Annotated in this window: 56 protein-coding genes (2 of these 56 cut by a window edge); 26 read left to right on the forward strand and 30 right to left on the reverse strand. The window is 73.1% G+C overall.

The features are described 5' to 3' along the window. A protein-coding gene (locus tag ACBJ32_RS39990; RefSeq protein ID WP_375131200.1) for a hypothetical protein crosses the window boundary here: on the forward strand, positions 1-605 show its final stretch. 742 nt of this gene lie to the left of the window's left edge; only the last 605 of its 1347 coding nucleotides appear in the window; its start codon lies beyond the left edge, outside the window; its stop codon occupies positions 603-605. Between the two features lie 48 nt (positions 606-653). On the opposite strand, the gene ACBJ32_RS39995 is transcribed toward ACBJ32_RS39990, so the two are convergent. Further along, entirely contained in the window at positions 654-1607 is a 954-nt protein-coding gene (locus ACBJ32_RS39995; RefSeq protein WP_375131201.1) for a hypothetical protein, read from the reverse strand. A 48-nt stretch (positions 1608-1655) separates the two neighbouring features. Here ACBJ32_RS39995 and ACBJ32_RS40000 point away from each other — a divergent pair, with 48 nt between their 5' ends. Both ACBJ32_RS40000 and ACBJ32_RS40005 read left to right on the forward strand, forming a co-directional pair. Beyond that, positions 1656-2264, forward strand: a complete 609-nt coding sequence (locus ACBJ32_RS40000) for a TetR/AcrR family transcriptional regulator (RefSeq protein ID WP_375131202.1) — start codon at positions 1656-1658, stop codon at positions 2262-2264. A gap of 804 nt (positions 2265-3068) precedes the next feature. Then, positions 3069-3770 carry a hypothetical protein gene (locus tag ACBJ32_RS40005; RefSeq protein ID WP_375131203.1) on the forward strand — a complete coding sequence of 234 codons (702 nt, stop codon included), beginning with the start codon at positions 3069-3071 and terminating at the stop codon, positions 3768-3770. Here ACBJ32_RS40005 and ACBJ32_RS40010 read toward each other — a convergent pair whose 3' ends face one another. The 4 genes from ACBJ32_RS40010 to ACBJ32_RS40025 form a co-directional block, all read right to left on the reverse strand. Then, the gene (locus ACBJ32_RS40010; protein ID WP_375131204.1) at positions 3771-4805 is read right to left on the reverse strand and encodes a methyltransferase; all 1035 of its coding nucleotides are present in this window, start codon (positions 4803-4805) and stop codon (positions 3771-3773) included. After that, positions 4783-5109, reverse strand: a complete 327-nt coding sequence (locus ACBJ32_RS40015) for a hypothetical protein (protein ID WP_375131205.1) — start codon at positions 5107-5109, stop codon at positions 4783-4785. Before ACBJ32_RS40015 ends, ACBJ32_RS40010 begins: the two co-directional genes overlap by 23 nt. After that, on the reverse strand, positions 5078-5893 hold the full coding sequence (locus ACBJ32_RS40020) for an SAM-dependent methyltransferase (protein ID WP_375131206.1): 816 nt from the start codon (positions 5891-5893) through the stop codon (positions 5078-5080). Before ACBJ32_RS40020 ends, ACBJ32_RS40015 begins: the two co-directional genes overlap by 32 nt. Positions 5894-5978: 85 nt before the next feature. After that, positions 5979-6920, reverse strand: a complete 942-nt coding sequence (locus ACBJ32_RS40025; RefSeq protein WP_375131207.1) for a LysR family transcriptional regulator — start codon at positions 6918-6920, stop codon at positions 5979-5981. Positions 6921-7031: 111 nt separating this feature from the next. On the opposite strand from ACBJ32_RS40025, the gene dnaE reads away from it, so the two are divergent. After that, positions 7032-10574, forward strand: a complete 3543-nt coding sequence (gene dnaE, locus ACBJ32_RS40030; RefSeq protein WP_375131208.1) for a DNA polymerase III subunit alpha — start codon at positions 7032-7034, stop codon at positions 10572-10574. A 35-nt stretch (positions 10575-10609) separates the two neighbouring features. After that, complete coding sequence (locus ACBJ32_RS40035; RefSeq protein ID WP_375131209.1) at positions 10610-10918, forward strand: DUF6300 family protein; 309 nt, start codon at positions 10610-10612, stop codon at positions 10916-10918. 116 nt (positions 10919-11034) lie between these two features. Here the strand turns inward: ACBJ32_RS40035 and ACBJ32_RS40040 are convergent, their stop codons facing one another. Further along, the gene (locus ACBJ32_RS40040) at positions 11035-12258 is read right to left on the reverse strand and encodes an MFS transporter (RefSeq protein WP_375131210.1); all 1224 of its coding nucleotides are present in this window, start codon (positions 12256-12258) and stop codon (positions 11035-11037) included. Between the two features lie 417 nt (positions 12259-12675). On the opposite strand from ACBJ32_RS40040, the gene ACBJ32_RS40045 reads away from it, so the two are divergent. Beyond that, positions 12676-12834 carry a hypothetical protein gene (locus ACBJ32_RS40045; protein WP_357885327.1) on the forward strand — a complete coding sequence of 53 codons (159 nt, stop codon included), beginning with the start codon at positions 12676-12678 and terminating at the stop codon, positions 12832-12834. A 44-nt stretch (positions 12835-12878) separates the two neighbouring features. On the opposite strand, the gene ACBJ32_RS40050 is transcribed toward ACBJ32_RS40045, so the two are convergent. Beyond that, on the reverse strand, positions 12879-13316 hold the full coding sequence (locus ACBJ32_RS40050) for a DUF6010 family protein (protein ID WP_375131211.1): 438 nt from the start codon (positions 13314-13316) through the stop codon (positions 12879-12881). Between the two features lie 197 nt (positions 13317-13513). Then, a complete protein-coding gene (locus tag ACBJ32_RS40055; protein WP_375131212.1) occupies positions 13514-13924 on the reverse strand; it encodes a hypothetical protein in 411 nt (136 codons plus the stop codon). Between the two features lie 206 nt (positions 13925-14130). On the opposite strand from ACBJ32_RS40055, the gene ACBJ32_RS40060 reads away from it, so the two are divergent. Both ACBJ32_RS40060 and ACBJ32_RS40065 read left to right on the forward strand, forming a co-directional pair. Beyond that, the gene (locus ACBJ32_RS40060; protein ID WP_375131213.1) at positions 14131-15864 is read left to right on the forward strand and encodes a CBM35 domain-containing protein; all 1734 of its coding nucleotides are present in this window, start codon (positions 14131-14133) and stop codon (positions 15862-15864) included. A gap of 40 nt (positions 15865-15904) precedes the next feature. Further along, positions 15905-16696: a class I SAM-dependent DNA methyltransferase gene (locus ACBJ32_RS40065; RefSeq protein WP_375131214.1), complete on the forward strand. Its 792-nt coding sequence runs from the start codon at positions 15905-15907 to the stop codon at positions 16694-16696. 18 nt (positions 16697-16714) lie between these two features. On the opposite strand, the gene ACBJ32_RS40070 is transcribed toward ACBJ32_RS40065, so the two are convergent. Then, entirely contained in the window at positions 16715-16894 is a 180-nt protein-coding gene (locus tag ACBJ32_RS40070) for a hypothetical protein (protein ID WP_168019878.1), read from the reverse strand. Between the two features lie 90 nt (positions 16895-16984). Between ACBJ32_RS40070 and ACBJ32_RS40075 the strand changes: the two genes are divergently transcribed. The 5 genes from ACBJ32_RS40075 to ACBJ32_RS40095 all read left to right on the forward strand — a co-directional run bounded on the left by ACBJ32_RS40075 (position 16985) and on the right by ACBJ32_RS40095 (position 21533). Then, positions 16985-17449 carry a MarR family winged helix-turn-helix transcriptional regulator gene (locus tag ACBJ32_RS40075; protein ID WP_375131215.1) on the forward strand — a complete coding sequence of 155 codons (465 nt, stop codon included), beginning with the start codon at positions 16985-16987 and terminating at the stop codon, positions 17447-17449. A 325-nt stretch (positions 17450-17774) separates the two neighbouring features. After that, complete coding sequence (locus ACBJ32_RS40080) at positions 17775-18338, forward strand: PadR family transcriptional regulator (protein WP_375131216.1); 564 nt, start codon at positions 17775-17777, stop codon at positions 18336-18338. Further along, positions 18338-19132 (forward strand): SGNH/GDSL hydrolase family protein, encoded by a 795-nt coding sequence (locus ACBJ32_RS40085; RefSeq protein ID WP_375131217.1) that lies wholly within the window; start codon positions 18338-18340, stop codon positions 19130-19132. Before ACBJ32_RS40080 ends, ACBJ32_RS40085 begins: the two co-directional genes overlap by 1 nt. Before the next feature lie 6 nt (positions 19133-19138). Next, the gene (locus tag ACBJ32_RS40090; RefSeq protein WP_375131218.1) at positions 19139-19987 is read left to right on the forward strand and encodes an aminoglycoside phosphotransferase family protein; all 849 of its coding nucleotides are present in this window, start codon (positions 19139-19141) and stop codon (positions 19985-19987) included. 121 nt (positions 19988-20108) lie between these two features. Then, positions 20109-21533 (forward strand): RtcB family protein, encoded by a 1425-nt coding sequence (locus ACBJ32_RS40095; RefSeq protein WP_375131219.1) that lies wholly within the window; start codon positions 20109-20111, stop codon positions 21531-21533. Between the two features lie 59 nt (positions 21534-21592). Here ACBJ32_RS40095 and ACBJ32_RS40100 read toward each other — a convergent pair whose 3' ends face one another. Beyond that, positions 21593-22087, reverse strand: coding sequence for an archease (locus ACBJ32_RS40100; protein WP_375131220.1), 495 nt, complete (start codon positions 22085-22087; stop codon positions 21593-21595). A 155-nt stretch (positions 22088-22242) separates the two neighbouring features. Between ACBJ32_RS40100 and ACBJ32_RS40105 the strand changes: the two genes are divergently transcribed. Further along, a complete protein-coding gene (locus tag ACBJ32_RS40105; protein ID WP_375131221.1) occupies positions 22243-22587 on the forward strand; it encodes an STAS domain-containing protein in 345 nt (114 codons plus the stop codon). Between the two features lie 185 nt (positions 22588-22772). Here ACBJ32_RS40105 and ACBJ32_RS40110 read toward each other — a convergent pair whose 3' ends face one another. From ACBJ32_RS40110 to ACBJ32_RS40125, 4 genes are all read right to left on the reverse strand, one after another. Then, positions 22773-23597 (reverse strand): hypothetical protein, encoded by an 825-nt coding sequence (locus ACBJ32_RS40110; RefSeq protein ID WP_375131222.1) that lies wholly within the window; start codon positions 23595-23597, stop codon positions 22773-22775. A gap of 254 nt (positions 23598-23851) precedes the next feature. Then, positions 23852-24205, reverse strand: coding sequence for an STAS domain-containing protein (locus tag ACBJ32_RS40115; RefSeq protein ID WP_375131223.1), 354 nt, complete (start codon positions 24203-24205; stop codon positions 23852-23854). 95 nt (positions 24206-24300) lie between these two features. Then, positions 24301-24444, reverse strand: a complete 144-nt coding sequence (locus ACBJ32_RS40120; RefSeq protein WP_375131224.1) for a hypothetical protein — start codon at positions 24442-24444, stop codon at positions 24301-24303. Between the two features lie 10 nt (positions 24445-24454). Then, a complete protein-coding gene (locus tag ACBJ32_RS40125) occupies positions 24455-25198 on the reverse strand; it encodes an arginase family protein (protein WP_375131225.1) in 744 nt (247 codons plus the stop codon). Positions 25199-25295: 97 nt separating this feature from the next. On the opposite strand from ACBJ32_RS40125, the gene ACBJ32_RS40130 reads away from it, so the two are divergent. Then, complete coding sequence (locus tag ACBJ32_RS40130) at positions 25296-26177, forward strand: LysR family transcriptional regulator (protein WP_375131226.1); 882 nt, start codon at positions 25296-25298, stop codon at positions 26175-26177. Between the two features lie 72 nt (positions 26178-26249). Here the strand turns inward: ACBJ32_RS40130 and ACBJ32_RS40135 are convergent, their stop codons facing one another. The 3 genes from ACBJ32_RS40135 to ACBJ32_RS40145 all read right to left on the reverse strand — a co-directional run bounded on the left by ACBJ32_RS40135 (position 26250) and on the right by ACBJ32_RS40145 (position 28953). Beyond that, positions 26250-27638, reverse strand: coding sequence for a glutamine synthetase (locus ACBJ32_RS40135; protein WP_375131227.1), 1389 nt, complete (start codon positions 27636-27638; stop codon positions 26250-26252). A 129-nt stretch (positions 27639-27767) separates the two neighbouring features. Then, positions 27768-28544, reverse strand: a complete 777-nt coding sequence (locus ACBJ32_RS40140; protein WP_375131228.1) for an LLM class flavin-dependent oxidoreductase — start codon at positions 28542-28544, stop codon at positions 27768-27770. 256 nt (positions 28545-28800) lie between these two features. Further along, on the reverse strand, positions 28801-28953 hold the full coding sequence (locus tag ACBJ32_RS40145) for a hypothetical protein (RefSeq protein WP_357885365.1): 153 nt from the start codon (positions 28951-28953) through the stop codon (positions 28801-28803). Between the two features lie 203 nt (positions 28954-29156). On the opposite strand from ACBJ32_RS40145, the gene ACBJ32_RS40150 reads away from it, so the two are divergent. Then, positions 29157-29633: a YkvA family protein gene (locus ACBJ32_RS40150; protein ID WP_375131229.1), complete on the forward strand. Its 477-nt coding sequence runs from the start codon at positions 29157-29159 to the stop codon at positions 29631-29633. A gap of 81 nt (positions 29634-29714) precedes the next feature. Here the strand turns inward: ACBJ32_RS40150 and ACBJ32_RS40155 are convergent, their stop codons facing one another. The 5 genes from ACBJ32_RS40155 to ACBJ32_RS40175 form a co-directional block, all read right to left on the reverse strand. Continuing rightward, the gene (locus tag ACBJ32_RS40155; protein WP_375131230.1) at positions 29715-31283 is read right to left on the reverse strand and encodes an ABC transporter permease; all 1569 of its coding nucleotides are present in this window, start codon (positions 31281-31283) and stop codon (positions 29715-29717) included. Further along, a complete protein-coding gene (locus ACBJ32_RS40160) occupies positions 31280-32170 on the reverse strand; it encodes an ATP-binding cassette domain-containing protein (RefSeq protein WP_375131231.1) in 891 nt (296 codons plus the stop codon). The genes ACBJ32_RS40155 and ACBJ32_RS40160 overlap by 4 nt, the downstream gene beginning before the upstream one ends. Then, positions 32167-32790, reverse strand: a complete 624-nt coding sequence (locus tag ACBJ32_RS40165) for a TetR/AcrR family transcriptional regulator (protein ID WP_375131232.1) — start codon at positions 32788-32790, stop codon at positions 32167-32169. The genes ACBJ32_RS40160 and ACBJ32_RS40165 overlap by 4 nt, the downstream gene beginning before the upstream one ends. Positions 32791-33047: 257 nt before the next feature. After that, positions 33048-34178 (reverse strand): acyltransferase family protein, encoded by a 1131-nt coding sequence (locus ACBJ32_RS40170; protein WP_375131233.1) that lies wholly within the window; start codon positions 34176-34178, stop codon positions 33048-33050. Between the two features lie 122 nt (positions 34179-34300). After that, positions 34301-35095 (reverse strand): cyclase family protein, encoded by a 795-nt coding sequence (locus ACBJ32_RS40175; RefSeq protein WP_375131234.1) that lies wholly within the window; start codon positions 35093-35095, stop codon positions 34301-34303. A gap of 88 nt (positions 35096-35183) precedes the next feature. On the opposite strand from ACBJ32_RS40175, the gene ACBJ32_RS40180 reads away from it, so the two are divergent. The 4 genes from ACBJ32_RS40180 (at position 35184) to ACBJ32_RS40195 (ending at position 40431) form a co-directional block, all read left to right on the forward strand. Then, entirely contained in the window at positions 35184-36002 is an 819-nt protein-coding gene (locus ACBJ32_RS40180) for an IclR family transcriptional regulator (protein ID WP_375131235.1), read from the forward strand. Beyond that, the gene (locus ACBJ32_RS40185; RefSeq protein ID WP_375131236.1) at positions 35999-37408 is read left to right on the forward strand and encodes a dihydroorotase family protein; all 1410 of its coding nucleotides are present in this window, start codon (positions 35999-36001) and stop codon (positions 37406-37408) included. The genes ACBJ32_RS40180 and ACBJ32_RS40185 overlap by 4 nt, the downstream gene beginning before the upstream one ends. A 24-nt stretch (positions 37409-37432) precedes the next feature. After that, positions 37433-38515: a CaiB/BaiF CoA transferase family protein gene (locus ACBJ32_RS40190; RefSeq protein WP_375131237.1), complete on the forward strand. Its 1083-nt coding sequence runs from the start codon at positions 37433-37435 to the stop codon at positions 38513-38515. 149 nt (positions 38516-38664) lie between these two features. After that, positions 38665-40431, forward strand: coding sequence for a hypothetical protein (locus ACBJ32_RS40195; RefSeq protein WP_375131238.1), 1767 nt, complete (start codon positions 38665-38667; stop codon positions 40429-40431). A gap of 128 nt (positions 40432-40559) precedes the next feature. On the opposite strand, the gene ACBJ32_RS40200 is transcribed toward ACBJ32_RS40195, so the two are convergent. Both ACBJ32_RS40200 and ACBJ32_RS40205 read right to left on the reverse strand, forming a co-directional pair. Beyond that, complete coding sequence (locus ACBJ32_RS40200) at positions 40560-42143, reverse strand: MmgE/PrpD family protein (RefSeq protein WP_375131239.1); 1584 nt, start codon at positions 42141-42143, stop codon at positions 40560-40562. A gap of 171 nt (positions 42144-42314) precedes the next feature. Beyond that, positions 42315-42677, reverse strand: a complete 363-nt coding sequence (locus ACBJ32_RS40205; RefSeq protein WP_375131240.1) for a hypothetical protein — start codon at positions 42675-42677, stop codon at positions 42315-42317. An 89-nt stretch (positions 42678-42766) separates the two neighbouring features. On the opposite strand from ACBJ32_RS40205, the gene ACBJ32_RS40210 reads away from it, so the two are divergent. Together ACBJ32_RS40210 and ACBJ32_RS40215 are read left to right on the forward strand one after the other, a co-directional pair. Continuing rightward, positions 42767-43231: a MarR family winged helix-turn-helix transcriptional regulator gene (locus ACBJ32_RS40210; protein WP_375131241.1), complete on the forward strand. Its 465-nt coding sequence runs from the start codon at positions 42767-42769 to the stop codon at positions 43229-43231. Positions 43232-43307: 76 nt separating this feature from the next. Continuing rightward, entirely contained in the window at positions 43308-44261 is a 954-nt protein-coding gene (locus tag ACBJ32_RS40215; protein ID WP_375131242.1) for an LLM class flavin-dependent oxidoreductase, read from the forward strand. On the opposite strand, the gene ACBJ32_RS40220 is transcribed toward ACBJ32_RS40215, so the two are convergent. Further along, on the reverse strand, positions 44231-44770 hold the full coding sequence (locus ACBJ32_RS40220; protein ID WP_375131243.1) for a TIGR00730 family Rossman fold protein: 540 nt from the start codon (positions 44768-44770) through the stop codon (positions 44231-44233). The genes ACBJ32_RS40215 and ACBJ32_RS40220 overlap by 31 nt on opposite strands. A gap of 42 nt (positions 44771-44812) precedes the next feature. Continuing rightward, positions 44813-46702: a S9 family peptidase gene (locus ACBJ32_RS40225; protein WP_375131244.1), complete on the reverse strand. Its 1890-nt coding sequence runs from the start codon at positions 46700-46702 to the stop codon at positions 44813-44815. 291 nt (positions 46703-46993) lie between these two features. On the opposite strand from ACBJ32_RS40225, the gene ACBJ32_RS40230 reads away from it, so the two are divergent. Then, a complete protein-coding gene (locus ACBJ32_RS40230) occupies positions 46994-48289 on the forward strand; it encodes a cytochrome P450 (RefSeq protein ID WP_375131245.1) in 1296 nt (431 codons plus the stop codon). Between the two features lie 89 nt (positions 48290-48378). Here ACBJ32_RS40230 and ACBJ32_RS40235 read toward each other — a convergent pair whose 3' ends face one another. Continuing rightward, complete coding sequence (locus ACBJ32_RS40235) at positions 48379-49086, reverse strand: helix-turn-helix transcriptional regulator (protein ID WP_375131246.1); 708 nt, start codon at positions 49084-49086, stop codon at positions 48379-48381. An 82-nt stretch (positions 49087-49168) separates the two neighbouring features. On the opposite strand from ACBJ32_RS40235, the gene folE reads away from it, so the two are divergent. The 3 genes from folE to ACBJ32_RS40250 all read left to right on the forward strand — a co-directional run bounded on the left by folE (position 49169) and on the right by ACBJ32_RS40250 (position 50998). Then, positions 49169-49825 carry a GTP cyclohydrolase I FolE gene (folE, locus tag ACBJ32_RS40240; protein ID WP_375131247.1) on the forward strand — a complete coding sequence of 219 codons (657 nt, stop codon included), beginning with the start codon at positions 49169-49171 and terminating at the stop codon, positions 49823-49825. Between the two features lie 102 nt (positions 49826-49927). Then, entirely contained in the window at positions 49928-50305 is a 378-nt protein-coding gene (locus ACBJ32_RS40245) for an ArsR/SmtB family transcription factor (RefSeq protein WP_375131248.1), read from the forward strand. Positions 50306-50494: 189 nt separating this feature from the next. After that, a complete protein-coding gene (locus tag ACBJ32_RS40250; protein WP_375131249.1) occupies positions 50495-50998 on the forward strand; it encodes a hypothetical protein in 504 nt (167 codons plus the stop codon). A gap of 63 nt (positions 50999-51061) precedes the next feature. On the opposite strand, the gene ACBJ32_RS40255 is transcribed toward ACBJ32_RS40250, so the two are convergent. The 3 genes from ACBJ32_RS40255 to ACBJ32_RS40265 form a co-directional block, all read right to left on the reverse strand. After that, complete coding sequence (locus ACBJ32_RS40255; RefSeq protein ID WP_375131250.1) at positions 51062-51973, reverse strand: GlxA family transcriptional regulator; 912 nt, start codon at positions 51971-51973, stop codon at positions 51062-51064. A gap of 127 nt (positions 51974-52100) precedes the next feature. Next, the gene (locus ACBJ32_RS40260; protein WP_375131251.1) at positions 52101-52892 is read right to left on the reverse strand and encodes an isocitrate lyase/phosphoenolpyruvate mutase family protein; all 792 of its coding nucleotides are present in this window, start codon (positions 52890-52892) and stop codon (positions 52101-52103) included. Continuing rightward, positions 52885-54287: the 3' portion of an MFS transporter gene (locus tag ACBJ32_RS40265; RefSeq protein ID WP_375131252.1), read on the reverse strand. Its footprint extends 4 nt past the window's final position; only the last 1403 of its 1407 coding nucleotides appear in the window; its start codon lies beyond the right edge, outside the window — the gene reads right to left on this strand; it ends in the stop codon at positions 52885-52887. The genes ACBJ32_RS40260 and ACBJ32_RS40265 overlap by 8 nt, the downstream gene beginning before the upstream one ends.

Raw genomic sequence — 54287 nt, forward strand, 5'->3', positions numbered from 1 at the left:
TCGGGCAGCGTGCCCAGGACGACGGCGGGGACGACTGGTGCTCGTCCTTCACCCACGGCTGGCTGTCGGTCGCGGCCGGCAAGGCGCTGCTGCCGGAGATCAACGACGTCTCCGGCGAGCACGCGCGCAACCTCGGTCACCAGACGCATCTGACCGGCGACGACCTCGACGCGTTCCACCTCTACCGGTTCGCCGGCGTGAAGGCCGGCGTGGCCGGCTCCGGCGGCCTGAACCACGAGAGGCTGGTGGCCGCGACGAAGGCCGCGATGAACGGCGGCGCCGACGGGCTGCGCCAGGTCAGGGACTGGGCGGAGACGACCAGGACGCGGCTGGGCAGGCTGATCGACAACAAGAACGTCGTGCGGATCTACTACGCTGCCGGCAGCCCGGTCAAGGGGGACTCCCGGTTCGCCGCGGGCTGGGCGGCCGCGCTGCTCAGGGAGGGCGTGTACCCGTTCACGAACGCCAAGAAGGAGCGGGCGGAGCTCGACCTCGGGATCGGCGCCTGGAGCAGGATCGGCAACACGATCATCCGGGAGAAGGACTTCCGCACCGACCACGACGACCACCTCCACGTGAGCCTGAGCGGGACGAGGAGGAGGTAGCCGTCCGGGTCGTGTCGCGGGGCGACGCGGTCCGGCGGGCCCGGGCGCTCAGCCGTATCGCTCGGCCAGCAGGTGGAAGGCCTCCTTCGGCTCCCACGACGTCTCACCGGTCACCCGGACGACGCCGTAGCTGGCCGCGTCGCGCTCCCCGGGCAGGTCGTACTGCGCGAACGTGTTGACGAACACGCTGTCCACCCCCTCCTGCTCGCACACGTCCAGCACCTCCCGCAGGTAGGCGGCCTGCTCGCCCTCGTCGCGCGCCAGCGGCCGGCTCAGCCCCACCGGCCGGTGCCCGTCGTACTCCACCACCTCGGTGCCCCGCGCCCCGAGATCGGCGCCGCCCCGGAACGTCATGCAGCCCACCTCGGTGATCGCCACCGGCTTGCCGCTCCGCGCGACCAGGGCGCGCACCCCGTCGCGGTACCGGTCGGCGATCTCCGCCGACCGGTACAGGTCCACCCCGACGATGTCGAACAACGACCAGTCCACGGACTCGAAGGGGATGGCCGCGTACGTGATCCTCCCGGCGAACCGCTCCCTGACCACCGTCACGGCGTCCTCCAGGAACGCGTTGATCAGCGCGGGCACCCGCCCGAGGTGCTCGCGCAGCCTCTCCGGTTCGGAGAGCAGCCCGATCCGGTCCCCGATCGTGTCGCCGGGCAGGAAGCCCCGGTTGAGCAGGCTGTGCTCCGCCCCCGCCACGAACACCATGCCGGTCTCCTTGATCCGCCCGGCGCAGTCGGCGAACAGGTCGAGCAGCTCCGACGGCGACAGGTCGGCGGTGAAGGGGGAGAACCACACCTCCAGCCCCGCGGCGACCGCCTCGCGGGCGGCCGCCTCCAGCCTGGAGGGGTCCGAGCCGATGATCCTGACGGCCGTGCAGCGCAGGTCACGACGGATCACCCGCAGGTCGTGCCGGACGGCGTCGAGGTCGAACGTCTGCCTGGTGTCGTGGCCGCCGATCACGATGCCGGTGTCGTACACGATGCCCTTGCCCCGCATGATCTCATCCCTTTCAAAAGGTACGGTACGTACCGTACCCTGATACTCATGAGGCGTCGCGGTCAAGAGCTGGAGCAGGCCATTCTCAAAGCGGCCCAGGACGAGCTCCTCGAATCCGGATATGCCCGATTGACCATGGAACGGGTGGCCCAGCGGGCGGGCACCAACAAGAACGCCCTCTACCGCCGCTGGCCCAACCGCGCCGCGCTCGGCGTCGCCGCCTACGCCGGGCTGGCCGCCGACCGGACGGTGATCCCCGACACCGGCAGCCTGCGCGGCGACGTCCTGGCCCTGCTGCGCGCCGCCAACAACCACTGGTCGTCGCCGCTCGGCGAGATCCTGCGCGGCCTGCTGGCCGGCGCGCGGGACGACCCGGAACTGCTGGCCGTCCTCCACTCGCGCGCCACGGACGGCGGCGCGGGCATGTGGCAGGCCGTGCTGCGGCGGGCGGGCATCCAGGTGACGGCCAGGGTCGCGACGGTGGCGATGGGGTTGCTGCGCAACGAGTTCGTCACCAGGGGCGAGCCCACCGTCCCCGACGAGGTGCTCGTCGAGATCGTCGACGAGGTCTACCTCCCGCTGGTCACGGCCCTGTCCCACGACACCGAGCCCGCCCCCGCCACCCCGCGGAACGGCCGGCGGGAGGCCACCTCCTGATCGGGACCCTGTCCAGCGGCAACGGCGGTGGGCGGCGCGGTGTACATCGGGCGGGGGACGCCGAGCGTGTCCACGGGGGCTGGTCAACGCTGGTCATCATGGTGAGCAGGCCAATCATCACGTCCCGTCGTATTCAGGAGCGGAGAGCCGCCCCGAGGGAGGGCGGCAGCCGGTATCCAGGGGGCCACGATGACGAGCAAGAGAGCGACGGGTGGGCGGCACAGGCAGGGGCAGCCGGTGCCGGTGCCCGTGCCGCCGCCGCAGGAACGGCCGGTGCCCGTGCCCGTGCCGCCGCCGGGCCCGGGGCAGCGCCCCGCCCGGGGCCAGGAGGGACATGAGGGCCGGCGGGACCTACGGTGGGACCAGAGGGACCAGAGGGACCAGAGGGACCAGAGGGACCAGAGGGGCGAGCAGGACGAGCGGGCCGGCGGGCGTGATCGACCCGACGAGGCGGCAGCGGCCACGGTGCAGTTCCGGAAAGCCCGCCCGGCACCCCTGCCTCCGGTCCGCCCGGCACAGGCGCCGGCACCGGCAACCCGCTCGACCGGAACCGTAGCGCCGCCGCCCCGCACGGCGGCCCTTGGGGCACAGGCTCCCGCGCCCTCGGCTCGCGCGGCGGCGGCCCCCGTGCCCCCGCCGCAGGCCCTTGCGCCCTCGGGCGTCGCGGCGGCGCCCGAGCCCCCGGCTCGTGCCGCGGGGGCGCCTGAGCCCCCGGCTCGTGTCGCGGCGGTACCCACACCCCCGCCGCAACCCCCCGCTTCCGCCACGCGGACGCGGCGGTGGCGCGGCTCCATCAAGGTGTGGGTGATCGCCGGGGTGCTCGCCCAGGTCGGGTTGTTCGCCGTCACCCTGCTCAACCAGGACGGGAAGCCCACCACGGCGCTGGCCGCACCGGCCGGGACCGCCGAGCCCGCGGCGACCGCCACCGCCACCGGCCAGGCCGCCCAGCCGGCGAAACAGGACACGCAGTCCAGGCAGAACGAGCGCAAGGCAGGGAGCGGCCTCGCCTTCTCGGCGGTCGCCGGCCCGAGCTGTCCCCGCGACACCACCCGCAGCGTGAACATCATCGGCGCCCCGGGCCGGGCCGGCTGGAAGGACGCCAGGGCCGGAGGATGGACCGGCGCGGGCTGCGGGGAGGGCTTCCTGTTCTCGGACCTGACGTACGACCCCGGCGCCGCCGGTCAGCAGGCCAACACGTTCCAGTGGCGCTTCACCACCGGCCTGCGCGGCAGGCACCAGTGCGCGGTGGGCGTGTACGTGCCCAGGTCGGGCCTGGCCGGTCAGCGCGTCTGGTACACGGTCAGCGACGGCTTCGACAAGGACGCCCGCACGGTCGCCGAGTTCACGCTCGACCAGCGCATGCGCCGGGGCACCTGGGTCGCGGCGCCCTCGACGGTCACGGTCGCCGGCGGCCTGGTCATGGTGGAGATCAGGGACACCGGCAAGGGCAACACGACAGGCGACCAGTCGATCGTGGCGGGCCCCGTCCGGCTGTCCTGCGTCTGACTACGGCTCGACCGCCTCCACGATGGAGACCACCGTCCCCGTGGGCACCACCCGGGACATCCGCAGCCCTGCCGCGGCGAGCAGCCCGGCGAACTCCGCCTCCGTGCGCTCCCGGCCGGGGAACGCGGTCATCAGCATCATGTCCACGGCCTTGGCCTGGTGGGGCTCGTTGCCGGGCGGGACGACCGCGTCGATGACCAGGATCCGCCCCCCGGGCACCATCGCGCGCCGGCAGTTGCGCAGGATGGTCAGGCAGCTCTCGTCGTCCCAGTCGTGCAGCACGCGCTTGATCACGTAGAGGTCCGCTCCGGCGGGCACCTCGGCGAAGAAGTCGCCGGGCGCCGCCCGCCAGCGGCCCTTGACGTCCTCGGCGTCGAGCCGGTGCCCGGCCACCACGTGCTCCTCGTCCATCAGCACGCCGTCCAGGCCGGGACGGCGGCGCAGCACCTCCAGCAGGAACCCGCCGTGGCCGCCGCCGACGTCGACCACGACGCCGGACCCGGGGAAGTCGTAGGCGGCGGCGATGAGCTCGTTCTCCTGGTCGGAGAAGGCCGCCATGCCGGTGTGGAAGGCGGCGGCGGTCTGCGGGTTCCCGGCGATGTAGTCGAAGAACGACATGCCGAAGATGTCCTCGAACACCGAGCCGCCCTGCTTCAGCGACAGCTCCACCTCGCCGGCGGGCCGCCACAGGGTGGTGTCGGTGAGCATGATGACGGCCGGCCGCGCCGACAGGGGCACGTCGGAGCGCAGCGCCTGCCCGACCTGGGTGAGGGCGAAGCGGCCGTCGGCCAGCTCCTCGAAGACGCCGCGCGTGGCCAGCACCCGCAGGACCCGGCGCAGGCCCGCCTCGTGCACGCCGGCCTGCCCGGCCAGCTCCGCCACGGTGAGCGGCCCGCCCGCCAGCAGGTCCGCCACGCCGAGCGAGGCCGCCGCGCGCAGCGCGCCCGGGTAGACGTATCCGAGCGCCTCGTCGATGAGGTACCGCGTCGCTTCCCGCCCGTCCGCGGGCGTCTCACCGCTGATCTCTGTCGGCATGGCGAAGCCTCCGGTTAGCTGGGGATCCAGGTGACACGGTAAACGCGGTCTCCAGGGGAGACAATCGGGGCGCCCGATCCTCGACGGCCTGCGCGGCGTCGAGGATGCCGGCGTCGTGCTCGAAGGGCGGCTCGGCGGAGGCGGGGGTGAGCAGGATCGTGTTCGAGCCGAGCAGCTCCTGCAGCCGCGTGATCAGCGTGGCCCGCCGCGCCCACCCCTGGATGTACGCCGGGAGCCCGCCGAGACCGTCTTCGCCGGCCTTCCCGTACGGGTCAGGCGCGGCGGCCGACGCCGGCCAGGACACCGCCCTTGGCCAGGCCCGGCGGCAGGTACGGGTCGTCGTTGCGCCACTCCTGGGCCGGCACGACCCCCGGCTCCAGCAGCTCCAGCCCGTCGAAGTAGCCGCGCACGGTCTCGCGGTCGCGCCAGGCGACCGCGCCCGAGGCCGAACGCCGGTAGACGCCGCGCGCCTCGTCCAGCCTGTGCGGGTCGCCCTCGCCCGGCTCGACGTAGCCGTGCGAGAGGACCAGGTACCCGCCCGGCACCAGCGCGTCCCGCAGGGTGGCCGCGATCGCGGCCACCTCGCCGTCGTCGTGGAAGAAGTGGAGGACGGCGGCCACGACGATCGCCACGGGCCGCCCGAAGTCGAGGTGGGCGGCGGCGGCCTTCACGATGTCCGCGGGCCGGTGCAGGTCCCCCTGGACGGCGAACGTGTCGGGGTTGTCGGCGAGCAGGGCCTGGGCGTGGGTCAGCACGATCGGGTCGTTGTCGACGTAGACGACCTTCGAGCCCGGCGCGACCCGCTGCACCACCTGGTGCACGTTGTCCTGGGTGGGCAGCCCGGCGCCGATGTCGAGGAACTGCCGCACCCCGGCCTCGGCGAGGTGCCGTACGGCGCGGATGAGGAAGCCGCGGTTGGCCAGGGCCACCTCCCGCACGTCGGTGCCGGATTCGCGGGCGAGCCGCATGATCTGCTCGGCCGCCTCCCGGTCCGCCGCGAAGTGGTCCTTGCCGCCCAGGTAGTAGTCGTACATCCGCGCGACGCTGGGCACCGTCGGGTCGATGCCCTGGGGAACGTTCTCGTCCACCACTGCCTGCCTTCCTCGCCTGGACGGGATCATACGGGTAAACCCGACCTTCCGTGATCTTCCAGACGTGCGAGAAACCCCAAGTTCAGCTGAACGCGGCCCGGTCGGGCTCGGGCAGCCACTGGCGCGCGGGGTCGAACGCCGGCCGGTTGCCCGTCACGAAGCGGACGAGCGCCTCCAGCACCGGATGGCGGTTGCGCCGGTGGAACAGCAGCGAGGCCGGATAGACGGGCGCGGGCTCGACGAGCGGGACCTGCACGGTGTCCGGATGCCAGGGCAGGCGGATCAGCCCGCCGACGAGGCTCACCCCCCGGCCGGCGCCGACGTCGGCCACGAAGTGCTCCCAGCCGAAGTCGGGCCCCGAGGCGTCGATCCCGAAGCCGAACGCGGCGCCGAGCAGGCGGTAGAGCTCCTCCCACTCGCTGCCGGGGACGTTGCCGGGCATCCACACCACCGTGCCCGCCAGCTCCGACGTCCGCACCGACGTCCGCCCGGCGAGCGGATGGCCGCGGCTGACCAGCAGGTGGATCGGCTCCAGGACGGCGGGCACGCTGACGAGCTCCTCCAGGGGGCCGCTCGCGCGGCAGAAGGCGGCGTCCACGGAGCCGCGCTCAAGCGCGACGCGGGCGGACCTGAGCCCGTTGGAGGTGACGATCTCGACGCCCACCTCCCCGTTCGCACGGTGGAAGGTCCTGAGGAGGTCGGTGGCCGGCAGCCGGGTGTCGAGGACGTCCACCCGCAGGGCGCGCCGCCGCCCCCGCAGCACCTCCCGCGTCTGGTCGGCGATCCCGATCAGGGCGCGGGCATGGGGCAGGAACGCCCGCCCGTCCTCGGTCGGCTCGGCCCCGTTGCGGGTGCGGGAGAACAGCCTCAGCCCCAGGTCCGACTCCAGCTTCGCGATCCGCTTCGAGACGGCCTGCTGGCTGATCCCCAGCCGGGTCGCGGCCTCGCTGAAGTACCGCTCCTCGGTGACGGCGACGAACGCGCGGACCGCGCCGAGATCCAGGTCCGCCTCACCTTCCTCCACAACCGGTGGTTGTGCCGGATCGGCGTGTCGATTGTTGGACAACCCCACCTGCTCTCGGGTCGAATTGCGCGGGCCGTCCCAGAGCCTACAACCAGCAGGGGTGATCAGCCGGTGGGATCCTTCGTCCATCTGCACGTGCACACCGAGTACAGCATGCTCGACGGCGCCGCGAAGGTCGGCCTGCTGATGGACGAGGTGTCCCGGCAGGGCATGCCCGCCGTGGCGATGAGCGACCACGGCAACGTGCACGGGGCCTACGAGTTCTACCGGTCCGCGCGCGGGGCCGGCGTCAAGCCGATCATCGGCATCGAGGCGTACCTGGCCCCCGCCTCCCGGCACCACCGCCGGCCGGTCTACTACAGCGACAACCTCGCCCTGCGCCGCTCGAACGACGACACCGGCGAGGGCGGCGACGTCTCCGGGCGCGGCCTCTACACGCACCTGACGATGTGGGCGGCCGACGCCCAGGGCCTGCGGAACCTGTTCCGCCTCCAGTCCCGCGCCTGGCTCGAAGGACACGTCCAGAAATATCCGCGCATGGACGATGAGCTGCTCGCCGAGCACGGCGCCGGGCTCATCGCCACGACCGGCTGCCCGTCCGGCGAGGTCCAGACCCGGCTCCGCCTCGGCCAGTACGAGCAGGCCGTCGAGGCCGCCGCCCGCTACCGCGACCTCTTCGGCGCCGGCAACTACTACCTGGAGCTGATGGACCACGGCCTGCCCATCGAGCGCCGTGTCCGCCACGACCTGCTGAGACTGGGCAAGCAGCTCGCGCTGCCGCCGCTGGCCACCAACGACTCCCACTACGTCACCGAGGACCAGGCGAACGCGCACGACGCGCTGCTGTGCGTCGGCACCGGCAAGCGGCTCGCCGACGCCGACCGCTTCCGCTTCAGCGGCAGCGGCTACTACGTCAAGCCCGCCGCGCGGATGCGCGAGCTGTGGGACGCCGAGGTGCCCGGCGCGTGCGACAACACGCTGCTGATCGCCGAACGCGTCGGCGACTACGGCGAGGTGTTCGCCCACCGCGACCTGACGCCGCGCTTCCCCGTGCCGGAAGGCGAGAGCGAGTCGTCCTGGCTGCGCAAGGAGACCCTCGCCGGCGCCCGCCGCCGCTACGGCGGCGACCCGCCGGCCGGCGTGCTCGCCCGCATCGACCACGAGCTGTCCGTCATCGACGCCATGGGCTTCCCCGGCTACTTCCTCGTGGTGGCCGACATCTGCAGGTACGCCCGCGAGCACGGCATCGGCCTGGGCCCGGGGCGCGGCTCCGCCACCGGGTCGATGGTCGCGTACTGCACGGGCATCACCCAGCTCGACCCGATCGAGCACAAGCTCATCTTCGAACGCTTCCTCAACCCCGAGCGCATCACCATGCCGGACGTCGACCTCGACTTCGACGACCGGCGGCGGGACGAGATGATCGACTACGTCACCCGCAAGTACGGCGACGACCGCGTCTGCCAGATCGTCACCTTCAGCACCATCAAGGCCAAGGCAGCCGTCAAGGACTCCTGCCGCGTGCTGGGCCTGCCGTACGCCGTCGGCGACCGCATCACCAAGGCCTTCCCCGCCGCGGTCGGCGGCAAGGAGATCCCCCTGGCCGCCATCCACGACAAAAGCCACCCCCGGCACGGCGAGGCCGCCGAGCTGCGCGCCATGTACGAGCAGGACCCCGACGTCAAACGGGTGATCGACACCGCGACCGGCATCGAGGGCCTCACCCGCGGCACCGGCGTGCACGCCGCCGGCGTCATCCTGTCCAGCGAGCCGCTCATCGACGTGATCCCGCTGGTCAAGCCCAAGGCCGGCGGCCCCGTCATCACCGGTTTCCCGTTCACGCAGGCCGAGGACATGGGCCTGCTGAAGATGGACTTCCTCGGGCTGCGCAACCTGACCGTGATCGGCGACGCCATCGCGAACGTCCGCGCCAACAAGGGCATCGAGATTGACATCTTCGAGGTCCCGCTCGACGACGCCACCACCTACGAGCTGCTGGCCCGCGGCGACACGCTCGGCGTCTTCCAGCTCGACAGCGGCGGCATGCGGGTCCTGCTGCGGCTCATGCAGCCCACCACGTTCACCGACATCGCGGCCGTCAACGCGCTCTACCGGCCGGGCCCCATGGAGATGAACGCCCACACCAACTACGCGCTGCGCAAGACCGGCAAGCAGCAGGTCGAGCCGATCCACCCCGAGCTGGAGGACGCGCTCGAGCCCATCCTGGGCGACACCTACCACCTGGTCGTCTTCCAGGAGCAGGTCATGGCCATCGCCCAGCAGCTCGCCGGCTACTCGCTCGGCGCCGCCGACCTGCTGCGCCGCGCGATGGGCAAGAAGAAGAAGGAGGTGCTGGACGCCGAGTGGGACAGGTTCTCGGCGGGCATGCGCGGCCGCGGCTTCTCCGACGAGGCGATCAAGGCGGTCTGGGACGTGCTCGTGCCCTTCAGCGGCTACGGCTTCAACAAGTCGCACACCGCCGGATACGGCCTGGTCTCCTACTGGACGGCCTACCTCAAGGCCAACCACCCCTGCGAGTACCTGGCCGCGCTGCTCACCTCCGTCGGCGACGACAAGGACAAGATGGCCGTCTACCTGTCGGACTGCCGCCGCCTCGGGATCAAGGTGCTGCCGCCCGACGTCAACGCCAGCAAGCTCGGCTTCACCGCCGTCGGTTCCGACATCCGCTTCGGCCTTGGCGCCGTACGCAACGTCGGAGCCAACGTCGTGGACGCCATCGTCACCACCCGCGCAGCCAAGGGCCCCTACACGGGCTTCGACGACTTCCTCGGCAAGGTGCCGTCCGTCGTCTGCAACAAGCGCGTGATCGAGTCGCTGGCCAAGGCGGGCGCGTTCGACTCGCTGGGGCACGTGCGCAAGGGCCTGGTGGCGGTGCACGAGCAGGCCGTCGACGCGATCATCGACGTCAAGCGCAACCAGGCCCACGGCCAGGACACGCTGTTCGGCGAGGCGGGGCAGAGCGGCGCCTTCTCGATCGCCATCCCCGACGGCGAGTGGGACAAGGCCACCCTGCTGGCCTTCGAACGCGAGATGCTCGGCCTGTACGTCTCCAGCCACCCCCTCGACGGCGCCGAACGCGTCCTGGACGCCGGCCGCGACACCACGATCGCCGACCTGATCGCCTCGGGACGCCAGGACGGGACCGTCAGGATCAGCGGCATCGTCTCCGGCCTGCAGCGCAAGGTCACCAAGCAGGGCAGCCCGTGGGCGATCGTCACCCTGGAGGACCACGACGCCTCCGTGGAGTGCCTGATCTTCCCCAAGACGTACACGCTGTACGGCGAGGCGCTGGCCGAGGACCGGGTCATCTCGGTGCGCGGCCGGATCAACGTGCGCGACGAGACGGTCAGCGTGTACGGCGAGGAGGTCGCCGTCCTCGACGTCTCGACGGCCGGCGCCGAGCAGCCCGTGGTGATCTCGATCCAGGAAGGCCACCTGAGCGCGCGCGTCGTCCAGGAGTTCAAGCACATCCTCACCGCCCATCCCGGGCGCGCGCCCGTCCACGTGCACCTGCACCGCCGGCACGCCGGAAACCTCCTGCTCGACCTGGTCCCGTTCCAGGTCACCCCGGGCCCGGCGTTCTACGGCGACATCAAGGCACTCCTCGGCGCCGCGGCGATCGGCAGCGCATGAGCGGCGGCGCTGAGAGCCGCGGCGATCGGCAGTGCATGAGCGGCGCTCCCGCCTGCCCCCGCTGCCGCACCGGCGAGGTGCTGGCCGTCCTGCGCCTGCCGCGCACCTGGACGAACGCGTCAGGCCGCCCGGTGCGCGGGCACGGGGAGGTGCTGCTGTGCGCCCGCTGCGACGCGGGCGACCCGCTCGCCACCTACTTCGCCGTCCACGGCACGGCCCGCCCCGAGCACGCGGCTCTCCTGGCCCGGCTGCTGCACCAGTGGGCCGGCCGGGCGCGGCCGCAGGCGCCGGACGAGAACGCGCTGCGGGCCGAGGCGGACGCCTGGCGCAGGGGCGAGCTGTAATCCGCCCCAGGGGACGGACGGGCCCGCGCCCGGCACGCCCGACTCGCCCCGAGCTGGGCCCGCGCCCGGCACGGCCCGCGCCCGGCGCACCTGACGCCTCGAACAGCCTCGCGCCGTCAACGCGGTAGAAGGGCGGTGGTGCCGATGAGCAGGATCCCCGCGACGGCGATCGCCGCCCGCCCGCCGACCACGCCGGCCAGCACGCCCCACAGGGCCGTGGCCGTGGCGATGGCCGCACGGCTGGTGATGGTCCACGCGGTCAGGACGCGAGCCAGCGTCTCCTTCGGCGGCCTGCGCAGCCGGTAGGTCGCCAGCACCGGGTTGAACACCCCGATGCACGTGATCATGGCCATCTCGACCGCCATGACGACGAGCAGCCCGCCCGTTCCGGGCCCGACGAAGACCAGCCCGACCAGCCAGAGGGCCCGGGCGGCGCCGAAGACGAGCAGGATCCGCCGCTCCCCGAAGCGGCGCACCAGCGGCCGGGACAGCCGCGCGCCCACGACGCCGCCGAGGCAGGGGACGCCGAAGCCGAGCCCGTACTCCAGCGGGGTGAAGCCCAGGTCGTTCAGCATCAGGTGGAGCAGCAGGGGAGCGGTGGCCATGATGAGCGCGTTCACCAGCACGGTGTTGGCGAGCAGCAGGCGCAGGTCCCGGTCGGCGGCGATCGTGCGCCAGCCCGCCGCCACCTCCGCCAGGCGGGAGCCGCCGGCGGCCCGGGTGGGCGGGACGGGTGAGACGGGCGGAACCGGCGGAGCGGGCTCGGGCGCGGTGATCGCGCGGATGCCGAGCGCGGACAGTGCGTAGCTGACGGCGTTCACGACGACCGTGACGACCGGCCCGAGGAGGCCGATGAGCGCCCCGCCGGCCGGCGGGCCGATGGCCGTGGACACCCAGGTGACGGTCTCGAACCGGCCGTTGGCCCGCGTCAGGTGCCGGTCGGGCACGAGGGACTTCAGATGCGCGCCGCTCGCCCCGACGAAGACGATGTCCGACACGGCGACCACCACGGCCACCGCCAGGAGCTGGACGTAGCTCAGCAGCCCCAGCAGGTGGGCGGCCGGCACACTCATGAGCACGAGGAAGCGCACCAGATCGGCGCGGATCATCAGCGGCCGCTTCCGCTGGAACTCGACCCACGGGCCCAGCGGCACCGCCAGCAGCGCGCCGGCCGCCCCGGAGGCCGCCGCCATCCAGGAGAGCTGCGCGGCGCTCGCGTCCAGCACGAGGACGGCGATCAGCGGGAGCGAGTCCAGCGCCAGCCACGTGCCCAGGGAACTGGTCGCGTAGGCCCCCCACAGCCGGCCGAAGTCACGTCCCAGACCATCGTCGCCCGCCATCCCTCTCCCTCCGATCGGACCGGGTGCCGATCCAACACGGGAGAGGGCCGCACACTCAAACAACGGGCGCGCGCGCACGGACAACCAGCGGTTGTCCGCCGAGGTCCCCGCTGTCCGCAAGGCTGTCCGCAAGGCTTGGCGTGGGGCTGCGACGAGGAAACCGGGCATCCGCCCTGAAACGTCAGCGATTGCCCTCTTCTTCTTCGCGCTCGCCGCAAGGCGGGTAGGGTTCTTGCCGAGGCGCCATGCCGCCAGATTGCCCCATGGGCTCGACCGACACGGGGGTGTCGGGTTCATCGGGAGGTGGTGGCTGGGATGGAGCCTTTGGCACGCGCTGCCTGGGTACGGGCGGCAGGTGTCGGAACGGTGGGCCTTGGCGTGCCCGCGTTGGCGTGGTCGGCTCATGCTGCCCTCGGAGTGACGCTGGCCGTGATCGAGGCGTCGGTCGCGGTGGTGGTCGTCGCGGCGGCGTTGTTCGGCTCCGATGTGATCAGCGAGCGCGCCTTCCGCCTGCTGCGCTGGTTGTCGAACCGGCCGGAGCCAGAAGCGCCACGGCGCTCCCGGACGAGGCGCTGACGGAGGCTCCGGCCGCCGCACGGGATGCCGTCGGTCGAGGCGGGCTACCCGGGCTGCCCGGGGCCGGTGGCGAGCGGGGTGGCCGGCCTGCGGGTGAAGCGGGCGCGGATCCAGCCGGGGATGGACGGGCCGCCCGCGAAGCACCACAGGGCGATCACCGGGTCGCAGATGGCGCAGCCGAGGGAGGAGTCGTGCGAGATGGGCAGGATGGGGCTGCCCTTGAGGTGGTGGAAGACGTCCCACACGGTGTGCAGCAGCCAGCCGACTCCGATCCAGGTCCAGCTCTTGAGACCCCGGTAGGCGACGTACGCCATGACGACGGGCAGCACGAACTCCCAGTAGCCGAGCCCGAACCCGCTCAGGTACGCGGCGCCCGCCCCGCCGACCAGGATGGCGTTGAGCGGGCGGCGGTGCGGCTCGCGGACGAGGGAGACGATGGTGACGGCGATCAGGCCGATCACGATCGGCATGATGATGGACATCTCGGTCCGTTCTGTGAACGTGGCGGGAAGGGACAATGACCCCGGCCGAGGGCGCCGCCAGCTTAGAACGGCCGTCGAGCGGCGCCCCACGGGGTGAATTGACAACTTCCAACGGATTCCTGCCACGTTCCCGGCGAACGGGTCAGGCCGGGCCTCAGGGGGAAGGCCCGGCCTGACCGGCTCGCGGACGCCGCCGGTTACGGCTCGAGCAGGATGGAGTTGACCGGCGACAGGTTCGCGACGTACTCGCCGGGCCCGAGGCGGACACCGCAGTTCTGCCCGCCGTAGGCGGAGCAGAGCCGGAAGCCCGCGCCGCCGGTCTGGTTGTTGATGATCAGGCGGTTGCCGAAGACGTTCCTCAGGTTGTGGGCGCCGTACCTGTAGTAGGTGTCCGGATTGCCGCTGGAGGACGTGTCCGGATAGATGCACACGTTCCCGGACGGGCATGCCGCTCTCGCACGCTGCAGCTCCGTGGCCGAAGGATGCTGCGGCGCCGCGGCGGCCGGGACGGACAGGCAGGCCACGACCGCCAGGGCGGTGACGCCGCAGGAGGCGAGCGCGGTGCGCAGGCGGAACGTGCGGGTGGCCTGGTGGAGGTTCTTACGCATGAGGTTGCCGCTCTCTCGTGTCGGATGGCCGTGCTCGGGGGGCTCCCGGCCGGCGCTGTGCCAGCTAAACGGGGCAGCCGGGGTGTCCAACAGAGGGGCAGACGGACGCGTGCGAACTCGTCCGGACCCGTCCGCCCGCGCGCCGGCCTCGGACACTTTGCCGCCACATCCGGACACGGTGAGTAATGGTTCGTATACTTTCCGGTGTGGGTGAGGTCAGGAGCGGGCCGGAGCCCGAGGGGTCGGCGAACGCGGATCCGGACAAGAATCTCCCGGCGGCGGGGGAGGAGGGCGGGCCCGTGCCGGAGTCGGTGAGCAGCCATGAGGAGCTGGTGGCGATGCTGGCCGAGCAGTTCGCGCGGGCCGACGTGTCGCTGCGGGAGCTGCAGGCGCGGGCCGATCGGGAGGGCGGCACCCGGCTGCCCCGCGCCACCTGCGCCGACATGCTGGCGGGGCGGCGCTTCCCGCGCAAGGCGGTGATGATGGCGTTCCTGCGGGCCTGCCAGGTGCCCGAGCACCGGCTGCCCGCGTGGGAGCGGGCTTGGGAGCGGGTACGGCTCGCACGCATGCCGGCCGTACCGGGCCAGTACCGGCCTCCAGCGCCGGCCGGTCAGCAACCGGACGGTGGGTCGGCGGTCCCGCAGCCGGGCGGTCAGCCGGCGGCACCCCAGGCGGCGGGCCAGGCGGCTCCGCAGGTGGTGGGTCAGGCGGTGCCGCCGCCGGCCGGCGAGCCGATGACGCCGCCGCCGGCCACGCCCGCCGCCGTGCCATCTCCGCCCTTCCCCAACACGCCCGCCGCCGCGCACCCACAACCCTTCCCGAGCGCGCCCGCCGCCGCACAACCTCAACCCTTCCTGAGCACGCCCGCCGCCGCGCACCCTCCGAGCTTCCCGGCCTCGGCGGTCGCGCCGGGAACGGACGGGCTGCCAGCAGTCGCGCCGGGGGCGGACGGGCCGGGGGCGGACGGGCCCGCGGCGGGGGAGCCGGTCCCCGCCGCAGGGCGCAGGCGCAGGCGCAGGCGGCGCTGGGCGCTGCTGCTCGCCGCGCCGGCCGCCGCCGCGACCGTGGTCGCCGCCGCCGCCGTCGTGTGGCCGGGGCGGGACACGGTCACCGACGACGGGCGCGCGTTCGGCCCCGGCGGGTCGAGCCGCTTCACCGTCCGGATCGACCCGGCGGGCGGCCCCGTGCGGCTGGTCCGCCGCCTGGACGCCCGCGTCTCCCGCCAGCGCGCCACCATCGGCGTGAACGGCGCCCCCGCCGGGCAGTGGGACCCGCTCCCCGACGGCCTCGACGGCTGGGCGGAGCAGCACGTCGACCTCCCGCCGTCCCTGACCGCCGGCCAGGGCACGCTGGCCGTCGTCAACACGTTCGTCTCCTCGGAGTGGGACTTCAACGAGTTCGGCTACGCCGTCGAGCAGCAGATCGGCGGCGCCTGGACCACCACCGACACCCTCGACGTCGGCCCCGGCCACACCGGCGGCGAGGCCGCGCACGGCTACCGCGTCGCGGGCGAGACCTTCCGCGGCACCCGTACCCTCGACGCCCCGCCCGAGCGCGACGGGGGCACCGCCCCGCGGGCCCGCTACGAGGCGGAGGCCGGGCAGATCAGCCGCGCGCGCACCCGCCCCGGCGCCGTCGGCGCGTCACAGGGCACGGTCGTGGCCGGCCTCGACCACGAGGACAGCCGGGTCGACCTGCGGGTGTACGCGCCGAAGGACGGACGCTACACCGCGTACGTGACCTACGCCGCCGGATACGGCGACGCGCAGCACATCGTGACGGTGAACGGCTCCACCCGGTTCACCCTCGACTACCCCCACCACGGCTGGGACGTCTGGCGGCAGGTGACGGCCTCGCTGCCGCTCACCCGCGGCTGGAACACGCTGCGTTTCCAGCACCACAGCCGCTGGGCCGAGCTGGATCACGTCGAGATCGCCTGACCTGCCGACGGCCCGCCGCCGTGGCCGTTAGCCTTGCCGGATGAAGACGCATGGTGAACTGAAAGGCTTCTGGGAGCGGCGCCTGCAGTCCGACTGGACCGAGAGCGGGGTCGGCTACGCGGCGCTCGGCCGGGCGTTCAACACCTGGATGTACCGCGTGCGCGCGGAGGTCTTCGACCGTGAGGCCGCCACGCTGCCCCTCCACCTGCCCGACGCCCGCGTCCTCGACATCGGGTCGGGGACGGGCTTCTACGTGCGCCGCTGGCAGGGGCTGGGCGTCAAGTCGATCGTCGGCTGCGACCTCACGGCGGCGGCGGTGGAGCGGCTGCGCGGGCGCTTCCCCGGCGTGGAGTTCCACGAGGTGGACATCGCCGAGCCCGGCGACACGCTGGAGCGGGGCTCGTTCGACGCGGTCTCGGCCATGGACATGCTCTTCCACATCACCGACGACGCCCGCTACAAGGCGGCGCTGGGCTCCGTGGCCGCCGCGTTGCGCCCCGGCGGGATCTTCGTCCTGTCGGAGAACTTCCTGCAGCGGCCCGAGCAGCGCGGCGAGCACCAGGTCAACCACACGCTGCCGTGGATCACCCAGGCTCTCGACGAGGCCGGGTTCGACGTGATGCGGCGGATGCCGATGCTCGTCCTCATGAACGCCCAGGTCGACGCGAACCCCGTCTGGCGCAAGCTGTGGGGCGGCTTCCTGCGCGCGCTCACCCTGAGCGAGCGGACCGGCGGCCTGGCGGGATCGCTGCTCTACCCGCTGGAACGGCGGCTCGTCCGCCTGCTGAGGGAGAGCCCCACGACAGAGATGATGATCTGCCGCCGCCGCTGACGGCGGGACCGGGCGCCGTCAGGAGTAGAAGTGCATGACGACGGCCAGCCCGACGAAGTGCATGAGCGCCACGGCGACGAGCAACGACACGAACACGAACTTGGCCGGGCCGTGCTCGAAGTGCTTGCCCTCCTTCAGCGGAGGCAGCTTGGCCTGGCGCTCGGCGATGCGCTCCTCCAGCGGCTTGCGGTGAAACATGGGGAGGTCCTCCAGCCGGGCCGAAACGATTTGTGTCCTAATAGTTTGTACACCAAGTAAGCTACCAGCAGACGATGGAGGTGCGCACCGATGGAGCCTGTGACAGAGGCAACAGATCTGCTGGCGCTGGACCGCCAGGTGTGCTTCGCCCTCAGCATCGCCTCGCGCAGCGTGATCGCGCTCTACCGGCCGCTGCTGCAGCCCATGGGCCTGACGCATCCCCAGTACCTGGCGATGCTGGCGCTCTGGGAGCGGGAGCCGCAGTCGGTCAAGGAGCTGGGGGAGCTGCTCCAGCTCGACCCCGGCACCATGTCGCCCCTGCTCAAGCGGCTGGAGGCGCTCGGTTACATCCGGCGTGAGCGCAGCAGCAAGGACGAGCGCGCGCTGGCCGTGACCCTCACCCCCGAGGGGCGCGCGCTGCGGGCGCGGGCCGAGAAGATCCCGCCCGCGATCGTGGCCCGGCTCGGCATGAGCCTGGAGGAGCTGCAGCACCTGCACGAGTCGCTGACGCGCGTGATCGCGGCCGCCCGCCGCTCCGGTGACGCCGCGGGCTGACGTGGTGCCCGCCTCCGCGGTCCGGAGGCGGGCGTCTCAGTACGGGAGCCGGCGCCCTGACGGCGTCCGTAGATCCAGGCCGGGGCGGGGGCGTGCCGGCTTCGGCCGCATCATCGTTCGGGTGGCGCGCATCTCTGTCTCCTCGCGTGGTCGTGCCTCTTCTACGTCGGAGGGCCGGGGTGCGGATGACGTACCAGTTCGGGGCGGGGGCTTTCCAAGCCTGGTGATCTACTTTGTAAAGGCGCCCGTCGACGGGGAGTTCCTTGCCGCGAGCGAAGAGCCAATCTATAGTCATCAGCATGACTAGTAATGACGATGACTAGCGGTGGCTCTCCGGCACGCGGTGCTGGCGGCGCTGCTCGACGGCGAGTACAGCGGCTACCAGCTCACGAAGATCTTCGACGTCGGCGTCTCCAACTTCTGGTACGCCGCCCCCCAGCAGCTCTACGCCGAGCTGACCAAGCTGGAGGCCGACGCCCTCGTGGCAGGGCGCGAAATCGTCCAGCAGGGCCGCCCGAACAAGCGCGTGTTCAAGGTCACCCAGGCGGGGCTGGACGAGCTGGCCGCCTTCGCCGCCACCCCGGCCAAGCCCCTTCTCCTCCGCGACGACCTGGCCGTCAAGGTGCACGCCGCGGACCTGGTGGACCCGGCCCCGCTGATCGCCCAGCTTCGGGAGCGGGCCGAGGAGGCCGCCGCCAAGCTGGCCTTGTTCGAGCAGATCCTGCGGCGGCTGCGCGGCGAGCTCGACGAGGAGGAGTTCCTGCGCGCGGGTGAGCGGATCGGGCCGTACCTGTCCTGCCTGGGCGGGTGCCGGCTGGAGAGGGAGATGCGCGACTGGTGCCGGCAGACCGCGCAGGTGCTGGAGGAGCGGGCGAGGAGGAGGGTGTGATGACGTACACGCGGTACGTCGCGCTCGGCGACAGCCAGACCGAAGGGCTGGGCGACGGTGACGACGTCCTGGGCCACCGCGGGTGGGCCGACCGGCTCGCCGAGCACCTGGCCCGCGCCGACCCGGGCCTGCTGTACGCCAACCTGGCCGTGCGCGGCCGGACGGCGGCACAGATCCGCGACGAGCAGCTCCCGGTGGCGCTGGAGCTGCGGCCCGACCTGGCGACCGTCATGGCGGGCATGAACGACGTGATCCGCCCCGGCTTCGACGCCGCGCTGGTGGCCGGGGTGCTGGAGGAGATGTTCGCCGCCCTGGTGGGGGCGGGCGCGCACGTGGTGACCGTGACGTTCCCCGACATCGGCAAGATCGCGCCGATGGCCCGGCCGCTGGTGCCGCGCGTGCTGGACGTCAACGAGCGCATCCGCGAGGCCGCGGCCCGGCACGGGGTGACGCTGGTGGACACCTACCCGCTGGAGTACGTGACCGACGCGCGCATGTGGAGCCGCGACCGGCTGCACGCCAGCCCGATCGGGCACGCCAGGTTCGCCGCCGCGGTGGCGCACGCGCTGGGGCTGCCGGGCAGCGACGACACGTGGATGGCGCCGCTGCCGGCGCTGCCCCCGCCGAGGGCCTGGCGGGCGGCGGCGGCCGAGGCGCGGTGGCTGGCGACGTTCGCCGGACCGTGGATCGGCCGGCGCCTGCGCGGGCGCTCCTCGGGGGACGGGCGCACCGCCAAGCGCCCGCTGCTCGCTCCCGTCCCATGCGATCATGGGGACTCCCCGACGCTCCTCTGAGGTGAGATGAACGCCGTCACGTACGCCGAACCGCCCGAGTCCTCTCCCGAGATCCCGCTGGCCGGCGGGGACGTCACCGAGGGGGTCGTACGCGTCGGCGACACGGTCCGCCGGACGGTCGGCCCGAACGCGCCGCTCGTGCACGCGTTGCTGCGGCACCTGGAGGAGGCGGGGTTCGCGGGAGCTCCGCGGTTCCTCGGCGTGGACGCGGCCGGGCGGGAGGTGCTGAGCTTCGTGCCCGGCGAGGTGGCCGGGCGGCCGCGGCCGCCGTGGATCGCCGACGAGGGGCGGCTGGCGTCGGTGGGGCGGCTCGTACGCGCCTACCACGAGGCCGTCGCCGGTTTCGCCGTGCCTGACGGGGTGCGGCCCGGCCTCGGGCTGGCGGATCCGCCGGGCACGCCGCCCGAGCCGCCGTACCCGGTGGAGCTGGTCGGGCACATGGACTACACGCCGGACAACCTCGTCTTCCGCGACGGCGAGGCGGCGGCGCTGATCGACTTCGACATCGCCCGGCCGGTGACCAGGGTGGACGAGCTGTACAACGCGATGTTGTACTGGGCGCCGCTCGGCGACCCCGCGGACGCCGACCCGCTGCTGCGGGAGGTGGACGTGCCGCGCCGCTGCCGGATCCTCGCCGACGCGTACGGCATGCCGGAGATCGACCGGTCGCGGCTGGTCGAGGTGGCCGTGATGCGGACGCGGCGGTCGTGGTTCCTGATGAGGCGGAACGCCGAGGAACTGGGCGGCGGGTGGGCGCGCATGTGGGAGGAGGGCGTGGGGGACCAGATCAAGCGGCGCGAGGCGTGGCTGGAACGGCACGGCGCCGGCATCGCGGCGGCCCTCACCACACCGTGATCGCGCCGCACCGGCGGCTGGCCAGCGGCGCCGAGCTGCGGTGAGGAATCGGGCCATCATGCGGCATCGCGGGCATGCGGAGGGTGCGGCGGGGTAAGGCCGGGGGAGGGGAGGGGGCACCATGATGAAGCTGGTCGAGGAGACCCCGTATCGCTGGCGGATCGACGTCGAGGCGCCGATGCGGGTGCCGGGCGTGGTGTTCGCCACCGCCGACCTGCTGCCGGATCCCTCCGCAGACCAGGCGCTGGGGCAGGTGGCGGCGGTGGCCACGCTGCCGGGGATCGTCGAGGCCTCGTACGCGATGCCCGACATGCACTGGGGGTACGGGTTCCCCATCGGCGGGGTGGCGGCCACCGACGTGGAGCGCGACGGGGTGGTCTCGCCCGGCGGGGTGGGTTTCGACATCTCGTGCGGCGTGCGGCTGCTGCTGTCCGGCCTGCACCTCGACGAGCTGCGCCCGCGGCTGGACGCCGTCATGGACGCGCTCGACGAGACGATCCCGCGGGGCATGAGCAAGGGCGCGGTGTGGCACCTGCGCGGCCCGGCCGAGCTGGAGGAGGTCCTGGCCGGCGGCGCCAGGTACGCCGTGGAACGCGGCCACGGCGAACCCGCCGACCTGGAGCGCTGCGAGGACCGCGGCGCCGTGGCCGACGCCGACCCCGCCGCGATCGGCGCCCGTGCCAGGGAGCGCGGGCTGGCGCAGGTCGGCAGCCTCGGCTCCGGCAACCACTTCCTGGAGGTGGAGGCGGTCTCCGAGGTCTTCGACGAGGAGATCGCGCGGGCGTATGGGCTGTGGCCGGGGCGCGTCTGCGTGCTCATCCACACCGGCTCCCGCGGCCTGGGTCACCAGGTGTGCACCGACTCGGTGCGCGTCATGGAGGCGGCCATGGCCAGGTACGGCATCAGCGTCCCGGACCGGCAGCTCGCGTGCGCGCCGGTCACCTCGCCGGAAGGGCAGGCGTACCTGTCGGCGATGGCGGCCGCCGCGAACTACGGCCGGGCCAACCGGCAGCTCCTCGGCCAGGCCGCCCGCCGCGCCTTCGAGCGGGCCACGGGTGACGGCGGGCTGACCCTGCTGTACGACGTCTCGCACAACCTCGCCAAGCTGGAGACGCACCACGTCGAAGGCCGGGCGCGGCGGCTGTGCGTGCACCGCAAGGGCGCGACCCTGGCCCTGCCGCCCGGTCACGAGGACCTGCCGGCGGACCTGCGGGCGGTGGGGCAGCCGGTGCTGGTGCCCGGCTCGATGGGGGTGGGCTCGTACGTGCTGGCCGGGACCCCGGACGCGCCCGCGTTCGCGTCGGCCTGCCACGGGGCGGGGCGGCGGCTGAGCCGTCACCAGGCGCTCAAGAGCACGTCGGCGGCCAGGCTGCGGGCGGAGCTGAAGGAGGCGGGGGTCGCTGTGCGGGGGGCGTCGGCGCGAGGGCTGGCGGAGGAGACGCCGCACGCGTACAAGGACGTGGACGCGGTGGTGACGGCGTGTCACCTGGCGGGCCTGGCCAGGAAGGTCGCCAAACTCGCGCCTGTCGGGGTGGTCAAGGGGTAGGCCGGTCCGGTGGTCACAGGGTCGGCGGTGGGGGTGGGCGGGTCAGGGGTTCAGGTGGCTCAGACGTCCACCACCGCCCGCGCCCGCCACTCACCGTCCTCCCGGCCGAATCGCAAGCCGTGCGTGGTGACCGCCTTCGGCATCGCGCCGACCTGCTCGACCGCCTCGGCGGGGACGGTGGCCAGCCGCAGGCCGCCCTCCTGCCCGGGCCGGACGTCCACGACCACGCGGCCGTGCACCTCGACCTGGTAGATCACCTCTTCCAGCAGCGCGATCAGCATCTCCGCGCCATCCCCCTGACCGCCGCCCGGGACCCCGCCGCCGCCCGGGACCGGATCGTCGGCCGCAGCCTCACCGTCGCCCGAGGCCTCACCGCCTTCGTGGCCGGGCGAGGGGAAGTCGACCTCGTCGTCCGGCGCGGGGGCCGTACTGAGGTCGGCGAAGCTCTCCACCAGCGCCCGCACCGCCTCCGCCAGGCACTCCTCGCGGCCACCCGCCCATGCTTCCAGCGCGATGTCGGCGGTGTGCGGGACCGCGCGGTGACCTCTGCTCATGCTGCCACTCCACCAGGGACGGGCCCGCCCGCAAAGCCCGCCGGCGTCAAGAAACGGCAGGATGTACGCCAACCGGGGCCAGGGAAGGTCCGGGATCCGGATAGAGTCGTCGTGATGATCAACCGGTTGACGGAGGCCCGACGGCGAGGCGCGCCATGACGGAACGCCTGCGGATCAGCGAGGTCGAGCTCGACTCGCGCGTCACCGTGGTCACCGTCTGCGGCGAGCTCGACATGGACACCTGCCCCCTGCTGCAGGCCGCGCTGGCCCGGGCGCTGCCGCGGGTCGCGATCGACCTCGGCGCCCTGACCTCGGCCGACTCCTACGGCCTGACCGTGCTGCTCGCGATGCACCACCACGCGCGGGCGGCGGGAGGCCGGGCGCTGGTGTGCGAGACCGGCGACCTGATGCGGGCGCTCTTCCGGCAGCGCGGCCTCGACCGGGTCCTCGACCTGCGCTCGACGCTGGAGGAGGCCGTCGCCGAGCTACGCGCGCTCTGACCCGCGACCTCGGACAGCCGGCTGGCCTCCGATGTCGGACAGCCGCGCTGACCTGCGGTCTCGGACAGCCGCGCTGACCTCCGGCGTCGGGTAGCCGGAGACGGGCCGATGGCCGGCCGGTTCCCGTTACGCGATCGGTTCCTGGTGGGTGAGGGTGACCGCCCGGGAACCAGGCGCGGATCGGCTCAGGAGGTGGGGGTCGGCGTCTCCGTCGGCGTTTCGGTCGGGGTTCCGGTCGGCGTCTCAGGCGGCGTCCCGGTTGGTGTTTCGGTCGGGGCCTCGGTGGGGGTCTCCGTCGGGACGGCCGTGGCGGTGTCGGTCGGCAGCGGCGTGGCCGTCTGGGCCGGGGTGGGGCACGGGGTCGGAGTCTGCCAGTTCGGGACGATCGCCCACCACTGCTTGGCACGCCGCCAGCCGCTCTTGTCCTGCGGGTGGAGCCTCATGGGCTGCGAGAGGTCCAGGATGTAGGCCGCCCTGGCCGTCTGGCCGTCCGTGGTGGCCGTCACCGACACCCAGCCGTCCTGCTGGAGCCGGCTCTCCTCGCCGTCGCGGAGCCGCACCCGGGGCTGGCGCGTGGACTCGTCGATCGTGTACGCCTGCTCGAACCCGTCCTGGCTGCGTACCGTGATGGAGCCGTCCGCCAGCGCGGTCACCTGCCCGGTCTGGGTGAGCAGCGTGACGGTGCCGCACCCGTCCTTGGTCGCCACCGAGAACTCGCCGTGCATCGTGCCGACGAACCCCCACGGGTTGATGGGCGGCAGCTCGGCCGGCGTGGGCGAGGTCGTCGGCGTCTCGGTGGGCGTCGGGGTGAGGGTTTCGGTGGGTGTCGGGGTGGGGGTTTCGGCCGGGGTCTCGGTGGCGGGGGGCGCCGGGGCCGGAGTGGCGGCCGAGGCCGATACGGTCACCCCGAGGCCGCCGGTGGCGACGATCGCGATGGTGGCGAGCTTGAGCAGTTGCCGGGGGATCCGCCGGCGGCGGGGACGTTCCTCGTGCGGTTGGCCGGAACTCATGGGCGTCACCTGGTCCTCCACGGGAGTCGGTGGGATCGGATCGGGGACAGCAGCCCTCCGTACGAACGCATGGCACAAACCGCCACGGCGTGGAGGGCGGGGGTCTGATTCGCGTCGTCAGTCGAAGGCGAACAGGTCGGACTACGGCGCCGGCACCGCCACGGGGTGGCGCGGGTGCCCGGCGCGAACGCTAGCTCTGGTTGGACGTCGCACGGACTCGGTGGGTTCCCACCGGTTTCACCGCAGTCGTCCGGTTAGTGGCGTCCGGCGGGTTCCAGCTTCGGCAACTGCTCCGTGGACTCGCACAGCAGCAGCCGCCCGCCCCTGGCCAGAACCGGCAGGCACAGGCGCGTGGCGTGCGGCCGGGGACTGACGACGGCGAACAGGTGACCGCGGTCGTGCGCGCGGCGCCCGGCCTCCAGCAGGACGCCCATCCAGCGGGTGCCCGTCAGCCGGCAGCCGGACAGGTCCACGGCCACGCGCGGGCAGACGTCCACGGCGTCGGCGAGCTGGGCACGGAGTGCCGGCATCCGCCAGTCGTCGACGATGCCGGTGACGCGGACGACGGTCCAGCGGCCATGCGCGAGAAGGCTCGACATGTAGGCCATGGCTCACTCACCTCACCGTTGCAGGTGATCGGTCGCGGCCACGCCTCCGGACCTTCCTGATGCGGACACTACCCCTGTGCCGCCGAGCTAGCGGATCACCGGGGGCTCTCGGCGGGCGGCCCGGTGAGCTCGGCCAGGGGGCGGTGCAGGTCGGTGGGGTCGGTGCCGGTCCAGGCGATGTACCCGTCGGGGCGGATGAGCATCAGCGGGCCGCCGGGGCGTCGGTTGTTGGCCGACATTCGTCGGCAGCTATCGTCGCGAGGCGGCACACAGGCGTACGAGCTCGGGGACCAGCCCCCGCAGCAGCTCCTCGTCGCGCGGGTCGGCGGGCGCGTACTCGGTGATGCCGAGCCCGGCGATCTCGTGGCGGGCGGCGAGCCCGGCGATCGCCTCGGTGAGTGCCTGGGCGGAAAGGCCGTCAGGCTCCGGGTAGCCGACCGAGGTGATCCCGTCCAGGACGTCGAGGTCCACGTGCACGTAGACGACGGCGTCCGAGGCGATGGTGTCCAGGCCGCCGATGCCGGACCGGCGGATGTGGTCGGCCTCGGCCGGGTCCAGCGAGCGGGTGCCGGCCAGGGCGACCTGGCCGGGGCGCAGCGCGGGGGAGCGGACGAGGCCGGGCGGGCCGTCGCCCTGGAGCGTGCGGAGGATCATGCCGTGGAAGGCGCCCGACGGGGACGTGTCGGGGGTGTTCATGTCGCCGTGGGCGTCGAACCAGGCGACGTGCAGGCGGTCGCCGTGCCGGCGCAGCGCGGCCGTGACCGGTTCGAGCTCGACACCGCAGTCGCCGCCGACCGTGACGGTGAACCCGTCGCGGGGGAGCGCCTGCCGTACGCGGTCGGCGGTCTCGGCCAGGGTCGTGCCGGTCTCGACCCGCACGTGCGCGGCCGCTCCGGGGATCATGGCCGCCAGCCGGGCGGCGCCTTCTACCAGCCTGGGGGCGGTGGGTGACGACGATCCCTGCCACTGCGGGACCTCGACGACGGTCAGCATGTCGCTCTCCTCTTGAAAGGTGTGGATCGACAGTGTCGCCTCGCCTCATCGGCAACGTCCACTTAGTAGTTCTGCACGGATCTATAAGATGTGCTTGATGTTGGATCCGGTCAGGTTGCGCCTGCTGCGCGAGTTCGCCGAGCACGGCACGATGACGGCCGTCGCCGAGATGGGCGGCCTGACCTCGTCCGCCGTCTCGCAGCAGCTCGCCGCCCTGGAACGGGAGGCCGGGGTGCCGCTGTTCGAGCGGGCGGGCCGGCGGGTCCGCCTGACCGCCGAGGGGCAGCGGCTCGTACGGCACGCGCATGTCGTCCTGGACGCCCTGGACGCCGCCGAGGAGGACCTCCGCTCGGCCGCGACCCCGCGAGGGCCGGTCAGGGTGGCCTGCTTCGCGACGGCGGCCGTCGCCCGCCTCCTGCCGGCGATCGCCGCGGCCCGGGGCCGCCACCCCGGCCTGCACGTGATCGTCCATGAGCTCGAACCTCGCGAGGCCGTCGAGGCGCTGCGTGCCGGCAGGTGCGACGTGGCGATCGCGTTCACCTACAGCCTCATCCCGGAGGAGCCCCGGCCGGGGGTCACGCGCCGGTTCCTGGGTGTCGAGCCGATGCTGATGGCCCTGCCCGCCGATCATCCGGCGGCGTCCGGCGCGGTGGACCTGCGCGCCCTGCGTGAGGAGCCGTGGATCGCCGGCTCGCAGGGGACCAGCGACCACGAGATGCTCGACCGGGCCTGCGCCCTGGCGGGCTGCTTCCGGCCGAACGTCATCCACACGGCCGACGACTACGCGCTCGTGCTGCGCATGGTGCGGGAGGGGCTGGGGGTGGCCCTCGTCCCCGAGCTGGTCGCCACCGCCGTCGGCGTGCCCGGTGGCGTCGTGCTGCGCCCGATCTCCACGATCGAGATCACCCGCACCAGCTACGCCCTCGTCCGCACCGCGACCCCCGCCGTCAACGCCATCCTCGACCTGCTCCTGGAATGAATCTACAACGTAAAGGCGCTCGGTTGTGAGTGCGATGTGCGGTGCCGACGTGAGGGGTGAGGTGCCGGCCGGTCAGTAGAGCCAGCGGTAGGCGCGGATGATGTCGGCCGGGTGGAGGTCGCCGGCGCGGTCGGCGTCGGAGGTGCGTACGGCGCGGAAGGCGTCGGTGATCTCCTCGCCCAGCGCGGCGCGGATGCGGGGGTTGTCCAGCAGGGCGCGGAGTTGCTGCTGGACGGTGGTGGGCAGGCGGTGGATGCCGTGCTGGGCGCGTTGCTGGTCGGTCCAGGTGCCGGGGTCTTCCTGGACGGGGTCGGGGGGTGTGAGGCCGTCCTCGATGCCGGCGAGGCCGGCGGCGATGACGGCGGTGAGGGCCAGGTAGGGGTTGGCGGAGGCGTCGGAGGGTTTGAGTTCGACGTTGGCGTGGTCGGGGCCGAGGAGCGGGGTGGTGGGGACGAGCCGGAGTGCGGCTTCGCGGTTCTCCACGCCCCAGCAGGTGTAGGCGCCGGACCAGTATCCGGGTCGCAGGCGCTGCAGGGAGGAGAGGCTGGGGGCGGTGATGGCGACGATGGCGGGCAGGTCGCGGAGGAGGCCGGCGAGGTAGGCGGCGCCTTCCTGGGTGATGCCGGCGGGGCCGTGGCCGCCGGAGAGGAGGTTGGCGCCGGCGCGGGAGGGCGAGGTGTGCAGGTGCCAGCCGTTGCCGACGTGGCCGGGGGTGACGAGGGGGGCGAAGCTGGCGCGCAGTCCGTGGTTGCGGGCGGCGGCGTGGATGGTCTGGCGGGTGAGGAGCTGGCGGTCGGCGGCGGTGACGGGGTCGGCGGGGGCGATGTTGAGCTCGTACTGGCCGGCGCCGTATTCGCCGTGGAGCTGGCCGACGGGGATGCCGTTGCGGTTGAGGTCGCGGAGCAGCTGTCCGGCGAAGGCGTCCACGGCGAGCATCTTGGTGGGGCCGTAGGAAGGGCCGTCGTAGACGGGGCGGGGGTCGTCGCCGGTGTCGTCGGCCGGGCTGAGGTGGAATTCGATCTCGTACCCGGCGCGGATCTGGATGCCGAGGTCGGCGGCGCGGGCGACCTGGCGTTCGAGGGCGGTTCGCTGGTCGTAGGGCCAGGGGGAGCCGTCAGGGGCGATCTGGCGTCCGGGGGCCCAGGCGAAGGAGGGCTGTCCGGCGAGCTGGACGATGCGGTCGGTGACGGGAATCAGGCGGATGTCGCCCGAAGGGGTGCCGAGCGGGGGGTGGTCGAAGGTGATGGTGTCGTGGGAGTCGAAGACGGCGAAGAGGGGCGTGATGCCGATGCCGCGCTCGGTCGCGGCGGTGAACTGTTCGACGGGTACGGTGCGCGAGCGCGGGATGCCGTTGTTGTCGGCCCAGGTGATGATGACGCCGGCGACGCCTGCGGCGGCGAGGTCGAGGTCGAGCGTCTGGGTGTCGGCTTGCGGTGCGCCGGTGGTGGTGTGGTCGAGCATCGGCATCCCCTCGTGGTGTGCGGCCCGCGTGGCACCTTATAGCCGGCGGGGCGAGTCGAGGGGATGCCACGCTCGCGGGTTTTTGCTGGTCGAGGGGTATGTCCGTGGATGTGTGGCTTGATCCGGGGCTCAGCGAGGCGGTCCGGCGGTGATGGTCGCGCGGGCGTCGCGGACGCCGCCGCGCCACCAGCCCATGGCCTCGATCCACCAGGTCATGCCGGCTGCGGTGTAGGCCTCGACGAGGCCGTCGGCGGCGCGTCCTTCGAGGGCGATGTCGTAGCCGTCGAGGGTGCCGCGTTGTTCGGCGAGATAGTCGACCACCTGGGCGAACTCCGATGGGGGGACGGGGCGGTCCTGGCCGAAGTGGTGGAAGGTGGGCATCGCGCCGTCCCAGCGGGCGGCTCGGCGGAAGCCGGCACGGGTGGGCCATCGTCCGGGGCACCAGATGGGGATGCGTGGCCGCTGGACGGGTGGTGGCAGGAGTCGCTGCCACAGGTGGGTCAGGTCGTCCAGGCCGCGGTCGAGTTTGGCGGCGCGGGTCTTCAGGTCGGGGTCCTCGCCGAAGTCGGTGTACTCGGTGTCCATGGAGCCGAGGCCGGCGCCGAAGACGAGCCGTCCTTCGGACAGCCGGTCGAGGGTCGCGGTTTCCTTGGCGACCGTCTGGACGCGTCGGCGTGGGAGCGCCGTCATGAGGATGCCCAGGCGGATGCGGTGGGTGCGGGCGGCGATGGCGGACAGCGTGACGGTGGGGTTGGCGACGGGCCAGCCGGGGTCGTGGTAGAGGAGGTGGTCCCAGAGGTAGACGCCGTCCCAGCCGTGTTCTTCGGCGGCGACGGCGAGTTCGGTCAGGAGGGTGGGATCTCCGAACTCGCCGACGTTGGGCAGACCGATAGCGAAGCGCACCATGGGTCAAGGCTATGGGGTGGTGATCGTGTGCTCGCGGGGCGCCCCGCCCCCTACCTGCGGCCGGGGCCGGCTCGGCCCGTAAGTGGCGTGCCGGTAGGTGGATCGGGCGCTTGATGGCCGAGGGCCGCGAGCGGCGGGCGTCGTTCGCGGCCGACCTTGCTCCTACGTTACGGCGAGCGGCGGGAGCGTGCGTGCGGCGAGTGCGGGTGTCCGTGCCTGGCGGACGTCGCCGGCCCGACAAGGGGGACCGGCGGGGTCAGCGGGGGATGAAGCCGCGGTAGACCACGCGCCGCCGCCACAGGACGGGCCACTGGCGGTCCCTGATGCCGCTCAGCACGACGGCGATCATGGCGCCGGTGAGGAAGCTGCCCACGATGAGGCTCATGACGAGCATGAATGCGATGGCCATCAGAAATTCCCTACATCAGAAGTTGAATCTTTGATGGACGAGAACAGCCGTGTGCCGCACCGTATTCCAAGCTCATCGCGGCCCCCGTTCCGGGCCTTCGGCGGAGCGGCGTAGCGTGAGCGTGTGATGGGCGATCTGGAGGAGCGGGACCGGCTGTCGATCGGCGCGTCCACTGTCGTGACCGCCCCTGAGAAGGGGCAGGCATGACCGGGTCGTGGGGCTGGGACCTGCTGATCGGGATCGGGGCCGCGCTGCTGGTCGCCTGGCTGGCGATGATCGGCGCGCTGGCGGTCGTCCGGCCCCGCGGCAGTCTGCTGCGGGAGGCGCTGCGGCTGCTGCCCGACGTGCTGCGTCTGGTGCGCCGCCTGGCCGCCGACCCCGCCCTGCCTCGTGGTGTGCGCGTGCGGCTCGCGCTGCTGCTGGGCTACCTGGCCCTGCCGCTGGACCTGGTGCCCGACTTCATCCCCGTGCTCGGGTATGCCGACGACGCCATCATCGTCACGGCGGTGCTGCGCTCCGTGGTCCGACGTGCCGGTCTGCGGGCCGTCCGCCGGCACTGGCCGGGCACCGACGACGGCTTCGCCGCGCTGGCCCGGTTGACCGGGCTCGACGGGGACTCCCGGTCAGGGCTTGCTCGCCGGCGCGAGGCGGACGGCCGGACCGATCAGCAGGGTTCCTGAGACGTATGCGGGCGCTGGCAGAGGTTCACGACGCGGGGTTCACGACGCAGGGTTTACGGCGCGGGGTTCAGGACGTGGTGTTCAGGACGTGGGGGCCAGGTCGCGGCGGCGCAGGAACGCCAGGCCCGCCGCCGCCAGCCCGGCCGCCAGCGCGGTCAGCGCCAGCAGGGGCGCCGCCGGTGACGGCGCACCGCCCAGCAGCAGCGCGGGCACGTGCACGAACGGCGACAGTTCGAGCACGGCCCCACCGGCCAGCCGGAACTCCGCCAGCAGGTCCACGACCAGGAACAGGCCCAGCACGGTCCAGCTCACCGCCGCCGCCGGCCGCGGCAGCAGCCCGAACAGCAGCGTCGCGATCCCGACCACGATCCACACCGCGGGCAGATAGGCCAGCGTGGCCACGGTGACGCGCGCCACGTCGCCGGTGGCGAGCCCGGCCGCCGCGCCCAGCACGCCGAGCAGCAGCACCGGGCCGGCGGCGGCGAAGGCGAGGTGGCTCAGCGCCCAGCGCAGCCGGCCGGTCGGGGTGGACAGCAGCAGCTCGGCCCGGCCGGCCGCCTCCTCGCCCCGGGCGCGCATGGCCGACACCAGCGCGGCCCCGGCCACGAGCTGGCTGAGCACGTACATCATGAACGTGAAGAACACGTCCGAGACGCGCGCGCCCGGCCCGCCGAGTGTCGCTGCCAGCTCCTGGAACTGCGGCGTGTCGAGCTGGGAGTCCAGGCCGCGTGCCGAGACGCCGAGCAGCGCGCCCATCAGGCCGAAGCCGATCGCGAAGCCCGCGAGCGTGGCGCGGTGCAGCCGGCCGGCCAGGCCGAACACGCCCGAGGGGCCGCCGCCCGCCGGGCCGGGGCGGGCGGGCAGCAGGCCGCCGGCCAGGTCGCGGCGGGTGGACAGGGCGTAAGCGGAGGCGGTCACGGCGGCGGCGAACGCGGCGGCCAGGCCCAGCACCCACCAGTGGTCACCGGCGTACGGCCTGGTCAGGCGGACCCAGCCGAACGGTGTCAGCCACGCCAGCGCGGGGATGCCGGCGGTGTCGGCCAGCGCGCGTACCGCGAACAGCAACCCGCCCGCGGCGACGGCCAGGCCGCGGGCGGCGCCGGAGGAGGCGGTGAGCTGGGCGGTGAGCGCGGCGACCGCGGTGAACGCCCAGCCGCCGGCGGCCGTGGACAGCCCGAACAGCAGGGAGGAGCCCGCGGGCAGGCCGGCCGCGACCAGGCCGGGCACCGACAGCAGGCCCAGCAGCAGGTTGGCGGCCAGGACGACGGCGAGTGCGGCGGTCAGCGGGGCGTGGCGGCCGATGACGCCCGACGACAGCAGCTCGCGCCGCCCGGTCTCCTCCTCGGCGCGGGTGTGCCGGGTCACCAGCAGGATGCTGACCAGGCCGCCGATCAGGGCGAGGGACGAGCCGAGCGTCCAGGCGGTCAGGCCGCCGACGGTCGCGGCGTGGATCGGGCCGCGGGTGGCGAGCTGGGCCGGGTTGCCCATGGAGGCGGCGGCGAAGGCGTCGCGGGCGGCCTGGCCGGCGTACAGGTCGGTGGTGGCGGCGGCGATGGCGGCCGGGAGCAGCGCGGTGATCGCGATCCAGACCGGCAGCAGCACGCGGTCCCGGCGCAGGACGAGCCGGATCAGCGCCCAGGTGCCGGTCATCGGGCGGCGCCTTCGTAGTGCCGCAGGAACAGCTCCTCGAGTGTCGGCGGGCGCGTCGTCAGGGTGCGTACGCCCGCCCCGGCGAGCTCGGCGAGCACCGCCGTCAGGGCGTCGCCGTCCACCTGGAAGTGCATGCGCGCGCCGTCGACGGCCAGGTCGTGCACGCCGGGCAGCGCCTGGAGGCCGGGTGCGGGGCCCGCCAGCTCGGCGGTCACCGACGTGCGGGTGAGGTGGCGCAGGTCGGCCAGGCTGCCGGACTCGACGGTACGGCCGGCGCGGATGATGCTGACGCGGTCGCACAGTGTCTCCACCTCCGACAGGATGTGGCTGGACAGCAGCACGGTGCGGCCGTCGCGCTTCTCCTTCATGACACAGTCGTTGAAGACCGCCTCCATGAGCGGGTCGAGGCCGGAGGTGGGCTCGTCCAGGACCAGCAGCTCCACGTCGGAGGCGAACGCGGCCACCAGCGCGACCTTCTGCCGGTTGCCCTTGGAGTAGGTGCGGCACTTCTTGCGCGGGTCCAGCTCGAAGCGTTCGAGCAGCTCGGCGCGGCGTTTCGGGTCGAGGCCGCCGCGTACCCTGCCCAGCAGGTCGATGACCTCGCCGCCGGTCAGCGACGGCCACAGGGTGACGTCGCCGGGCACGTAGGCGAGCCGCCGGTGCAGCTGGGTGGCGTCGCGCCAGGGGTCGCCGCCGAGCAGGTCGAGCCGGCCGCCGTCGGCGCGCATCTGGCCCAGCAGGATGCGGATGGTGGTGGTCTTGCCCGCGCCGTTGGGGCCGAGGAAACCGTGCACCTCGCCGGTGTTGACGGTGAGGTCGAGCCCGTCGAGGGCCCGGGTCCGGCCGAAGGTCTTGACCAGGCCGTCGGCGCGCACTGCGGCGTTCATCGTTGTCCTTCGAGCTTGTCCAGGCCGGTCCGCGCCTGGTCGAACAGCTCGCGGCCGAGGAATTCGGGTCTGATGAGGTCGAGCTGGGCCTTGCCGACGCGCACCGCGCCCTGCGGGCCGTAGAGGTCGGTGCCGAGGGCGCGGGAGACGTGCTCGTGCAGCACCGTGAGGCCGAGCTTCATCGCGGTCAGCACGGTGGCGCGGGCGCGGTGGTCGGCGTCGGCGTCTTCGCTGGAGAGGTGTTCCTCGGTGACGGTGACGAGGTCGTCGAACATGCCGGCGGCCGCGGGGGAGCCCTCGACGAGCGCGCGGCCGAGGTACTTCATCAGGGGCGGCGCGGTGCGGTGCACGTCCTCGATGAATTCGGGCTTTTCCAGGTTGCGTTCGGTGATGCCCGTGGTGACCTGCCGGCGTACGTAGGTGAGGACGTACTCGTCGCAGGCCAGCCGCAGCGCTTCCTTGGTGCCGAAGTGGTGCTGCACGAGGCCGGGGGAGACCTTGGCCGCCTCGGCGATGCCGCGGATGGTGGTGGCCTTGACGCCCTGCTCGGCGAACAGGGTCATGGCGGCGTCGCGGATGCGGGCGCGGGTGGTGAGGTCCTCTTCGGAGATTGGTCGCACGACCAGCATTCTATACATTTGTATTGGAAGCGATGCAAGTGTTCAATACGTGGGCGTGAAGGATCTCCAGATGGGGTCAGGTGCTCAAGCTTTCAGGCCCGGGCGTGGCCGGGCGCCAGGCCGGTCAGCTCGCGGCCGCACTCGGCGGGCACCGCCGGCCACCCGCGCGGCGGCGCCCGCGCGGGTGCACGGGCCGACGAACAACGGCATCCTGGGGACTTGCTCCGCCGGGTCGCGGGGGCGCCACCTCAGGGCGCTCACAGGACGCGGCGCACGCCGGGCAGCCGGCGGATCGGCCCCGCCAGCGCGAAACAGGCCGGCAGCGTCACGGCGGCCACGAGCGCGAACTTCGCCGACGTCGGCCACGCCAGGGCGCCGAACGCGAGACCGGCCGCCGTCACCACGAACGCGTGGATCACGTACACGGTGAACGCGTGGGCCGACAGGTAGCGGCCCAGCGGCCCCTGGCCGTCCAGCCTGCTGCGGAAGAGGGCGAGCAGCGCGAGCACGGCGCCGACCGCGAACGCCGAGTCCCACAGCGCGAAGAACAGGGAGCTCAGCGTGCCGTGCCCCATCCACGCCTCCAGCCCGCCGGCCAGCGCGAGCGGCAGGAACACCAGGCTGGCCCCGGCGGCCAGGCCGAACCCGGCCCAGCCGATGCGGGGGGTGACGGCGTGGAACCAGCCGCGCCGGTAGGCCACCGTGCCCGCGACGAAGAAGCTGACGTACTGCGGCAGGTAGGCGATGGTCGGGAAGTCGACGACCGGCACCCAGGTGCCCGCCGGGAGCACGATCCGCAGCGCGTACGTCCCCAGGGCCAGCACCGCCACGAAGGCGATCACCATGGGCAGGGCGGGCGGCCGGACGGCCCGCTCCCGAGGCCGCCGCCGGGCGCCGGCGAGACGGACGGCGGCGTAGCAGACGTCGAAGACGAGCAGCGCGAGCACGAACCACAGCGGCCCGGAGCCGATCGTGTCCAGGTAGGCCGCCAGCGGCGAGCCGTCCGGGTAGGAGCCGGCGTGCAGCAGCGGGCTGAGCACGAAGTAGAACACGACCAGCGGGATCCCCAGGCGGATCAGCCGGTCGCGCAGGAACGCGCCGGGGCCCTTGCGGTCGTAGGAGCCGGGCGCGAAGTAGCCGGACAGCAGGAAGAACGCGCCCATGAACCAGGCCTGGTTCACCAGTAGGAAGATCGACAGGCCGACGCCGGCCGCCACGCTGGTCGGTGGCTCGGTGTAGTACCACAGCGGCATCCCGCTGTACATGATGGCGACGTGGTGCAGGACCACCAGCGAGGTCAGCAGGATCCGCAGGTTGTCGGCGAACCACAGCCGCGCCGGGGACGCGCTGCTCCGGGCCGGTGGCGCGGGGCGGGGGTCGGCTCTCATGGCGCACTCCGTTTCGGGTCGTCGGACGTGATGACGACGCTAGGAAGCGCGGGCAGCAGCCGGTATGCACCTGGACGTACACAGGGGTGGAGCTAGGCACACCCCTGGGCGGAGCGAGCCCGTCAGGCCAGCGCCAGCGGCCTGACGGGCGCGCCCGTCGCGCCGGCCAGCGGCAGCGGGTTGACGATGAGCAGGACCTCGCGGTGGCCGGCGTCCAGCAGCGGCCACAGGCGCATGGTCTCCACGATGTTGATCCCCGCCTCCACCAGGAGGATCCGGTGCACCGGCAGCGTGGCGTGACCGCGCCCGGGCGGGATGTGCTCGAACGCGATGCTCTCGGCCCCCACCAGGCGCGGGCGCCGCTCGGCCAGCCAGCGCCCGGCCGCCGCGCCCGGGCCGGGCGCGCCGCGGGACTGGCCGGTGAACAGCTCCGGCTCGCCCCAGTGCCGCGACCAGCCCGTGCCGATCAGCAGCGCCTCCCCCGGTTGCGGCGCCAGCCCGTCCGCGGCCCTGTCGAGGTCGGCGGGGGTGATCTCGTAGCCCGGCGGCAGCGCGGCGACACCGTGCACGGCGGCCACGTCGAGCAGCACGGCCCGGCCGACGTACGGCTCGAAGGCGTCGATGCCCAGCGCCGTGAACCCCGCATGCCCCTGCACCGCCGCCGCCTCGCGCCCGCCGTGCAACCTGCCCTCCTGCGAGACGTGCGCCAGCGCGTCCACGTGGGTGCCCACGTGGCCGCCGGTGACGATGACCTCGTTGGCTGCCGACCCGCCGTCGGCGCGCACCACGTCCCCGTGGCGGCGCTCCAGCACCATCCGGAACGGCACGTGGTTGGGCGACTGCGGCATGCCGGTGCGCATCGGCTGGGCCAGGTCGAACACCTCGGCCCCGGCCAGCGCCTCCCACGGGGCTCGCACGAGAGGACGTCCTTCAGGGTGTTCCACTACGAGGAAAGCTGTTCCAGACTGTACGGCAGGAGCCGACCGGCAGGAAGGGCACACCCTCATGCCGACGACCGGGCACCCCCGCCGCCGCGGCACCGGCGGCGCCAGCCAGACCGTCGCGACCGTCGAGCGCGCGGCCGACGTGCTCGTGCTGTTCGCCGATCCGGCCGCGCGCACCCTCGGCGTCACCGAGATCGCCGGGCGGCTGGAGCTGTCGAAGGCGGCCGTCCACCGGATCCTGGCGTCGCTGCGGCTGCGCGGCCTGATCGACCTGGACGAGCAGAGCAGGCGGTACTCGCTCGGCCTGACCGCCATGCGGCTCGGCCTGGCCTACCTCGACCGGCTGGACCTGCGCAGGCTCGCCGCGCCGGAGCTGGTCACCCTGTCCACGGCGCTGTCGGAGACGGCCACGCTGTCCATCCGCACCGGGCACGCGCGCGTCTACGTCGACCAGGCGACCCCCAGCCGCGAGGTGATCATGTCGGTGACGCTCGGCGTGCCGTACCCGCTGCACGCCGGCGCCTCGTCGCGGGCGTTCCTGGCCTTCCTGGCCGAGGAGGAGATCGACGACTACTTCGCCACGCAGCCGCTGACCCGGCTCACCGAGCGGACGCCCGTCGAGGAGGCCGCGCTGCGCGCGGACCTGGCGGCCGTCCGGCGCCGCGGCTACGCCCGCTCCCGGGCCGAGCGGCAGCCGGGCTCCGCCTCCGTCGCCGCGCCCGTGCTCGACCACCACGGGCGGCCCGCCGGGGTGATCAGCGTGTGCGGGCCGCTGGAGCGCTTCCGCGGCGAGGAGAGGCGGTGCGCGCGGGCGCTGCTGGAGACCACCCGCAAACTGTCGGCCCGGATGGGCCACGCCGCCGCGGAAGGGGCACCATGATGCGATACGACCTGCTCGTCAAGGGCGGGACCCTGGTCCTGCCGTACCACGGCGAGGTCCGCGCCGACCTGGCCGTACGGGACGGCCGGATCGTCGCGATCGGCGAGGAGCTCGACGGCGGCGCGGAGGTGATCGACGCCGCCGGGAGGATCGTGTTACCGGGAGCGGTGGACGCCCACTTCCACCTGGGGATCTACCGCGACCTGGGCGTGGACGCCTTCGAGGAGACGCGGTCCTGCCTGGTCGGCGGGGCGACGACCGTCCTGTCCTACTTCCGTACGGGACAGCACTACCTCGACAGGACCGGGCCGTACCAGACGATCTTCCCCGAGGTGCTGCGGGCGGTCGCCGGGCGCGCGTGGACCGACTACGGCTTCCACCTGGCCCCGATGACCTCCGGCCAGATCGACGAGATCCCCGCCCTCGTCGCCGGGCACGGCATCACCTCGTTCAAGTACTACATGTTCTACAAGGGCTTCGACCTGGCGGCCAACAGCCGCGACGCCCGCGCGTTCACCATGAGCGACGAGTACGACCTCGGGCACCTCTACCTGATCATGGAGAAGCTGGCCGAGACGCAGGCCGCCCACCCCGGCCGGCGGCTGTCGCTGAGCCTGCACTGCGAGCAGTCGGAGCTGATGCGCGTCTTCATCGACCGCGTACGCGTCGGCGGCGCCCCCCAGAACCTGCGCGCCTACGCCCAGGCCCGCCCGCCCCTGACCGAGCAGCTCGCCATCGCCGAGGCGGCCGTGCTCGCCGGGCACACCGGCGTCGAGATCAACCTGCTGCACCTGTCGAGCGCCGAGGCGCTCGAGGCGGCCGCCCGCACCCCCGCCAGGCGCGAGACCACCCTGCACCACCTGTGCCTCGACCACGACGACCTGGACGCGCGCGGCGGCCTGGGCGGCAAGGTCAACCCGCCGATCCGCACCCGCGAGCACAACGAGGCGCTGTGGGCGGGCGTGGCCGACGGGCGGATCGACTGGGTGGCCTCCGACCACGCCTGCTGCCTGGAGGAGCACAAGGGCGACGACCTGTGGCCGGCGCGGCCCGGGTTCGGCGGCACGGCGCTGCTGTATCCCGTGCTGTTCTCCGAGGGGCACCTGCGCCGGGGCCTGCCGCTGACCAGGATCGCCGAGGTCGCCGCCGCCAACCCCGCCCGCGCCTTCAACCTGTGGGGGCGCAAGGGCGGCCTGGCCGTCGGGTTCGACGCCGACCTCACCGTCCTGGACCCGGCGCTGACCAGGACCGTCACCACGGACCTGCTGCTGTCGGGGCAGGACCACTGCCCGTTCGAGGGCGTCCGGGTGACCGGCTGGCCGGTGACCACGGTCGTCGGCGGGCGGGTCGCCTTCCACGAGGGCAAGACCGCCGGCGAGCCGTCGGGCTCCTACCTGCACCGTTGAGACGGACCGCCGTAAGGAGCGGAGATGAGCGCGCTGCCCCTGGACGACGTGCGCGTCGTCGAACTCGGCCAGCTCCTGGCCGGCCCGTTCTGCGGGCAACTGCTCGGCGACTTCGGCGCCGAGGTGATCAAGGTGGAGGACCCCGGGCGCGGCGACCCGATGCGCCAGTGGGGCAGGGAGAAGCCGCACGGGCGTTCGCTGTGGTGGCCGGTCGTGGCGCGCAACAAGAAGTCCGTCACCTGCGACCTGCGCACCCCCGAGGGGCAGGGCCTCGTCAGGCGGCTGGTGGCCGGCGCCGACGTGCTGCTGGAGAACTTCCGGCCCGGCACGCTGGAGCGGTGGGGCCTGTCACCGCGGGAGCTGCACGCGATCAATCCCCGCCTGGTGATCACGCGGGTGACCGGCTTCGGGCAGACCGGTCCGTACGCCCCGCGCGCCGGATACGGGTCGATCGGCGAGGCGATGGGCGGCATCCGCCACGTCACCGGCGACCCCGACAGGCCGCCGTCGCGGGCCGGGATCTCGCTCGGCGACTCGCTGGCCGCCACGCACGCCTGCGTCGGCACCCTGGTCGCGCTGCACGAGCGCGAGCGCAGCGGCAGGGGCCAGGTCGTGGACTCGGCGATCTACGAGGCCGTGCTGGCCATGATGGAGTCGCTCCTGCCCGAATGGCAGCAGGCCTCCTACCAGCGCGAACGCACCGGCCCCGTGCTGCCGAACGTCTCACCCAGCAACGTCTACCCGACCGCCGACGGCGAGTCCATCCTCATCGCCGCCAACCAGGACAGCGTCTTCGCCCGGCTGGCCCGCGTGATGGGCCGCCCCGAGCTGGCCGCCGACGCCCGCTTCGCCACGCACGGCGCGCGCGGCGAGCACATGGCGGAGCTGGACGCGCTCGTCGCCGCCCGCCAGGCCATCGTGCGCGTGCCGCACCCCGAGTTCGGCGAGCTGGCCATGCAGAACGTCGTGCCGAAGCTGTCGGCCACGCCCGGTGCGGTGCGCACCGCCGGGCCGGAGCTCGGCCGGCACAACGACGAGGTCTACGGCGGGTTGCTCGGCCTGACCGGCCAGGAGCTGGCGGGGTTGCGCGAGAAGGGCGTCATCTGAACGGACGAATCCCGACACGGACGAATAGGGCAGGGGCGGATCCGGCAGGGGTGGCCGCGCGCGAATGGGTTGCCTGATTCGTCCGCTTAAGTCGTGCGAGGGCGGCTAAAGTCGATCTTTCATCGGCGCGAGGACGATCGGGGAGCTCCATGAGGACGCACATGCGGTTCGAGGCGTCAGGTCCTCCGTCACCCGCATCGGCCGTCGCGCTGCCCAGGCAGCTCCCGGCCGCGCCGGCCACCGTGGTGGCAAGTCCACAGCCACGGGAGTCGGTCACCGTGGTGGCGAGACAGCAGCCGCCAGAATCGGCCACCGTGGTGCCCAGGCCATCGCCCGCTGTGCCCGGCCACCTGTTCAGTGGACGGGAGGCGGAGCTTCGCCTCCTGGATGAGGCGCTGTCCCAGGAGGGCGCCGCGAGAGCGGTCGCGATCGTGGGCGCGGGCGGCGTCGGCAAGACATGGCTGGCCCTGCACTGGGCGGACCGCAACGCCGGCCTGTTCCCGGACGGGCAGCTCCACGTCAACCTGCGCGGCTCCGACCCCGTGACCCCGCCCGTGCCGCCGGAGGAGGCGGTGCGCGGCTTCCTGCTGGCGCTCGGCGCCGACCCCCGGGCCGTCCCCGCCGAGCCCGAGGCCCAGGCCGAGCTCTACCGGAGCATGATGGCCGGCCGGCGCATGCTCGTCCTGATCGAGGACGCCGCCTCCCCGGCTCAGGTGGAGACGCTGCTGCCCGGCACCACCTCCAGCGCCGTCCTGGTGACCAGCCGCCGGCACCCGGGCCGGCCGCTCTCGGGGCACGGCGCGCAGGAGCTGCCCTTCACCGGGCCCGATGCGCAGGTGTCGTCGTTGGGCGGGCTCGGGGTGCAGGAGCTGTTCCCGGGCGGGCCCGGCGTGCGGGTGCTGCCGCTGGAGGGGCTGAGCGAGCAGGAGGCGTCGCGGCTGCTCGTCCGCAGCGCCGGCACCACCCAGCCGCACGCCGTGCGCGACCTCATCCGCCACTGCGCCGGCCTGCCGCTCGCGCTCGGCATCGTGGCGGCGCGCGTCGCGGCCCGGCCGCACCTGCCCCTGGACACCCTCACGGCCGAGCTGCGCAACGCCGTCACCCATCCGGAGACGCTGGACGCGGGCGAGATCCCCGGCGGCCTGCGCGCCGTCCTGCACGCCTCCTGCCTGAGCCTCGCCGAGGACGCCAGGCGGCTGTTCCTGGCCCTGGGCCCGGCGCCGGTGCCCGACGTCGGCCTGCCTGCCGCGGCGTCGCTCGCCGCCCTGCCCGCCGCGCGCACCCGCACGCTGATGCGCCTGCTGGAGGCCGCGCACCTGGTCGTCCAGTACCGGCCGGGCCGCTACCGCATGCACGACCTGATCCGCCTGTACGCGATCGAGCAGGGCCGGCCAGCCGCCTCGGCAGCCGCGCTGAGACGGCTGGTCGACCACTACCTGCACACCGCGAACCGCGGCGAGCACACCCTGGCCCCGCAGATCCGGCCCATCACCATGAACCCACCGGCGCAGGGCGTCGACCTCACCCCGTTGACGACGGAGCAGGACGCCCTGGAGTGGTTCGACGCCGAGCGCGACTGCCTGCTGGCCCTCCTGCGCTGGACCGCCGACCAGGACTGGAACGAGAACACCTGGCGGATCGCCTGGTCCATGGACGAGATGCTGCAGCGCAGGGGGCACGTCCACGACCGCGTCCACGTCTGGGAGGCCGCCGTGTTCGCCGCGGAACGCCTCGGCGCGGCCGAGGTCCAGTGCCTGGCCTACCGCCGCCTCGGGCACGCGCACCTCCAGGCGGGCGACCACGCCGCCGCGCTGCCCGCGCTCCGCCGGGCGCTGGCCCTGGCCGGGCACCTTCGCCGCCTCCGCGGAAACCGCCCGGCCGAACGCCGAACCGTCCGGCGCCACCTCATCGGATGAGGACGGCACCCGTCATCGGACGAGGACGGCACCCGTCCTCGGACAAGCGCGGCACCCCGTCCCGCCTGACGAGGGCGGCGCCCCGTCCCGCCTGACGAGGGGCGGCCCCCGTCCCGCCTGACGTCCGGCTAGGACGCTCGTACGGTGCGTGCCAGCACGTCGTCCACCGTGCCGCCCGCGCCCAGCCTCCGCACCGCCTCGGCCAGTTCGCTCACCCGGCCCTCAGGCAGCGCCCGGCCCGCGTTGGAGCGGAACTTCGTCTCCAGCTCCGCTGCCGAGAGCGGGTGCTCGGGCCCGCCGCGCGAGGAGTCCACCCGGTGCTCCAGCGTCGAGCCGTCGTGCAGCCGCACCCGTACCACCGCCGCGAACGCCCTGGGAAAGATCTCCGAGGCCCGCTCGTCGGCCACGCACCGCACCCGCCCCGCCAGCTCCAGCCGCGCCGGGTCCAGCGCGGCGAAGTCCTCCAGCGACAGCCCGAGCCCGCCCCCGCCCAGCAGCGCCGCGGCGACCGTGTAGGGGCCGGAGAACTTTGCGTGGTACGGCGAGCGCGGCCGGACCTTCTCCTCCCGCGGCTCGGCGATCGTGCGCAGCACCGGGCCGGGCACCCCCACCTCGACCTCCGCGATCCGCGACGGGTCCAGCCCGCAGCGCCGCAGCGCCAGCGCGCAGTCGATGACCGGGTGGGTGAAATGGTTGGTCGGGTACGGCTTGTAGACCGTACGCAGCAGTTCCCACCGCTCGCCCAGCCCCGACATCAGCGCATCGGCGTCGTACCGCCCGCCCAGCCATGCCTGGAAGAACCCGAACCGCCCCTCCAGCACCGTCGGCGGCCCGGTCAGCCCCTCCGCGGCCAGCACCGCGGCCGACACCCCGGCGTGCGCGGCCCACCCGCAGTGCACCCGCTTGACCGTCCCGCCCGTACGGTTCGCCTCGATCAGACCGGCCCCCATCGAGGCCGCCACGCCCATCGCGTGCGCCACCCCCTCGGCCGTCAGCCCGAACAGCAGCCCCGCGGCCACGGCGGCGCCCAGCGTGCCGCAGATGGAGGTCGCGTGCTGGCCCTGCTCGAAGAAGAGCGAGTTGCGCTCCTGCGGCAGGTAGGACGCCATGCCGAGCCGGCCGCACACCTCGATCCCCGCCGCGACCGCCGCCACCAGCTCCGCACCGGACGCCCCCGCCCCCTGCGCCGCCACCGGCTCCGCAGGAAAAGCGCCCACTCCACGCTCCGCAGGAAACGCGTCCACCGCGTCCGCATGAATGGCGCCGGCCTCACGCTCCCCGCAAGACGCGCTCGCGTCCTGCGCCGTCCGCCGCTCCGCGTGAAACGGCGCTGCGGGCGGGGCCCAGCGCACGCCCGCGCTCTGGGCAGCCGCCAGCGCCGCGGGCACGACGGACGCGCTCGGGTGCAGCACGGACGGCAGGTGCGTGTCGTCGAAGTCGAGCGCGTGCGCGAGGGTGCCGTTGACCAGCGCCGCCGACGGCGCAGGCAGCCGGTCGCCGCTCCCGATCACGGTCGCCTCGCCGCTGCCGCCCCAGCGCCGTACGGCACGCAGCACCGCCGGCGCGGCGTCCCCGTCCGGCTCGGCGCAGGCGGCCAGGCAGTTGCCGAGCACGTCCAGCACCCGGCCCGGCACGTCGTCCCGAACCGCGGCCGGCAGTTCACCGTCCCTGCACGCCACCGCGAACTCGGCCAGCCGCCTCACGTATGTCATCCGCTCTCCTCACAAGCCGTCGCCGTCCCATCGTCCGCGGGAACGGCGGCGTACGGGAAGGGCGGAGATGATCGGGCGGGCATGGGTCGCCCGGCTTCCAGTTGCGCGACTCGCGCTCGTTCAGGCGCTCCGGCCCGGCTCATGGTCACGGGCGGCGTGTCCGGCCGGGATCTACCGGCGCAGCCACCTCAGCGCCGCGTCCGCGCAGTCCTCCGGGGTGCTGTTGAAGGCGATGGCTGCGCCGGGCGCGTGCAGCCGCACCAGGTTGACCACCTTCTCGAAGAGCTCGAGCATCGGCTCGTAGGTGCGGATGCCGCCCCCGATCACCACGCAGCCGTGCTCCGCGCGGGTCAGCGCCGCGACGATCGCCCCTTCGGGGTCGTCGTCGACCGCCACCAGGCACCAGTCGGCCTCGATGCCGAGGTCGGCGAACCGGGCCTGGCCGCGTGCGATCGCCGCCTGGACCGGCTCGGGGTCCCAGCCGTCGATCCTGGCGGGATCGAGACCGATCACCAGCACTCGTGCCACTGCCACGCGCCCTCCCTCCCGGCTCGCCACGAGTCTAATCCTGCCGGCCGTCCCGCCGGAGTAGTTCGTCCCGCGAATTTTGTTATTCTTGGGCGGTGAATGAGCATGTTGACGGCCCGATCGGGATAGTGGCGGCCCTGGTACGGTCCACGTTCCTGGTGAACGCCGTGTACGAGGCCTCCGCCCGCGAGTACGGCATCACCCAGCAGCAGGGCCAGCTGTTGTGCGTCCTGATGCCGCGCCCGTACGGCATGAGCGAGTTGGGCGCGCTGCTCGGTCTGGCCAAGTCGAGCCTGACCGGCCTGGTCGACCGCAGCGAGCGCAACGGCCTGGTCGAGCGCAGGCCCGATCCGCACGACTCGCGCGCGGTGCGGGTGGGGCTCACCAGGCGGGGCGCCAAGCTGGCCGGCGAGTTCTACACCGAGACCTGCCGCCGCGTCGAGGAGCTGGTCTCCGGATTCCCCGAGGAGGAGCGCGACGCGCTCGCCGCCCTGCTCGGGCGCGTCGTGGCGGACAACAAGGTGCCCACCGTCTTCATGGAGCCGGTCCGCCCGCACTGAGCGCGACGGGGGTTGCAGTTCGTGCCACGAACTAATATGGTTCGTGGCACGAACTGAGCGTTGAGAGGCAGGAAAAATGTCCGCACATGACGTCGTCTTCGGGTTCGGCACGCATCCCGGCATCGACGACATACCTGAGCTGTTGCGCATGACCCAGCAGGCCGACCGGGACGGGCTGGACCTCTTCACCCTGTCCGACCACCCCTACATCGGCGGCCGCCTGGACGCCTACGCCGCGCTCGGCTTCGTCCTCGGGCGCACCCGGCACATCGCGGGCTTCGCCAACGTGACCAACCTGCCGACCCGGCCGCCCGCCATGCTGGCCAGGACGGTGACGTCGTTGTCGGCCCTGTCGGAGGGCCGGATCGTGCTCGGCATGGGCGCGGGCGGGCTGTGGGACCGCATCGCCGACATGGGCGTGCCGCGGCTGTCGCCCGGCGACGCCGTCGACGCCTTCGAGGAGGCGATCGTCCTGGTCAAGCTGCTGTCCGGAGGCGGCTCCCCGGTCACCTTCGAGGGCGCCCACTACCAGGTGCACCGGATCGAGCCCGCTCCGGTGGCCGCGCCGCCCGTGTGGACCGGATCGGTCGGCCCGAAGTCCCTGGCCGCCACCGGCCGCGTGGCCGACGGCTGGATCCCCGGGCACGCGGCCGACTGGCTCAGCGAGCGCTACCGGTCCTCGCGGCCGATCATCGACGAGGCGGCGGTGGCCGCCGGCCGCGACCCGGGCGAGATCCGCACGGTCTTCAACCTCCCCGGGCGCATCACCGACCGGCCGCTGCCCGCCACCCGCGACGGCGAGGGCCGCTGGCTCGGCGGCTCCCCCGGCCAGTGGGTCGAGGAGCTGACCGGGGCCGTGCTGGAGCACGGCGCGTCAGGCTTCACGCTCTTCGCCGCCGGCCACGGCGCCGTCGACGCCACCACCCTGGCCCGCTGGGCCCAGGAGATCGCCCCCGCCGTACGCGAGGCGGTGGCGAAGGAACACGGCCGCGAGCGGCGTCACTCGATGCCGAGCGACTCCTCCAGGTAGGCCATCGCGCCCACGGGCTCCTCGGCGAAGAGGACCAGGTCGGTGAGGGGACGCGGCAGGAAACCCTCGTCCTCCATCCGCCGGAACTGCTCCTTGAGGCCGTCGTAGAAGCCCGCCGTGTTCAGCAGCACGACGGGCTTGTCCGTCCGCCCGTGCTTCTTCAGCTCCAGGATCTCGGTGGCCTCGTCCAGCGTGCCCGTGCCGCCCACCATGATGACCACCGCGTCCGCCTTCTCCAGCAGCAGCTTCTTGCGCTCGGCGAGGTCGGAGGCGATGATCATGTCGTCCACGCCGCGGCGCGCCTTGCCGGCCAGGAAGTCCACCGAGACGCCCATCAGCCGCCCGCCCGCCGCGTGCACGCCGTCGGCCACCACCTTCATCAGCCCCACGTCGGAGCCTCCCCAGACCAGCGTGTGCCCGCCCTTGCCGATCAGCTCGGCGAACTCGCGGGCGGGCCGGGTGTAGGTCTCGGGCAGGTCAGCGGCCGACAGGAAGACGCAAATGTTCATGAGGACCACCGTAGGGGGTGCCCGCCGCGCCGCGGGACGGGGTCAGAGGTGCCGCCCCCACCAGTCGAGGATGGCCTCGAAACGGGCCACCCGATGGCTGGGCAGCCCCGAGCGGGACAGCTCGTGACCCTCTCCAGGGAACAGCAGCAGCTCCGTCTCCACCCCGCGCAGCCGGAGCTTGACGAACAGCCGCTGCGCCTGCTCCACCGGGCACCGCCAGTCGTGCTCCGAGTGGATGATCAGGAACGGCATCTCGATCTTGTCGGCGTGCGTGAGCGGGCTCTGCTCCACCCAGCGCGCCGGGTCCTCGCCGTACAGGTCACGGGTGAACGACCAGCCGATGTCGCTGCTGCCGTGGAAGCTGTCGATCGCGTTGAGCGCGCGCTCGCTGATCGCCGCCTTGAACCGCTCGCCGTGGTGCGCGGCCAGCCAGGTGGTCATGAAGCCGCCGTGCGAGCCGCCGAGCACGCCGGCGCGGGAGGCGTCCAGGCCGCCGGTGGCCAGGGCGGCGTCCAGCAGCGCCAGCAGGTCGATCGCCGACAGGCGGCCGACGTCGCCGATGATGTGCCGGCCGTGCGCCTGGCCGTAGCCGGACGAGCCGCGCGGGTTGCCCATGACGACCGCGTACCCGGCCGAGGCGTAGACCTGCGCCTCGTCGAAGACGTGCCAGCCGTACTGCGTGAAGGGGCCGCCGTGGATCATGAGGAGCACCGGGTGCGGGCCCTCGCCGGCGGGGCGGACGATCCAGCCGTGCACGGGGTAGCCGTCGGGCGCCGTGCCGGTGACCTCCTCGATGGGCAGCACGTCGAGGTCGCGGCCGAAGGAGGTGAGGGTGGTCTCGCCGCCGTCGCGCAGGGCGACCAGCTCTCCCGGGGTGCGGGCGTCGGCGACGACCGCGACGGTGACGCCGCCGGCGTGGGCGACGGCGTTGACCTCACGCCGGCCGCCGATCAGGACGTCCGGCTCCGTGCCCGCGTACGGCACCCGCAGCAGGTCCCTGGCGCCCCGGTTCTCCACGGTGACCAGCACGCCGTCGGCCGTGGGCGCGTAGGGGTCCTCGCAGACGTGGAAGCGCTCCTCGTCGGTGAGGCGGCGGGCCTCGCCGCCGGCGAGCGGCGCCAGCCAGAGCCCGAGGTTCCTGCAGACCAGGTGGCGGCGCTCGGGTCCGGTGACGGTGCCGAGGAAGCACACGGCGTCGCCGTCCGGGGTGAAGCGCGGCGCGGCCACCGTCAGGTCGGTGGCGGTCACCCGGCGCAGGCCCGAGCCGTCGGGGGCACTCACCCACACGTCGTTGGCGAGCGAGGCGTCGCGCTCGTCGTGACGGGCCGCCACGAACGCCAGCAGCGAGCCGTCCGGGCTCCAGGCCACCTCGCCGTGGTCGAAGTCGCCCTCGGTGACCTGGGCGGGCGCGGGCTCCTCGGCGAAGGGGTCGACGACGAAGACGTGCGCGCGCCGGTCGAGGACGAAGCCCAGGTTGTCCCAGCGGTAATGGAAGCCGGTGATGCGGCGCGGCCGTTCCTTGTCCGGCTCGCCCTCGCCGTACCGGCCCTCCTCGGGCACGCGCGCGACGAAGGCCAGCCGCCGCGAGTCGGGGCTCCACACCGGCTCGCTGACGCCGAGCGGCTGGTCGGTCACCTTCCGCGGCTCGCCGCCGCCGGTGGGCATCACGTAGAGCTGCGGCTTGGCGCCGTCACCGCCGCGGACGAAGGCCAGCCAGGCGCCGTCGGGGGAGTACGCCGGCTCGGCGTCGCGCGGCCCCCGCGTCAGCCGGCGCGGCTCGGCCGAACCGTCGGTCGGGACCAGCCAGAGGCCGCCGCGGTACTCGTCGGCCTCGAGGTCGGGCCGCGTGACGGCGACGATCGCATGCTTCCCGTCGGGCGAGATCGTCGGCGCGCCGAGAGCATGCAAAAGGGAGATATCCGCAGGTTTCATGCGCACGACCCTAACCGCAGCGCTTCGGCGGCCATAGCGGCGCGGAGATCACATATTCCTGCACACCCCGCCTTTGGTTACAATTCGTGATGCTGCACACCTTCTGCGTGAAACAGCCGTAAGCTCCCAGAGCGCGTCACGCGTTCCATGATCCGTGACGGCGGAGCAGCGAGCAGAGAGGTAGTTCAGCACGTGACCCAAGGCCCGTGGCCCCAGCAACCCCCCGCGACACCGGCGCCGGCAACCCCCGAGCCACTGCTGACCAGGGACTACGACGCGGACCCCGCGCAAGTGCACGAAAGACTGCGCAAGATCTACGGCCCCGTCGCGCCGGTCGACCTCCTCGGGGTGCCGGTCTGGTTCGTCATGGGGTACGAGGAGGTGCTCCGCGTCCTGCAGAACTCAGGAGGCGTGTGGAGCAAGCGCGTGGACAGGTGGAAGGCGCACGCCGAAGGCCGGATCCCGGCCGACTGGCCCCTGCTGCCCGTCTTCCAGGTCAACAACTCGACGTTCCAGGAAGGCGCCGCCCAGAACGCGCTGCGCCACGCCTGGACCAGCGCGCTGGCCCCCTTCCAGGACCACGGCCACCCCCAGGCGCAGCAGCTGGAGCAGGCCGTCGTGCGCTACGCCGACGACCTCATCGGCGTGCTGGCGGAGGGCGGCGCCACCGGGTGGGCCGACCTGGCCGCCCAGTACGCGCGGCCGCTCCCGCTCATGGTCGCCAACCGCATGCTCGGCTTCACCGCCGCCCGCGGCGAGGACGTCGTCATGGACATCTGGCGGATGATCGACGCCGGGCCGGAGGCGGCCGCGGCGTTCGAGCGGCTGTACGCCGCCATGACCGAGCTGGGCGCCGCCAAGCGCGCGGCCCCCGGCGACGACCTGCCGTCCTACCTGATCAAGGCCAAGCCCGACATCACCCTGGACGAGCTGGCCCGCGAGCTGCTCATGCTGCCCGGCCTGCTGGACTTCACCGCCAGCCTCGTCTGCAACGTGGTCGTCGAGGTCGCCGCCAACCCGGACGTGCGCGAGAGCCTGTCGGTGGGCGCCATCGACGAGACGGTGAACAGGGTCGCCCTGCTCAACCCGCCGATGGCCAACCTCACCTTCCGCTACGCGCTGACCGAGGTGAAGCTGGGCAACTACACCATCGCCCCCGGCGATCCCGTGATGCTCTCCGTCGCCGCCGCCCACCAGGACCCGCGCTTCGCCGGGGCGATCGACTGGCACGCCATCCGCACCACCCGCGCCCACCTGGCGTGGGGCGCGGGGCCGCACAACTGCCTCGGCCAGCTCCTGGCGACCCGGATCACCGCCATCGCCGTGCACCGGCTGTTCAAGCGGATGTCCAAGGTGAAGCTCGCGCTCCCGGCCGACCAGCTGCCCTGGCGGCCCTCTCCGTTCATGCGGGCGCTGCGGTCGCTGCCCGTCCAGTACGAGCTCGCCCAGGCCCCGGAACCCCGCAGGAGCGGCCCGGCCGCGGACGAGGCGCCCGCTCCGCAGCAGCCCCCGGCGGACGAGCCCGCCGGGAAGCAGTCCCGGTCACCGTTGTGGACCTTCCTGCGCGGGCTGCGCCGCCCACGATGACCCCTGCGGTCCTCCCGCGCCAGAACTGGGTGCGGCCGCTACCCGACCGCCCGGCCTGCCGCCCCGACCGCCCGGCCTGCCGGTCGGGCTCAGGAGGAAGGGTGGCCGGCCGGGTGGAGGCGGACGCAGCAGTGCTCGGGGTCGGGCTCCAGGCGGGCGGTGACGTCCGTAGCGGCGAGGCCTTCGAGGAGGCCGGTGACGAGGCACAGGTTCATCCCGCAGACCAGCTCGGTGTGTCGCCGGGCCAGGCTGTGGAAGGGGCAGTTGGCGAGGTGGACGGTGTCGCCGACGGCGCGGGGCTCGTACCCGAGGGACTCCAGGGCGAGCATGACCGCGTCGCGGGGGCAGGGCGCGGCGGCGGGGCGCGCCTTCCTGCCGAGTTCGCCGCCCAGCTCGCGGGCGCGCCGGTCGAGCGCGGCGCGGGGCGGCTCTCCTGAGGCCTGCGCCGCCTGGAGAGCGTCGGCGAGCAGATGGGCGGCGGTTTCGTAGTGCCGCTCCGGCAGCGAGACCGCGATCTGCCCGGGCGCGCGCCGGTAGAGCTTGGACGGGCGGCCCGCGCCGGGACCGGTGCGGCCAGAGCGACGCTGGTAGACGGCTTCGAGCAGCCCCTCGGCCACCAGCTTGTCCAGGTGGAACGAGACGGTGTTGCGGGGTGCCTGCACGGCGTCGGCGGCCTGGTCGCGGCTCACCGGCGCAGGTTGTCGCACCACGAACTCGTACAGGCGGCGCCGGGTCGGCTCGTCCAGCGCCGCTACGGCGGAGACGTGTGCCGGCCGTGCCCCGTCGACCTCGCCCATTTCTAAAACCCACTTCTGTTGACTTAATCGCTGCACTCCTTCTAATGTTAACGAAACTCGTCAATAGAAGTAGAGGTACCTGATGCGCAGGAGCGAGACCGTGGCGCAGCCGACCGGCGATTCGTCTCCCGTCGCGTCCCCGGACCACCAGCACAGACGCCTGCGGGTGGTCCGGGGACGCGACGGCGTGGATCTGGACGCCGCGGAACGGGCGGTGACAGAGCTGCTGGTCGCGCTGGGCAGGAAGGTCGAGTCCGAGCACCTGGCCGACACGCCGAGGCGGGTGGCGCGCGCCTACGCCGAGTTGCTGGCGCCGCGGGAGTTCGATCTGACGACCTTCCCCAACGAGGAGGGGTACGACGAGCTCGTCCTGGCCCGCGACATACCGGTGCAGTCACTGTGCGAGCATCACCTGCTGCCCTTCCAGGGCGTGGCGCACGTGGGCTACCTGCCCGGCGACCGCATCCTGGGGCTGTCGAAGCTCGCCCGGGTCGTCGAACTGTTCGCGCGCGATCTGCAGGTGCAGGAGCGGCTGACCAAGCAGGTGGCCGGCTGGTTGCAGGAGCATCTGGCTCCCCAGGGCGTCGGCGTGGTGATCGAGGCCGAGCACCTGTGCATGTCGATGCGCGGTGTGCAGGCCCGCGGGTCCCGCACGGTGACGTCCGCGCTGCAGGGGCTGCTCCGCGAGGACCCGCGCTCCCCGCAGGAATTCTTCGCGCTGGCCGGAGCCGGCTCCTAGCCCCTCGTCCGTGGTCCTCCTGCCCGCGGGCCGGCCCGCCCGCTCCTTCGACGGCCGTCGTACCATGGCGTGCCAGCCTTGATCCCGCGAGGAGGAGACCGCGTGGCCCGCCCGAAGACCACCCCGCGCACCGTGGACAACGCCTCCGTCGCCGAGGTCACCCTCCAGCAGTTCATGGAGGCGGTCGCCGACCCCGTCCGCCGCTCGGTGATCGCCCAGCTCGCCATCGCGGGCCACGATCTCAGCTGCGGCACCTTCGACCTGCCGGTCTCCCGCTCGACCGCCACCCACCACTTCAACGTGCTGCGCGAGGCCGGCATCATCCGCCAGCACTACCAGGGCACCACCAAGATGAACAGCCTGCGCCCGGACGACCTCGACGCCCGCTTCCCCGGCCTGCTGCGGGCCGTCATCGACGCCTGCGTCCGGGAGAACGGCCAGGCCGCCGAGGCCCGCCAGGCAGGCGTCCGGCCGCGGTGAGGCGGCGTGGCGGCGGCCACCGGGGGCATGCGGGAAAGCGCTCGGGCATCACCTTCGACTGACAGGCGGTGGCCGGAAACAGGCGAACAATGGCAGAGCTTTCTCTTTTTCTGCTTCGTGAGGCATTCATATGATGTCAATTGCCGCACATGAAGTCGCGGCGAAACTCACGAGCAGCAAAGGAAGCTGATGAAACGGAAGGGTTTTTTCGCTCTCGCGGGCGGATTATTCGCCGCGATGCTGTCACTGACCGCGCCCGCCGCCGCTGCTGATGCGTATCCGCCGGCCTATAACTACAAGACTCAGTATCTGGCGGCGTACCCCGTCGATTCGCTGCCCACCTCATGCGTGCAGCGCCGGATAGAGCTGGTCGCCGGCAACTATCAATGGACGCAGTACTTCAACAACTTCATGGCCATCGAGCGGCCTAACATGTACCTGGGTGCGGGCTGGTACACCTGGACCGACTGCCTCGACCCCAAGATCGACGAGTACTTCCATACCACCGCGCTGGATCCCGACAATCCCAACTGGGAGACGGCATACATTTCCGGCCCGTGGACGCTGGCCGAGCCGCGCACTGTCACCTGGGGGTCGAGCCTGGTTCCGCTCTTCTCCTCGTCCAAGGTGGCGGAGAAGGCGCCGGATGGCCTGACGGACTCGGCTCCGCAGGTCGAGCGGCGCGACCGGTAAAGTGTGACGACGGGGCCGCGCGATCGTGCAATCCTGCCATCGCGCGGCCCTTCTGTCGCAATCTCATTCTTGACGAAATTTCCTGCGGTAAGTCCGCGGCGCGATGCCGTGGCGTTTCGTGAACTGCTGGCGGAAGACCGCGACGGTGTTGTAACCGACGCGGCGCGCGACTTCCTCGATGGACAGCTCCGTGGTCTCCAGGAGCTCGGTGGCCCGCTCCAGCCGCTGCGCCAGCAGCCACGAGTAGGGAGTGCTCCCGGTGACGGCCTTGAACCGGCGGTTGAAGGTGCGCTCGCTCATCAGCGCCCGCCCCGCCAGTTCCCCGATCGACACCGGCCGGTCGAGGTTGGCCAGGAGCCAGTCGATGACGCCGGTGAGGGACCTCTCACCCTCGGCCGGGACGGGCCGGTCACGATACTGGGCCTGGTCACCGTCCCGGTGCGGCGCCGCCACCATCTCGCGGGCGACGGCGTTGGCCACGGCGGCGCCGTGCTCGCGGCGCAGCAGGTGCATGCACACGTCGAGGCAGGACGCCCCGCCCGCTCCCGTGATGAGACGCCCCTCGTCGACGTAGAGGGCCCTCGGCACCACGCTCACCTGGGGGAAGCGGGCGGCGAAGCCGTCGATCAGGCTCCAGTGCGTGGTGGCGCGCCGCCCGTCCAGCAGCCGGGCGTCCGCCAGCAGGTAGGCCCCGGCGCTGAACGCGACGATGATCGCCTCCCGCCGGTAGGCGGCGCGCAGTGCCGCGGACACCGCCGGCGACGGCCGCGGGGCCGAGGCGCAGGAGGGCAGCACGATGATCAGGTCCGCCTCGGCCAGCGTGTCCAGACCATGTGTCACCCGCAACGGCAGGCCGAGATCGGTCCGCACCATTCCCGGCACTTCCGCGCACACCATGACCTCGAACTCCGGCAGCCCCGGTTGCGCGCAGTAGGCGAAGCCCCCGCTGATCCCGCCCAGTGCGATGGCGCTCACGCCGTCCATGGCGAGCGCCGCCACCGTACGGAACGGCGCTCTCGCACGACGGCCCCGGCCACCACCGGCGCCCGGGGCCGACGGCCCCGGACGATCAGAATCCACCGGATACGGCATGCGAAGCGGCTCAGAGCGTGAAGGGGTTCTCACCGGAGGCCACCGCCGAGAAGATCGCGGAGCCGAACGTGCCGTACAGGTGCCGCTGCAACGCAGGCCCGAAGCTCACCCGCGCGACGCCGAGCGCCGCGAGCTCGGCCCGCGACAGCTTCCCGTTCCCGTACGCGATGTTGACGGGACCGGGAACGCCCCCGGCCAGCACCCGGATCACCGCGGGATCCCCGGCGCCGATCGGGTAGACGCAGTCCGCGCCGGCCGCGAGGTAGCGGGCACCGCGGTCCAGCGTCCCGGCGAGCTGCGCCTCCGGCGGCACGGGCCGGCGCAGGAACAGGTCCGTACGCGCGTTGATCACCAGGTCCACGCCCAGCGACACCGCCGCCTCGCGCACCGCGGACAGGAAGTCCGCCTGCTCGGACGCGTCCACCAGGTCGCCGGTCGCCGGGTGCGAATCCTCCAGGTTCAGCCCGGTGGCCCCGGTCGCGGCGAACCGTTCGACCAGCTTGGCCGGCGCGAGCCCGTAGCCGCGCTCGAAGTCGACCGTCACCGGCACGCGCACCGCGCGGACGATCCGCGCGGCGGCGGCCAGCACCTCGCCGACCGGAGCCTGCTCACCGTCGTCGTAGCCGAGTACCGCGGCCGTGGCCGCGCTGCTCGTGGCCAGCGCCGGGAAGCCGGCCGCCTCGGCGATCCGGGCCGAGGCGGCGTCCCAGACGTTGGCCAGCACGAGCGGATCGCCGGGCACGTGCAGCTCGCGCAGGCCGGCCGCCATCCCCGGCAGCGCCGGGCGAGATGTGTCACTCATGAACTTCCTCCCTTTCGCGGGTCATCGGTGGTGCCGCCACGGCGGCCGCTCGTCCGCCCGGCATGCCGAGCGCGACGAGCATGCCGAGGAACGCGAGCACGGTGACCGCGCCCATCCCCGCGGCGAAACCCGTACTGAACTCCTCGGGCGAGGCGTAGCCGCCCGTACTGGCGAAGACCGCGACGGCGACGCCGAACACCCCGCCGAGGATCCGCAGCGTCATGAACGCGCCGGACGCCTGCCCGATCTCCTGCGGGCGCACCGCGCCGACCACCGCCTTCTGGGCGGCGGGCATGGCCATGGTCAGCCCGGCCGAGCCGACGATCAGGGCGGGCAGCAGTTCGAGGTAGCCCGTGCCGGGGCCGGCGACCAGGGCGATCCAGCCCATGCCGAGCGTCTGGAGCAGCAGGCCGCCCACCACGAACGCCCGCTCGCCCACCCTGTCGGCCAGCCGCCCGGCGATCGGCGCGCAGACCATCAGCGTCGCCGTCCACGGCATCAGCCGCAGCCCGGCGACGAGCGGCCCGTCACCGTGGACGGTCTGGAAGTACTGCGCGAGGAAGAACATCGTGCCGTACAGCGAGGCGAACACGAGGAAGTTCGCCGGGTTGGCCGTGGCGAACGCCCGGAGCCGGAAGAACCGCATCGGCAACATCGGCGCCTCGGCCCGCCGTTCCCAGAGCACGAACGCGACGAGCAGCGCGACGCCGAGCAGCAGCGCCCCCAGCACCTCCGCGCTGCCCCAGCCCGCCGCGTTCCCGCGCACCAGGGCCCAGACGACGCCGAACGCGCCCGAGCTCACCAGCACCACCCCGCCCAGGTCGAACCGCCCGCCGGGGCCGCGGCTCTCGTCCACGCGCAGCGCCGTGAGCAGGATCGCGACCAGGCCGATCGGCAGGTTCACCCAGAAGATCCACTGCCAGGCCAGCCCTTCGGCGATGACGCCACCGACGAACGGGCCGCTGAACGTCGCCAGCCCCGTGATGCCCAGGTACAGCCCCATCGCCCTGCCCCGCTCCCGCGGCGGGAACAGCGTGCTGACCAGGGTGAGCGACAGCGGCAGCACCATCGCGGCGCCGGTGCCCTGCAACGCCCTGGACACGATCAGCGCGCCGATCCCGGGGGACAGCGCGCAGGCCGCCGAGGCGAGGGTGAACACCGCCAGCCCGGCCGCGAACATGCGGCGGCGGCCGTACCTGTCACCCAGCGCCGCACCGGTCGGCAGCAGGACCGCGAGCGCCAGGCTGTAGGCGTTGACCACCCACTCGAGTGCCTCGATCGAGGCCGTCAGGTCCTGCCGGATGGTGCTCAGCGCCGTCGTCACGACCAGGCTGTCCAGCGCCATCATGAACGACGCCAGCGAGGCGAGCCCCACCCCCCATGCCTGCTTGGATC

This window comes from Nonomuraea sp. GTA35 (genome assembly GCF_041950525.1).
Taxonomy (GTDB): domain Bacteria; phylum Actinomycetota; class Actinomycetes; order Streptosporangiales; family Streptosporangiaceae; genus Nonomuraea.

Coding starts and splice junctions, on each gene's coding strand:
- ACBJ32_RS39995 (WP_375131201.1), bottom strand. CDS start 1,607: ATGCGGGGCAAGGGCATCGTGTACGACACCGGCATCGTGATCGGCGGC.
- ACBJ32_RS40000 (WP_375131202.1), top strand. CDS start 1,656: ATGAGGCGTCGCGGTCAAGAGCTGGAGCAGGCCATTCTCAAAGCGGCC.
- ACBJ32_RS40010 (WP_375131204.1), bottom strand. CDS start 4,805: ATGCCGACAGAGATCAGCGGTGAGACGCCCGCGGACGGGCGGGAAGCG.
- ACBJ32_RS40035 (WP_375131209.1), top strand. CDS start 10,610: ATGAGCGGCGCTCCCGCCTGCCCCCGCTGCCGCACCGGCGAGGTGCTG.
- ACBJ32_RS40040 (WP_375131210.1), bottom strand. CDS start 12,258: ATGGCGGGCGACGATGGTCTGGGACGTGACTTCGGCCGGCTGTGGGGG.
- ACBJ32_RS40050 (WP_375131211.1), bottom strand. CDS start 13,316: ATGTCCATCATCATGCCGATCGTGATCGGCCTGATCGCCGTCACCATC.
- ACBJ32_RS40055 (WP_375131212.1), bottom strand. CDS start 13,924: ATGCGTAAGAACCTCCACCAGGCCACCCGCACGTTCCGCCTGCGCACC.
- ACBJ32_RS40065 (WP_375131214.1), top strand. CDS start 15,905: ATGAAGACGCATGGTGAACTGAAAGGCTTCTGGGAGCGGCGCCTGCAG.
- ACBJ32_RS40070 (WP_168019878.1), bottom strand. CDS start 16,894: ATGTTTCACCGCAAGCCGCTGGAGGAGCGCATCGCCGAGCGCCAGGCC.
- ACBJ32_RS40075 (WP_375131215.1), top strand. CDS start 16,985: ATGGAGCCTGTGACAGAGGCAACAGATCTGCTGGCGCTGGACCGCCAG.
- ACBJ32_RS40085 (WP_375131217.1), top strand. CDS start 18,338: ATGACGTACACGCGGTACGTCGCGCTCGGCGACAGCCAGACCGAAGGG.
- ACBJ32_RS40090 (WP_375131218.1), top strand. CDS start 19,139: ATGAACGCCGTCACGTACGCCGAACCGCCCGAGTCCTCTCCCGAGATC.
- ACBJ32_RS40095 (WP_375131219.1), top strand. CDS start 20,109: ATGATGAAGCTGGTCGAGGAGACCCCGTATCGCTGGCGGATCGACGTC.
- ACBJ32_RS40100 (WP_375131220.1), bottom strand. CDS start 22,087: ATGAGCAGAGGTCACCGCGCGGTCCCGCACACCGCCGACATCGCGCTG.
- ACBJ32_RS40105 (WP_375131221.1), top strand. CDS start 22,243: ATGACGGAACGCCTGCGGATCAGCGAGGTCGAGCTCGACTCGCGCGTC.
- ACBJ32_RS40110 (WP_375131222.1), bottom strand. CDS start 23,597: ATGAGTTCCGGCCAACCGCACGAGGAACGTCCCCGCCGCCGGCGGATC.
- ACBJ32_RS40115 (WP_375131223.1), bottom strand. CDS start 24,205: ATGGCCTACATGTCGAGCCTTCTCGCGCATGGCCGCTGGACCGTCGTC.
- ACBJ32_RS40120 (WP_375131224.1), bottom strand. CDS start 24,444: ATGTCGGCCAACAACCGACGCCCCGGCGGCCCGCTGATGCTCATCCGC.
- ACBJ32_RS40125 (WP_375131225.1), bottom strand. CDS start 25,198: ATGCTGACCGTCGTCGAGGTCCCGCAGTGGCAGGGATCGTCGTCACCC.
- ACBJ32_RS40130 (WP_375131226.1), top strand. CDS start 25,296: ATGTTGGATCCGGTCAGGTTGCGCCTGCTGCGCGAGTTCGCCGAGCAC.
- ACBJ32_RS40135 (WP_375131227.1), bottom strand. CDS start 27,638: ATGCTCGACCACACCACCACCGGCGCACCGCAAGCCGACACCCAGACG.
- ACBJ32_RS40140 (WP_375131228.1), bottom strand. CDS start 28,544: ATGGTGCGCTTCGCTATCGGTCTGCCCAACGTCGGCGAGTTCGGAGAT.
- ACBJ32_RS40145 (WP_357885365.1), bottom strand. CDS start 28,953: ATGGCCATCGCATTCATGCTCGTCATGAGCCTCATCGTGGGCAGCTTC.
- ACBJ32_RS40150 (WP_375131229.1), top strand. CDS start 29,157: ATGACCGGGTCGTGGGGCTGGGACCTGCTGATCGGGATCGGGGCCGCG.
- ACBJ32_RS40155 (WP_375131230.1), bottom strand. CDS start 31,283: ATGACCGGCACCTGGGCGCTGATCCGGCTCGTCCTGCGCCGGGACCGC.
- ACBJ32_RS40160 (WP_375131231.1), bottom strand. CDS start 32,170: ATGAACGCCGCAGTGCGCGCCGACGGCCTGGTCAAGACCTTCGGCCGG.
- ACBJ32_RS40170 (WP_375131233.1), bottom strand. CDS start 34,178: ATGAGAGCCGACCCCCGCCCCGCGCCACCGGCCCGGAGCAGCGCGTCC.
- ACBJ32_RS40180 (WP_375131235.1), top strand. CDS start 35,184: ATGCCGACGACCGGGCACCCCCGCCGCCGCGGCACCGGCGGCGCCAGC.
- ACBJ32_RS40185 (WP_375131236.1), top strand. CDS start 35,999: ATGATGCGATACGACCTGCTCGTCAAGGGCGGGACCCTGGTCCTGCCG.
- ACBJ32_RS40190 (WP_375131237.1), top strand. CDS start 37,433: ATGAGCGCGCTGCCCCTGGACGACGTGCGCGTCGTCGAACTCGGCCAG.
- ACBJ32_RS40195 (WP_375131238.1), top strand. CDS start 38,665: ATGAGGACGCACATGCGGTTCGAGGCGTCAGGTCCTCCGTCACCCGCA.
- ACBJ32_RS40200 (WP_375131239.1), bottom strand. CDS start 42,143: ATGACATACGTGAGGCGGCTGGCCGAGTTCGCGGTGGCGTGCAGGGAC.
- ACBJ32_RS40215 (WP_375131242.1), top strand. CDS start 43,308: ATGTCCGCACATGACGTCGTCTTCGGGTTCGGCACGCATCCCGGCATC.
- ACBJ32_RS40220 (WP_375131243.1), bottom strand. CDS start 44,770: ATGAACATTTGCGTCTTCCTGTCGGCCGCTGACCTGCCCGAGACCTAC.
- ACBJ32_RS40225 (WP_375131244.1), bottom strand. CDS start 46,702: ATGAAACCTGCGGATATCTCCCTTTTGCATGCTCTCGGCGCGCCGACG.
- ACBJ32_RS40235 (WP_375131246.1), bottom strand. CDS start 49,086: ATGGGCGAGGTCGACGGGGCACGGCCGGCACACGTCTCCGCCGTAGCG.
- folE (WP_375131247.1), top strand. CDS start 49,169: ATGCGCAGGAGCGAGACCGTGGCGCAGCCGACCGGCGATTCGTCTCCC.
- ACBJ32_RS40250 (WP_375131249.1), top strand. CDS start 50,495: ATGAAACGGAAGGGTTTTTTCGCTCTCGCGGGCGGATTATTCGCCGCG.
- ACBJ32_RS40260 (WP_375131251.1), bottom strand. CDS start 52,892: ATGAGTGACACATCTCGCCCGGCGCTGCCGGGGATGGCGGCCGGCCTG.